This window comes from Thalassotalea euphylliae, assembly GCF_003390375.1.
Classification (GTDB): domain Bacteria; phylum Pseudomonadota; class Gammaproteobacteria; order Enterobacterales; family Alteromonadaceae; genus Thalassotalea_F; species Thalassotalea_F euphylliae_A.
Genome location: NZ_QUOT01000001.1, coordinates 1,903,157 through 1,960,827 on the forward strand (window position 1 = coordinate 1,903,157; position 57,671 = coordinate 1,960,827).

General features: G+C 44.1%; 43 protein-coding genes, 1 pseudogene and 1 riboswitch (2 of these 45 running past the window's edge). Of the genes and pseudogenes, 20 read left to right on the forward strand and 24 right to left on the reverse strand.

The window, feature by feature from the left end:
* Together DXX94_RS08465 and DXX94_RS08470 are read left to right on the forward strand one after the other, a co-directional pair.
* Window positions 1-935 carry the end of a chondroitinase family polysaccharide lyase gene (locus tag DXX94_RS08465; RefSeq protein WP_116015171.1) on the forward strand. It extends 2,233 nt beyond the left edge of the window, so 935 of the gene's 3,168 nt are visible here — the last part of the coding sequence; its start codon lies off the left edge, out of view; the stop codon is at window positions 933-935.
* Window positions 936-957: 22 nt separating this feature from the next.
* The gene (locus DXX94_RS08470; protein ID WP_258872233.1) at window positions 958-2,571 is read left to right on the forward strand and encodes a sulfatase; all 1,614 of its coding nucleotides are present in this window, start codon (window positions 958-960) and stop codon (window positions 2,569-2,571) included.
* A 208-nt stretch (window positions 2,572-2,779) separates the two neighbouring features.
* Here DXX94_RS08470 and DXX94_RS08475 read toward each other — a convergent pair whose 3' ends face one another.
* Complete coding sequence (locus DXX94_RS08475; protein ID WP_116015174.1) at window positions 2,780-5,452, reverse strand: TonB-dependent receptor; 2,673 nt, start codon at window positions 5,450-5,452, stop codon at window positions 2,780-2,782.
* A 416-nt stretch (window positions 5,453-5,868) separates the two neighbouring features.
* On the opposite strand from DXX94_RS08475, the gene DXX94_RS08480 reads away from it, so the two are divergent.
* Window positions 5,869-10,227: a chondroitinase family polysaccharide lyase gene (locus DXX94_RS08480; protein ID WP_116015176.1), complete on the forward strand. Its 4,359-nt coding sequence runs from the start codon at window positions 5,869-5,871 to the stop codon at window positions 10,225-10,227.
* Between the two features lie 686 nt (window positions 10,228-10,913).
* Here DXX94_RS08480 and DXX94_RS08485 read toward each other — a convergent pair.
* The 4 genes from DXX94_RS08485 to DXX94_RS08500 all read right to left on the reverse strand — a co-directional run bounded on the left by DXX94_RS08485 (window position 10,914) and on the right by DXX94_RS08500 (window position 15,731).
* On the reverse strand, window positions 10,914-11,507 hold the full coding sequence (locus DXX94_RS08485) for a hypothetical protein (RefSeq protein WP_147302260.1): 594 nt from the start codon (window positions 11,505-11,507) through the stop codon (window positions 10,914-10,916).
* A 147-nt stretch (window positions 11,508-11,654) separates the two neighbouring features.
* Complete coding sequence (locus DXX94_RS08490) at window positions 11,655-13,331, reverse strand: sulfatase (RefSeq protein ID WP_116015179.1); 1,677 nt, start codon at window positions 13,329-13,331, stop codon at window positions 11,655-11,657.
* A 256-nt stretch (window positions 13,332-13,587) separates the two neighbouring features.
* Window positions 13,588-14,370 carry a transcriptional repressor AgaR gene (gene agaR / locus DXX94_RS08495; protein WP_116015181.1) on the reverse strand — a complete coding sequence of 261 codons (783 nt, stop codon included), beginning with the start codon at window positions 14,368-14,370 and terminating at the stop codon, window positions 13,588-13,590.
* 32 nt (window positions 14,371-14,402) lie between these two features.
* On the reverse strand, window positions 14,403-15,731 hold the full coding sequence (locus DXX94_RS08500) for a sugar MFS transporter (RefSeq protein ID WP_116015182.1): 1,329 nt from the start codon (window positions 15,729-15,731) through the stop codon (window positions 14,403-14,405).
* Window positions 15,732-16,031: 300 nt separating this feature from the next.
* Here DXX94_RS08500 and DXX94_RS08505 point away from each other — a divergent pair, with 300 nt between their 5' ends.
* Genes DXX94_RS08505 through nagA form a run of 4 tightly spaced genes read left to right on the forward strand, consistent with a single transcriptional unit; the run spans window position 16,032 to window position 20,729 of the window.
* Window positions 16,032-17,321, forward strand: a complete 1,290-nt coding sequence (locus tag DXX94_RS08505; RefSeq protein WP_116015184.1) for a D-tagatose-bisphosphate aldolase, class II, non-catalytic subunit — start codon at window positions 16,032-16,034, stop codon at window positions 17,319-17,321.
* A gap of 43 nt (window positions 17,322-17,364) precedes the next feature.
* Window positions 17,365-18,486, forward strand: a complete 1,122-nt coding sequence (locus DXX94_RS08510; protein ID WP_116015186.1) for an SIS domain-containing protein — start codon at window positions 17,365-17,367, stop codon at window positions 18,484-18,486.
* 3 nt (window positions 18,487-18,489) lie between these two features.
* The gene (locus tag DXX94_RS08515; RefSeq protein ID WP_116015187.1) at window positions 18,490-19,515 is read left to right on the forward strand and encodes an ROK family protein; all 1,026 of its coding nucleotides are present in this window, start codon (window positions 18,490-18,492) and stop codon (window positions 19,513-19,515) included.
* Entirely contained in the window at window positions 19,512-20,729 is a 1,218-nt protein-coding gene (nagA, locus tag DXX94_RS08520) for an N-acetylglucosamine-6-phosphate deacetylase (protein ID WP_258872132.1), read from the forward strand. Before DXX94_RS08515 ends, nagA begins: the two co-directional genes overlap by 4 nt.
* A gap of 51 nt (window positions 20,730-20,780) precedes the next feature.
* Here the strand turns inward: nagA and DXX94_RS08525 are convergent, their stop codons facing one another.
* Window positions 20,781-23,024 (reverse strand): multiheme c-type cytochrome, encoded by a 2,244-nt coding sequence (locus DXX94_RS08525; protein ID WP_116015189.1) that lies wholly within the window; start codon window positions 23,022-23,024, stop codon window positions 20,781-20,783.
* Between the two features lie 216 nt (window positions 23,025-23,240).
* Here DXX94_RS08525 and DXX94_RS08530 point away from each other — a divergent pair, with 216 nt between their 5' ends.
* Entirely contained in the window at window positions 23,241-24,677 is a 1,437-nt protein-coding gene (locus DXX94_RS08530) for an ATP-binding cassette domain-containing protein (RefSeq protein ID WP_116015191.1), read from the forward strand.
* A 306-nt stretch (window positions 24,678-24,983) separates the two neighbouring features.
* Entirely contained in the window at window positions 24,984-26,639 is a 1,656-nt protein-coding gene (locus DXX94_RS08535; RefSeq protein ID WP_116015192.1) for a methyl-accepting chemotaxis protein, read from the forward strand.
* 93 nt (window positions 26,640-26,732) lie between these two features.
* On the opposite strand, the gene DXX94_RS08540 is transcribed toward DXX94_RS08535, so the two are convergent.
* The 3 genes from DXX94_RS08540 to bufA2 form a co-directional block, all read right to left on the reverse strand.
* A complete protein-coding gene (locus DXX94_RS08540) occupies window positions 26,733-27,524 on the reverse strand; it encodes an HvfC/BufC N-terminal domain-containing protein (RefSeq protein ID WP_116015194.1) in 792 nt (263 codons plus the stop codon).
* A 15-nt stretch (window positions 27,525-27,539) separates the two neighbouring features.
* Window positions 27,540-28,385: an MNIO family bufferin maturase gene (gene bufB, locus DXX94_RS08545; protein ID WP_220348191.1), complete on the reverse strand. Its 846-nt coding sequence runs from the start codon at window positions 28,383-28,385 to the stop codon at window positions 27,540-27,542.
* Between the two features lie 267 nt (window positions 28,386-28,652).
* Window positions 28,653-29,132, reverse strand: coding sequence for a BufA2 family periplasmic bufferin-type metallophore (bufA2, locus tag DXX94_RS08550; RefSeq protein ID WP_115999003.1), 480 nt, complete (start codon window positions 29,130-29,132; stop codon window positions 28,653-28,655).
* 451 nt (window positions 29,133-29,583) lie between these two features.
* Here bufA2 and DXX94_RS08555 point away from each other — a divergent pair, with 451 nt between their 5' ends.
* Window positions 29,584-31,155: a methyl-accepting chemotaxis protein gene (locus DXX94_RS08555; protein ID WP_116015197.1), complete on the forward strand. Its 1,572-nt coding sequence runs from the start codon at window positions 29,584-29,586 to the stop codon at window positions 31,153-31,155.
* 85 nt (window positions 31,156-31,240) lie between these two features.
* Here the strand turns inward: DXX94_RS08555 and DXX94_RS08560 are convergent, their stop codons facing one another.
* Window positions 31,241-33,157 carry a putative bifunctional diguanylate cyclase/phosphodiesterase gene (locus DXX94_RS08560; RefSeq protein WP_116015199.1) on the reverse strand — a complete coding sequence of 639 codons (1,917 nt, stop codon included), beginning with the start codon at window positions 33,155-33,157 and terminating at the stop codon, window positions 31,241-31,243.
* A complete protein-coding gene (locus tag DXX94_RS08565; protein ID WP_116015200.1) occupies window positions 33,150-34,289 on the reverse strand; it encodes an FIST signal transduction protein in 1,140 nt (379 codons plus the stop codon). The genes DXX94_RS08560 and DXX94_RS08565 overlap by 8 nt, the downstream gene beginning before the upstream one ends.
* A 318-nt stretch (window positions 34,290-34,607) precedes the next feature.
* Between DXX94_RS08565 and upp the strand changes: the two genes are divergently transcribed.
* On the forward strand, window positions 34,608-35,237 hold the full coding sequence (gene upp / locus DXX94_RS08570; RefSeq protein WP_115998999.1) for a uracil phosphoribosyltransferase: 630 nt from the start codon (window positions 34,608-34,610) through the stop codon (window positions 35,235-35,237).
* 1 nt (window position 35,238) lies between these two features.
* Window positions 35,239-36,450, forward strand: coding sequence for a uracil-xanthine permease family protein (locus tag DXX94_RS08575; RefSeq protein WP_116015202.1), 1,212 nt, complete (start codon window positions 35,239-35,241; stop codon window positions 36,448-36,450).
* A gap of 104 nt (window positions 36,451-36,554) precedes the next feature.
* Here the strand turns inward: DXX94_RS08575 and DXX94_RS19280 are convergent, their stop codons facing one another.
* Complete coding sequence (locus DXX94_RS19280; RefSeq protein WP_181901518.1) at window positions 36,555-36,719, reverse strand: hypothetical protein; 165 nt, start codon at window positions 36,717-36,719, stop codon at window positions 36,555-36,557.
* Window positions 36,720-36,891: 172 nt separating this feature from the next.
* Between DXX94_RS19280 and DXX94_RS08580 the strand changes: the two genes are divergently transcribed.
* Window positions 36,892-37,602, forward strand: coding sequence for an autoinducer binding domain-containing protein (locus DXX94_RS08580; protein ID WP_116015203.1), 711 nt, complete (start codon window positions 36,892-36,894; stop codon window positions 37,600-37,602).
* A 10-nt stretch (window positions 37,603-37,612) separates the two neighbouring features.
* On the opposite strand, the gene DXX94_RS08585 is transcribed toward DXX94_RS08580, so the two are convergent.
* Window positions 37,613-38,023, reverse strand: a complete 411-nt coding sequence (locus DXX94_RS08585) for a MaoC family dehydratase (RefSeq protein ID WP_116015205.1) — start codon at window positions 38,021-38,023, stop codon at window positions 37,613-37,615.
* Between the two features lie 72 nt (window positions 38,024-38,095).
* Entirely contained in the window at window positions 38,096-38,839 is a 744-nt protein-coding gene (locus tag DXX94_RS08590; protein WP_116015206.1) for a hypothetical protein, read from the reverse strand.
* A gap of 167 nt (window positions 38,840-39,006) precedes the next feature.
* On the opposite strand from DXX94_RS08590, the gene DXX94_RS08595 reads away from it, so the two are divergent.
* The 3 genes from DXX94_RS08595 (at window position 39,007) to DXX94_RS19655 (ending at window position 41,558) form a co-directional block, all read left to right on the forward strand.
* Window positions 39,007-40,170, forward strand: coding sequence for a sensor histidine kinase (locus DXX94_RS08595; protein WP_116015208.1), 1,164 nt, complete (start codon window positions 39,007-39,009; stop codon window positions 40,168-40,170).
* Window positions 40,171-40,210: 40 nt separating this feature from the next.
* Window positions 40,211-40,867, forward strand: a complete 657-nt coding sequence (locus DXX94_RS08600) for a response regulator (RefSeq protein WP_116015210.1) — start codon at window positions 40,211-40,213, stop codon at window positions 40,865-40,867.
* 109 nt (window positions 40,868-40,976) lie between these two features.
* Window positions 40,977-41,558, forward strand: a complete 582-nt coding sequence (locus DXX94_RS19655; RefSeq protein WP_309545213.1) for a prepilin-type N-terminal cleavage/methylation domain-containing protein — start codon at window positions 40,977-40,979, stop codon at window positions 41,556-41,558.
* Window positions 41,559-41,688: 130 nt separating this feature from the next.
* Here the strand turns inward: DXX94_RS19655 and DXX94_RS08610 are convergent, their stop codons facing one another.
* The 3 genes from DXX94_RS08610 to DXX94_RS08620 all read right to left on the reverse strand — a co-directional run bounded on the left by DXX94_RS08610 (window position 41,689) and on the right by DXX94_RS08620 (window position 46,475).
* On the reverse strand, window positions 41,689-42,267 hold the full coding sequence (locus DXX94_RS08610) for a peptidoglycan-binding domain-containing protein (protein WP_116015211.1): 579 nt from the start codon (window positions 42,265-42,267) through the stop codon (window positions 41,689-41,691).
* 117 nt (window positions 42,268-42,384) lie between these two features.
* Window positions 42,385-44,205: a hypothetical protein gene (locus tag DXX94_RS08615; RefSeq protein ID WP_116015213.1), complete on the reverse strand. Its 1,821-nt coding sequence runs from the start codon at window positions 44,203-44,205 to the stop codon at window positions 42,385-42,387.
* A 359-nt stretch (window positions 44,206-44,564) separates the two neighbouring features.
* The gene (locus DXX94_RS08620) at window positions 44,565-46,475 is read right to left on the reverse strand and encodes a methyl-accepting chemotaxis protein (protein ID WP_116015215.1); all 1,911 of its coding nucleotides are present in this window, start codon (window positions 46,473-46,475) and stop codon (window positions 44,565-44,567) included.
* A gap of 392 nt (window positions 46,476-46,867) precedes the next feature.
* On the opposite strand from DXX94_RS08620, the gene DXX94_RS19285 reads away from it, so the two are divergent.
* Complete coding sequence (locus DXX94_RS19285; protein WP_181901519.1) at window positions 46,868-47,032, forward strand: hypothetical protein; 165 nt, start codon at window positions 46,868-46,870, stop codon at window positions 47,030-47,032.
* Here the strand turns inward: DXX94_RS19285 and mdh are convergent.
* On the reverse strand, window positions 46,988-47,923 hold the full coding sequence (gene mdh, locus DXX94_RS08625) for a malate dehydrogenase (protein ID WP_116015216.1): 936 nt from the start codon (window positions 47,921-47,923) through the stop codon (window positions 46,988-46,990). The two genes, DXX94_RS19285 and mdh, sit on opposite strands and share 45 nt — an antisense overlap.
* Window positions 47,924-48,318: 395 nt before the next feature.
* Between mdh and argR the strand changes: the two genes are divergently transcribed.
* Window positions 48,319-48,792, forward strand: coding sequence for a transcriptional regulator ArgR (argR, locus tag DXX94_RS08630; RefSeq protein WP_116002270.1), 474 nt, complete (start codon window positions 48,319-48,321; stop codon window positions 48,790-48,792).
* A gap of 117 nt (window positions 48,793-48,909) precedes the next feature.
* Here the strand turns inward: argR and DXX94_RS08635 are convergent, their stop codons facing one another.
* Together DXX94_RS08635 and DXX94_RS08640 are read right to left on the reverse strand one after the other, a co-directional pair.
* Window positions 48,910-51,417, reverse strand: coding sequence for a TonB-dependent receptor (locus DXX94_RS08635; RefSeq protein ID WP_116015218.1), 2,508 nt, complete (start codon window positions 51,415-51,417; stop codon window positions 48,910-48,912).
* Window positions 51,418-51,476: 59 nt separating this feature from the next.
* Complete coding sequence (locus DXX94_RS08640; RefSeq protein WP_116015219.1) at window positions 51,477-51,797, reverse strand: hypothetical protein; 321 nt, start codon at window positions 51,795-51,797, stop codon at window positions 51,477-51,479.
* A gap of 195 nt (window positions 51,798-51,992) precedes the next feature.
* Here DXX94_RS08640 and DXX94_RS08645 point away from each other — a divergent pair, with 195 nt between their 5' ends.
* A complete protein-coding gene (locus tag DXX94_RS08645) occupies window positions 51,993-52,418 on the forward strand; it encodes an MAPEG family protein (RefSeq protein ID WP_116015221.1) in 426 nt (141 codons plus the stop codon).
* Between the two features lie 113 nt (window positions 52,419-52,531).
* Here the strand turns inward: DXX94_RS08645 and DXX94_RS08650 are convergent, their stop codons facing one another.
* The 4 genes and pseudogenes from DXX94_RS08650 to dapA all read right to left on the reverse strand — a co-directional run.
* Window positions 52,532-53,707: a succinylglutamate desuccinylase/aspartoacylase family protein gene (locus tag DXX94_RS08650; RefSeq protein WP_116015223.1), complete on the reverse strand. Its 1,176-nt coding sequence runs from the start codon at window positions 53,705-53,707 to the stop codon at window positions 52,532-52,534.
* A gap of 9 nt (window positions 53,708-53,716) precedes the next feature.
* The gene (locus DXX94_RS08655) at window positions 53,717-54,934 is read right to left on the reverse strand and encodes a PLP-dependent decarboxylase (protein WP_116015224.1); all 1,218 of its coding nucleotides are present in this window, start codon (window positions 54,932-54,934) and stop codon (window positions 53,717-53,719) included.
* Window positions 54,935-54,958: 24 nt separating this feature from the next.
* On the reverse strand, window positions 54,959-55,711 hold the full coding sequence (locus DXX94_RS08660; protein ID WP_116015226.1) for a 2,3,4,5-tetrahydropyridine-2,6-dicarboxylate N-succinyltransferase: 753 nt from the start codon (window positions 55,709-55,711) through the stop codon (window positions 54,959-54,961).
* A 184-nt stretch (window positions 55,712-55,895) separates the two neighbouring features.
* Window positions 55,896-56,795 (reverse strand): annotated as a pseudogene (gene dapA, locus DXX94_RS08665) (4-hydroxy-tetrahydrodipicolinate synthase); the annotation flags it as partial.
* Between the two features lie 79 nt (window positions 56,796-56,874).
* A riboswitch (Lysine riboswitch) is annotated at window positions 56,875-57,047 on the reverse strand.
* Window positions 57,048-57,338: 291 nt separating this feature from the next.
* Between dapA and DXX94_RS08670 the strand changes: the two are divergent.
* Window positions 57,339-57,671, forward strand: partial view of a methyltransferase gene (locus tag DXX94_RS08670; RefSeq protein ID WP_116015229.1) — the beginning only. It continues 786 nt past the right edge of the window; the window shows 333 of its 1,119 coding nt (coding positions 1-333); its start codon is at window positions 57,339-57,341; its stop codon lies beyond the right edge, outside the window.

Genomic DNA, 57,671 nt, shown 5'->3' on the forward strand with positions numbered 1-57,671 from the left:
AATACAACGATGATTTAACCGCGAATAAATCCGTCTTTTTCTTTGATAATCGCATGGTGGCGCTAGGCTCCAATATCAGTAACTCCAATCGCCATTATCCAACGGAAACCACCCTATTCCAACAAAGTATCAGTGAAGATCAACCAAGCTTTATTGGCACACAGGCTATCACTGGTAACAATACTAACAAGCGCACACAGCTCAATGCCGATAGCTTCTATCTAGACACTTTAAACAACGCTTACTTTATTCCGAAAGGCCAAGCCGTATTGTTTGCTCGCCAGCATCAGCAATCACTGGAAAATGAGCGCAAACAACCAACCGAAGGGGACTTTGCCAGCCTAGTGTTAAGCCACGGTAAAGCGCCACAAAATGCCAGTTATCAGTACGCCGTATTAATTGACAGTACGCCAACAGAGGCACAAAGCTTTCATCAGCAGCTAGGCAGTAAAACACCACCATATCAGGTGTTACAGCAAGATAAACATGCTCATATTGTTCATGATAAGGCTACCGATATTACTGGCTATGCGTTATTTAGCAGCAACCAACAATTGGCAGATAGCTTAATTGCCGCCAACGACACCCCGATTATGGTAATGGCACAAGTCAAGACATCAGCTGCTTCGCCAGCTAAACAGAGCGAGCAGGCCTCGGTGCTAAAACTCGCGGTTACCGATCCCGACTTAAACTTGTACCAAGGAATTGATGTCAATCAAGTGGGAGCTGATGGCAAGCAAAAAGAAGTCAGTATTTATTCCACCAAGTGGCGACATAACCAGCCACAAGCCAAAACCATCCAACTGACCCTAAATGGGCTATGGCAAGGCCAGGGTGAAGATTACCAAGTGCTTAGCCATCACAATAATCAAACGGTACTGGCGGTTACCTCGATTGCGGCTACGCCAGTGCAAATTCAGCTTACACAAATTTAGCAAAGACAGAGAAGGTAAGGTGATGGTTTCCAGACGGCAGTTTTTACAGTTAACCGGATTATCACCGCTACTTGCCACCGCAAGTTGCAGTAAGCCCGTACCAGAGCAAACTGTCGCTGAAGCAACAGCGGCTCGAGCCAGTCGTAAACCCAATGTATTGTTTATTTGTATTGATGATCTTAATGATTGGATTGGCAGCTTACGGGGTCATCCGCAAGCGAAAACACCGAATATCGATCGCTTAATGAGTTCCGGTGTTAACTTTACCAACGCCCACTGCTCTGCACCAATTTGCTCGGCCTCGCGCAATTCACTGCTCACCGGTTTAAAACCCAGTACCACTGGCTGGTATACCAATGCCAAATTTGAGCATTCAGTCGATGATATTTTAAAAGATATTCCCACCTTGCCTGAGCACTTTAAAAATAATGGCTATAAAACCATGGCAGGCGGTAAAATATTTCATACGGGGGTTTCAGATTACCGTCACCACCAATGGCATGAAACCTTACCTGAATATGTGATCACCAATGAGTATTTGTTAGGCCGCGGCTATGGATATGGCCGCTATGGCGACAAAGATCACAAATATTACCCCTTCCCTAAAGATGGTGGCCAAATTGTCCAAGCCTTAGGGCCAGATACCCGTGGCAAATCACTGTGCTGGGGCGCGTTAGATCGCAAAGACATTCCCCATAACGGCGTGATGCCCGATGAATATATTACCAATTGGGCAGTTAAGCAGTTGCAGCAAACGCACGATCAGCCGTTTTTCCTCGCAGCAGGTTTTATTCGGCCGCACTCGCCCTTTACCGCGCCAAAAGAATATTTTGACTTGTTCCCATTAGAACAAGTGCAAATGCCAGAAATTATTGACGATGAAATGGCAGATATTCCGCTTTATGGCAAAGCCATGGCACTGGGCATTATCGATGGCGGTGATCATGCTGCAGTTACGCAAGTCAGTGATAGCTTTTGGCGCGAACTGGTTAGAGCAAACTTAGCCTGTATTGCCTTTGTTGATTATCAAGTGGGTAAGTTGTTAGATGCACTAGAAGCTGGGCCAAACAGCACGAATACCTTAGTGGTGCTGTGGTCAGATCATGGCCAAAACTTTGGTGAACACAGAAACTGGCGAAAAATGACTTTATGGCAAGAATCCACTCATGTGCCGTTTGTTATCCGCTTGCCCGGTCAAACACAAGGCAAAGTTTGTCAGCAAGCGGTTAGCCTATTAGATATTTACCCAACCTTAACTGCCCTGTGTCAGCTACCTGCAGTCGATGCCAATGAAGGCTTATCATTAGCCGACTTATGCATCAATCCGAGTTTGGAGCGGAAGCCGCCAGCAGTCAGCACTTGGGGCTATAAAAACCATGCGGTGATCACAGAGACATGGCGCTATATTCAATATCGCGATGGCAGCGAAGAGCTTTACCACAATATCGATGATCCTAATCAGCATTACAATTTAGCCAAAATGCCTGAATACCAAGCGGTTAAAAATACCCTGCAAATTTGGTTACCGAAGCACAACCAATTACCACCGGGGATGAGCGAGTTTACAGGCGACTTTTTAGAGCAACGAATTAATCAATGGCAGCAGGCAAATGGTGTGCCCGATTGGTTAAGTTGAAAGTAGTTAAGCTAAGAGTGGTTAAGTTGAGAGCGCTTAAGCTGAGTTCAGTTATCCAGCGCCATAATTGCCTAAACTAATAAGCTCAGTAACTTAAGTTCAAGCATAAGAAAAGAACAGACATAAAAAAACGATAGCTATTGCTATCGTTTTTTTATGCTTTGCAGACAACAATATTGGCACCTGTTAACCAGATGCCATCTTGCCATTAGAACTCGTAACGAGCACCCAAGTAATAAGTACGGCCACCGTAACCAAGCTGCTGGAAGCGCTCAGGCACACCTGAGTAATCCACATCAGGCTCACCCGTCACATTTAGCGCACGTATCGATAGGGTTAGGTTGTCGTTAACGTTGTAGCTAGACGAGATATCTAACTGACCACGCGAATCACGCTGCTGCACACCTAAGAAGCCGCCTAAGCTCGCAAGGAACGAGCTGCGATAGTTGTAAGCGGCACGAATCGCGAAATCATCCGTTTCATAGTAACCAATAAAGTTGTAAGTATTCTTCGACAAGTTAATTGGCGGTAAGTCTTCACCTGTGATTGGATCTTGCTCACCAGAATCAGCTTCTAAATAAGTTGTATTGAATACCACACCAAAGCCATTTTCAAAGTTATGGGTGACACCAAACTCAATACCTTTGTAGGTATTACCTTCAGGTGAGTTGTAGGTTTGGCTGATATCAAACGTATTGCCAGCGCTATCCATACATACACCAGAAGCTTCACTTAACGCGCCTGTCGCTAAGTCAAAAGTACTTGGACAAACCGAGCGTGTACCCACGGCATCAGTCACATCTTTATAGAAAACTGAGGTATAAACCGCATTACCATCGCCATAGTAGTACTCTAGCGTTGCATCAAAAGCATCGGCTAATTGTGGCTCTAAGTTAGGGTTACCTTCAACAATCGTATAGTCTGTGGTGCCTGCTGAAGGATCTTCAACTTGGCGTACCGTGCGGTTAAAGTTACTAGCCGCCAACTTCGGACGAATCAATACTTGCGAGGCACTAAAGCGCGTTACCCAATCATCGTTAATATCTAACGAGAACGAGAAACTTGGCAAGGTATTGTTGTAGTCACTATCAAAGTTTACGTCTTGATCACCTTGCACCACAGGTGCATTACTGGTTTGCTCGGTCCGAATATGGCGAACTCCAAGATTCGCTCTAAATGGCATTTCACCAATTTCACCTTCAAAATTCGCCATTGCATAAGCGGCATAGATATCACGTTCAGCAGAGAAGATATCACCTCTAAATTCCGTTTCCTGACGAGTCGCGCGCACTTCAGGTGTTAACACCATATCTAACAAACGCGGTAAATCGACAGTTAACCAATGTGCTGGCCAACCATTAGGGCGGTTACCCCCTAAGAAGTTAGTGGCGGCATTTTGTGACACTTCGGTAAAGTCAGGCATCACCTGTGCGACAAGCGCAGCGTCATGAGTTACCCGAGTACGAGTACGCTCACTTTTCTCATTGCGGTATTTGACACCAAATTCAACCGAACTCAAGATGCCGTTGTCGAACATGCGATCAACATCAATTTGAAAGGCATTTTCTTCCAGCTCAGTACCTTTTGGCTGGTTTGCCCCCAATGAAATTGAGTTAACTGCGTCAGGGCGGGCATTGGCTGACCAAGTATTCGGGTCGTTCACCGCCTGCGAAGAAACAAAGCTTAAATCATTAGTATCGCCCGCACCCGATGAAGTCATATCAGCCGCTAAGTGATCAACATTGAAATTAAAGATAAAGAACTGGTTATTCTGGAAAGATTCACCTTTAGAAGTATGCAAGGCACTGCTCACCGTCCATGTACCGTCAGTCCATTCCATATCTGCGGTATAGGCGTAGGTTTTCATATCGTCGGTACGATAAACCGGTAGGTTCCAAAGTTGTACATTGTCAGCTTCAGTGGCAAAGATAGTATCTTTAGCGCCATCAACACTGGTTGGTTCAATCTTAGAATCAACAATGTTGTCGCCGGTATTAAAGTCTGGGCGTAAGTTGGCAATTGAATTCACACCAACGTTTTCTGCTTTAATGCCCTTAAGGCCAAGGGTAAGCTGATCATTCACTTTATAATCAAGCGCTAAGTTAAAGGTTAAACCATCCGCTTCGTAGCGCTCAATACGCGAACGTGTTTTACTCAAGCGCACTGCATTGTCTTCGCCATCACCGTTGGTATCAACCAAGCGTGGGCTTTGGATCCAAATCGCATCAAAGCGCGTGTTAACGTCTTCGGAAACGACATTGAACAAGACACCTAGCTTGTCATCGAGAAACTTGTCCGCGAATGTCGCGCTTAACCGCGGATCCACTTCTTTGTCTAAATCGCCATAAATACCATCAACAGAGATAATTGCGCGGCGCTCATCAAAATCTAATGCTGACGCGGTTTCAATATTCACCACACCAGCTAAACCACCTTCATCTAAATCAGCTGTTGGCGATTTATAAACATTGATACTTGATGCCACTTCCGATTCGACAAAGCCAAAATTAAAGCCGTCAAAGCCCGCCGCCGCGAAAGTTTGGCCATTAACAGTAGTACGCGCTAAACGCGGGTCTAAACCACGTACCGCGATTTGACCACCACGACCTTGCGAGCGGGTAATTTGCACACCGGGAATACGCTGAATCGCTTCGGCAATATTATCATTCGGTAATTTACCGATATCATCAGCCGAAATACCATCAACAATCTTAATGTCGGCACGCTTAACATTGAGTGCGTTAATGATTGAACTGCGAATCCCTCTAACCTCAATCACTTCCGTTTCCTCCGCGCTTTGGCCAGACTCTTGGGCAAACACAGGCACACTAGCAAAAGCGCTTAGTATTGATGCTGCCAATAAGTTCTTTTTATATTCCATACCCTACCTTTATTATTGTTATATGTGCTTGCCACATTACAACTAATCCATTGATAACAAATGAAGTTATAATAGCTAACGCAAATCAAGTTGTATGATAACAATATCACCAGAACAAAAAACAAGCAATTTTTAATTCACACTAAGGTGCGGCTAAAGTAGATGGCACAAAATAAGTAAATTTTTTTATATATTTATAAGAAATTCACAACAACCACTAAATAACTGGTTTTAAAATAATTTATAAGATATTCACATGTTCATTTCGAGCATCCAGTATCTGAATGAAGCGTCGCAAGTTTGATCATTCCTTAATCCTAGTATAACTTGTGATCTAATCAGTTATCTTATAACTGGTACTAAGGAGCAGTAAACAACAGGAACACCACACATATAACGACAACTAAGAGTTAGCCATGAAAAGAATTCAAAGAACAAAAGTGGCAACAGTGATCTCACTGCTACTGCTAACCCCATCCATCAGTTATGCCGACATTATTGCCAATGAAGTAGTGCAACTGCCGCTAGATGAAAATACGGGCTTACAAGCGACTGACACGAGTGGCAATAGTAATGATGCCACACTGCAAGGTAACGCAACTTGGTTTGCGGGAAAAAATGGTAGTGCACTATTATTCGATGGTGACGATAGTCATGCAGATCTAGCCAATGACCCTAATGGCCAACTATACAATTTACACAAACAAGATCATTCGATTGCCGCTTGGGTTAAGCCAACCGCTACCCTCGCTCATCGCAGTGGTATTATTACCCGTTGGGGCGTGCATCAAGGGTTATTTTACAACGCTGATCAAACCTTCACCTTTAAACATAGAATTGGTAGTAAGACGCTAAATTTAAATTCTAGCCAAGCTTATCCGGCAGGTGAGTTCTACCATATCCTAGTCACAATTGACGGTACCAATGGCGAGTTAACGCTATACATTAACGGCCAAGAAGACAGCAAGTTAACTTACGCACCAGCTCAATCAACACAGAACTTTTTCCGACCATGGCGTTTAGGCGTAAAAGATCCCAACGCCAGCAGTCCAGCCGCACGTGAAAACTTTGCTGGCTTAATAGATGAAGTTTATTTTTACGATGACGTACTAAGCTCGACAGAAGCCAATGAATTATGGCGACAATTGGGCGAGTTAAAGCCCCTAGTCTACTTAAAGCTCAATGACAATACAGGTTTAACCGCGACAGATAGTTCAGGCAATGACAACCACGCCGACTTATATGATGCCACATGGGTGTCAGGACGTAACGATGCTGGAATCAGTTTTGACGGTGTTAATAGCTATGTTGATATCAATAATGTTGATAACTCAGCGCTTGACCTACTCCATGAAGACAACTACACGATCTCAGCTTGGGTACAGCCAACTGCAGCTTTGGGACACCGCAGCGGTGTGATCACCCGCTGGGGAGTTCACCAAGGACTATTCTACAACGCAGATAAAACCTTCAACTTTAAGCATCGAACCGCGACGGGAACAAAACAAGTCACCACAATTGAAAGTTTTGAGCCTGGGCAGTTCTACCACATTACCGTTGCGGTTAATGGTAATGAAGGAAACTTAAGCATCTATGTCAACGGTCGTTTGGCAGGCACCCGCGACTATGAACCTGGCGATCATTCTACCCAAGGCTTTTTCCGACCATGGCGCTTAGGGGTTAAGAATATTGATGCCAGCACGCCAGCAGCGCGCGAGAACTTTGCTGGTGTACTTGACGAAGTACAGTTTTTCCAAGGCGCAGCATCAAGCACCGAAGCTCTTGGCCTCTGGCAAAAACAGCTAGAGTACTGCACCTTAGGCGATGAAGCCGGCACTGGCACGGGCAATTCAACAGCGCTGCTGAGCGATAATGACTTTGTTTCATTTGAGCAAAATGATGTGCCTTATGAATGGCAAATTAACAAAGGAAAATTGGCAATAAATTCTGAGCGCGCCAAGCATGGTAGCAATGCTCTGGAGTGGCATTGGGTTGCTGGTGACAGTATTGATGTTAGCGATATTCAAAACCAAGGTTTAGACCCTTACGCCATTGATCGCACTAACTTCTATCAATCCACTTTCCGCCTTTGGCTATACAATGAAACACCACTTGAAAACGATACGATGCGCATCGAATTTTATGATGCGAATGACGAGCTACAATACTTTTATCCAATCAATTTAAACTTCACTGGCTGGCGTCCAGCAAGCGTAAAATATCGTACTGATATGTCAGGCAACAAAAATAGCCAAGATCTGACCACCATGAAGATCAAGGCACCTGCATCAACTTGTCGCGGTAAATTACTTATCGATTTAGTCGATTTCACTGCCCCTAAAACCTTAATTCAAGGGGGCGACTATCAAGTACCAATGGCAACAACAGGGTACAGAAATCATTGGACCGATATGCTGGTGTATGAAACTTATCCGAAAGGGCCTAGCGTCACCGCCAGCGATGCTCAAATTGCAGAATCAGTGCAAATGAAAGCCACCTACCGCGAGAAAGCGCTAGAGTCTGAACGTAGTCGAACATCCGGTATTACCTCGTTAGCCGATGCAATTGCTAAGTATGACGAGCTTGGCATTGTTGTTGATGGCGACAAAGTCACTGCACAAGTACCTTTATTTGGGCCTCGCCATATCCACAAAGACTTTGGTATAAAAAGTGACGTGGTCGACAGCTACATCATGGTATTTGCTCGAGAATATCTAGATAACAACGACGAGCTCAGCAAAGAGTACTTCCTCAACCTTGTTCGCTATATGTTAGATCAAGGTTTCGCGGCAGGCTCTATGCTCGAAAACATGAGCCATATTGGTTACCACGCGCGCGGTATTAACAATGCTATTTTACTAATGGAAACACCGCTAAAAGAAGCTGGTTTGTGGCAGCAAGCTTTTGATGCGGTTGCTTGGTATAACACCTTAGAGCAAATATGGCAGCCAGTGTCCGATAACGACAGCAACGTTGACCATGCGCGTACGCGCGTCGGCTTTATTCTGGGAGTTATCTTACATATTGATGATCCAGATAAACGTATCCAGTACCTCAACGGCTATAAACAGCACCTAGAAACTTGGTTAACCTATTACAGTCGCGGTCAGAACGGCTTTAAACCAGATTATTCAGGCTTCCATCACAATACGCATTACCCCGGCTATGTCTATGGCGCTATTAATTCAATCACCAAGGCGGTCGATAATATTGCCAGTTCTAGCTTTGCAATCAGCCAAGATAAGCTCGATTTTCTGATAAAAGTGGTAAAAAGTTACAATGTTCAGCATGCCAATCGAGACATGCCGATTTCATTATCCGGACGTAACCCATTTTCTGTGCCATCACTAGCAGGTAGCTTACTTAACTTAGCCAATACCACCGGTGACACAAGCTTTTATCAAACTTACAATCGCTTATTCCTCGAAAATGAAACTACACAAGATGCAGGTAAAGAGCCTAACCCTTGGGGGTTCTGGCAGTTCAACTACCGACCTATGGGGGTTTATCGCGATGAAAACTGGGTAGCCAACTTTAAAGGCTTAAGCAAGTACTTTTGGGGTAGCGAAATTTATAAAGATGCCAACCGTTTTGGTCGTTATCAAAGTTACGGCAGCATCATTCTGAACTACCAACTACCTGACGATGAACACAGTGGCACAGTCACCGTAAAAGGTTCAACTGGCTATACTGAGGCTGGCTGGGATTGGAATAAAATACCAGGGACAACGACTAAGCACTTAGCGTGGGCAGATCTCGTCGCCGCCAAAGACCGACAAGATGAGTGGAACGATAAAGCATTTGCGGGTGCATTGCGTTTTGGCCAACAAAATAATGCGTTATTGTATGTTGACCATGATATCGAAGGCCAGTGTGGCATATACGGCTTAGATTTCCAGCAACGTGCTGATTGGTCGCCAACTCACGATGGTAGCTTCACTTTTAAAAAATCAATGTTTGCCTGTGAAGGTATGATTATCGCGTTAGGCTCTGACATTAACAGTGATGACAGCCAAAACATCATTGCTACTAACCTATTCCAGCAAAGTTTGCTTGAAGCACCACAAAACTTAGTGGAAAACGGTGCGGATATCAGTGGCAATAACTACAGTAAAACACTGACAGCAGAGCGGAACTGGTTAATCGATATGTATGGCACAGGTTACTATGTGAAATATGGTGGCGACCTCGAAGTTAGAATTCAAAACCAAGGTTCACCTAGCCAAAAGTACAATGATATTAATAACCTAAGTTTTGGTGATTTTGCTTCTGCGTGGATTAATCACGGTGAAGCACCGCTCAATGGCAAATACGAATACGCTATTTTGCCAAATAGCAGCAAAATGGACATGTTCCGCTTTGCCATGGAAATGCAAATGCAGCTTTCATATCGCGTATTACAGCAAGACAGCGATGCGCATATCGTCAGCTTTGGACGCAGCACCAAAGAAGGTTACGTCATATTCAACCCAAGCAATAGCATCGCAGGTCGATATGTTGCGGGAAGTGATACCCCTGTGCTAGTAATGGCTGAGCAACAAGGTACACAAATGGCGCTCAGCTTGAGTAACCCAGATCACAACTTTACTGGTAAAGCTCCGCGCTGGGGCGATAATCAGCCAATGTCGGTTACGGTTACAGTGAAGGGGAAATGGTCACTTAACCAGCCAGTGGCTGAGGTCACCAGCTTCGGCGTTGTCGGCGACAATACTGAGTTCACCATTACGACAACTGATGGCAAAGCCTATGATCTAAGCCTTAGCCAAGTCGAGTAGTGTTGGCACTATACCCCAGAGCTTATTAAGCTTTTAATCAGGCTCAAAGTTAACGCCCGGTAATTTCGTTAGTACCGGGCGTTTTTTATTTATTTCTATCACCTGCATTCGCTCTTCGCAAAAACTTAGCTTATGTGTATAAAGCTGCCACGGTATATATAACATGTATGATTGATAACAGTTTTTGGTTGAGAGTAGGTTTGATTAACATTGATAGAAGTGTTAGATGCTGGCGACAGCTAGTATGCAGTTATGAAGCATTATGAATAGACATTTAGGTATGTCATTCTGCATTAATTAGGCCAATAATTAGTCCAGTAAACTAGTCCAGTAAATAGTTCCAGTAAATAACCCCAGCAAATAACCCAATACACCTGACAGCCACGACTTAAGCCTTGTTATTAAAGTATGCTGACTGCCCAGTGATACGCCTAATGAACATTAGCTCACTGTTTAAGTGAAACTACTTCTGCATATACCGAAAGTGCTTATCTAAAAGCTCTTGTTTAGGCGAAAGGCGTTGTTTCAAATAACACCAAAAGAAAAAGACATATCACCATAAGCGATATGCCTTTTAAGGGAGAACTGTTTTTGGGCGCACGTACAGCTATTGTTCAATAACAGTAGCAAGCAGTGCTATTAAATTTGCGTCTATTAAATTATTTCCCGCGCTTGATCGTTCTGAGCTATATTTGCGAGCGGTATTTTCGAACTAAAGCGCAGCTCAGCAAGCCACTCACTAATAGCCAAATAGTATGTGGCAGCGGTACACTGGCAACTTGGCTATCAAAGCTAATTTGCTGCAACCCAAAGAAACGATTAACGCCGCCACCGCCGTTAAAGAACTCAATTCGACTAATACCTGAAAATGCCGAGAGATCAAAGCTCGCTAAACTAGCCGTAAGATCGTTGCCGGTAGCAAGCTCAGCGAGGTTTTCATCAAAAATACGCCACGTCATTAGGTTAGCTTCCGGGCCAAAGCCGTTAAAATCAAACATCAAGTTATCGACTAAGCCATTAAAGTCGACTCGTAAAATCGAGTTAGTGGGAAACAGAAAAGGTTGTGACGAATTAAATAAATAACCACCGCCAAACGCGCTAAGCTTGATCGGGTCACCGGCGATGCCATCCCCGACTAGCGAAAAGTTGGTATCCCCCACCGTGGCGTAGTTGCCATCTGGCAGCGCATCAAAGTCAATAAGTGTGGCCTGCACCGATAGCGGTAGTGCCAAGCATATCCCTAGCCACCAAGATTTACTCACTATGTTTTTTATCATCATCGTTTCCTGCTTATCATGTTGTTACTATAGGTAGTTCTACTAGCTACTCTTTATTTTTATGACATCAGTTATCAGACAATAAGTCACCGATAAACGCTGGGTAACTGCATGACTAAACTACATAAAAGCGATAAATTAAATTTTTTATTAGTGTTGTGCCAACAAAGCCTCGCTGCCTTGAGGCAGCTTCATTTCCTCATCTTTATCGGTGACGCGATTCACTGGCCACTGCACATCCATACTTTCCAACTCTTGTTTTAAGCGACTCGCAAGTTGGGCAAGTTTAACCGGATAGCGCTGCGCTAAATTGTGCTGCTCGGTCAGATCGGTTGCTAAGTCATACAATAACCAAGTGCGGCTGTTATACAGATAAATGACTTTCCAATCGCCTAGACGCATTGCACTGTGTGGCTCGTAGCCGGGACCATGCGGCCCCCACACATGCGGGTAGTGGAAAACAACCGGACGCATCACTTGTTTATCGGTGGCTTGCCAAAATTGACGGGTGTCCATGCCATCTAACGGGTAGCCTTGGGGTAAATGTTGTTTTGCATCGGCAACCGCAACTAAGGTTGGGAATAAATCTTCAATCATTACTTGCTGATACGACATTTTATTAACCGCGATTGGCAGCGCTTGTTGCATCGCAGCTTGTTGATCTGGCTTGGCCCACGCAACAATATAAGGTACGCGAGTTCCTCCTTCATAAGCAGAGCCTTTTCCTGAATGTAGTGGCCAGTTATGACTATTAAGCTCAGTGCCACGTGGCGTGGTTTGGCGGCTATGACCAGATAAACCACCATTATCTGAGGTAAACACCACTAAGGTATTCTCAGCGATACCTAACGCCTCTAAATGCTGAAGCACGCCACCTACACTGTCATCCATACCTTCTACTAATGACGCATAATTCTCTTCCACTTCAGGAATATCAATATCGGTATCTTGGTAGGTTTTATTTTGATAATGCTTGACCAGACGCGGATGCGCTTCAATCGGTGTATGGACCGCGTAGTAGGCCATATTTAAAAAGAAAGGTTTGCCTGTTTGCTGCGCTTTAGTAATTTCTTGCTTAGCTTTCTCAGTTAGTACGTCAGTTAGATGCACCTTTTTTTGATGGTACTCTGCTAGACTCGGCACCCCTTGAGGCAAACCTTCAGCCCCTTCCATGCCATTGCCAAAATTCTTCTCGCCCCAATAGGAGGCAGGCGCCCCTGCGGCATGGCCGGCAATATTGACATCAAAGCCTAAATTTTTCGGCTCGGCCCCTTGAGTACCGTAAGCGCCAAAATGTGCTTTGCCGACATGAATCGTGTGATAACCCGCCTGTTGTAGTGTTTTCGCTAGCGTCACATCATTTGGCTGTAAGCCTTCGGTGCGCCAATCGCGAGGCGCAGCGTTTGGCCCCCAACTGCCGGAATGATCAATATCCGGTAATTTCGTCCAGTTACTGACATGGTGACGGGTCGGATTTTGCCCGGTCATTAGTGACACCCGACTAGGCGAGCACACCGCATGCGAATAGGCTTGGGTAAACTTCACCCCTTTTGCCGCCAGCGCTTCCATATTGGGTGTTCGAAAATGCTGGTTCGCTGGCGTTGGCTGGGCAGTAAAAGCCAATGACGTATCTTGCCAGCCCATATCATCCACCAAAAACAGCACAATATTAGGTTGCTCGCTTGACTGCGACTGTTGGCTATCTGATGTTGTTGCCAATGCTTGCGCTTGGCCAGTTAGCAAGCCAATGGCGAGGCTGGCGAATACAGCACCTAATCTGCTGACAGTGAAATGCTTAGCGTGAGTAACTCTATGTGTTTTTATCATTATTATCCCATTCCTAACGCTAGTAATGCTTATCCGCTGCTCATTGACTCAGTATTGTCAGTTAGCAACCAACTAGCCAATAATCGGCGTCGTATATAAAACCAAAGGTATGAATTCAGCTTATCATACAAGATGAAAAATAACAGTGCTAAAAACCAAAAGGGTTTACACTGAGCCACTAAGTTTTCAAGACCAAGCTTTCACTACCAAGTTTTCGCCAAAGCTAGCGCGAACACTAAAGATATCAGTAAGTAACTTAATCGGCTTTCACTAATTCAAGTCGAATACCGGCATCAATCAATGCTTGCTGATACGCTTGTGGTAACTTGCTATCGGTAATTAACACATCAATATCAGCAACATCACAAATAATATGTAGCCCTTGCTTACTAAACTTAGACGAGTCAGCAACCGCAATAATTTCCACATTGGCTTGACACATCACCCGATTTAAGTGGGCTTCTGGTTCAAAATGCGTGGTAATGCCAGTCGCGACATCAAAGCCATCAACCCCCAGAAATAACTTATTAAAGCGATAACTGCTTAAGCTGGCTTCCGCTTGACGACCATAAAACGACAGAGATTTCTTTCTAAGTTGCCCGCCCGTTACCATAACTTCTGACGACGGGTGCTTAGCTAACTCAGAGGCGATATTGAGGCCATTGGTCATCACCACTAAGTTTTCCTTGGCAAACAGTGCTTTGGCGACTTCTAAGGTGGTGGTACCGGAATCAATTATCAGGTTATCACCATGTTCAACAAACTGCGCAGCACGCTCCCCAATGGCCTCTTTAATGGCATGGTTTTGCTGTTTTTTCTCACCAATTGATAATTCTTGTGAGAGTGCTTTAGTGATCCGCTCACTGGCCACAGCACCACCGTGCGACCGCACCAACAGCCCTTTTTTATCTAAATAGTTAAGATCAGTGCGGATGGTGACGGTCGACACCGCAAATTGGGCAGCTAAGGCCGGTACTTCGACTCGGCCATCTGCTTGCAACAGGCTTAAAATACTTTGTCTACGCTCTAGAGTTGACATTACAGCTCTCAGATATTGCTAACTGGCGACGATTATACATGTTTTGCAATCGCTTTTGATTTTGACCAGCGCGCAATTTTATGACCATAAACCGCATACCAGAGGATCACCAGATAACAAGGTAACATGATCCAATACGAACTTTGTGAGTTACCACTCGACTCCACCAAAGCGCCATACACCATCGGCATAATAGCGCCACCCGAGATACTCATGATCAATAGCGCTGAACCTATGCTTGTCAGTTTACCCAAACCATCAAGCGCCATCGGCCAAATCGCTGGCCAAACTAGAGCATTGGCTAAGCCAAGTGCCGCAACATAAAGTACCACATTAGGCAGTGCCGTTATTCCCGTCCACGCCAATAAGCTGTTCCATACGCTATAGCTAGTTGTGTCGGCACTTAATAGTAAAGTCGTTAACACCAAACCAAGTAACGCGGAAGCCACCAAGGCATTTTCCTGCGAAATCACGCGCGGGATACAAATCATCCCCAGTACATAACCTAGCATCATAAAGGCCATGGTATAGGCAGTCAGTTGGCCAAAATTCGCCACGCCCATTTCTTTACCAAACAAGCCAATGGTGTCACCGGCAACCACTTCAACGCCGACATAGAAAAATAGCGCGAAGACGCCAAAAATCAGTTTTGGATGACCCAGAATCGCCCAACTATCCTGCGCTTCATCATCACTATCGCTTTCTGCTTCCAGTTCAGGTAACGGTGAAAACTTGATCAAGGCCGCCAAGGCTGACAAGACAATCGCCATAATGATGTACGGCATGACTAGACGTGACGATAACTCAGATAATGCTTGCGCTTTCGCCTCTGGACTTAAGGTGGCTAAATACGCTTCACTAAATTGTGACATATCGCTAAGTACTAGTGCCGTGAATACTAGAGGTGCTAGAAACCCTGCGCCTTTATTGAGAAAACCCATAATACTGATGCGCATCGCCGCTTTGTCTTTATCACCCAATAAAACAATGTAAGGGTTAGCCGCAGTTTGCAAAATGGTTAAGCCAGAAGCGAGCACAAAAAGGGCAATTAAGAAGATACTGTAAGTGCGAAACTCCGCCGCAGGAATAAAAATAAGCGCGCCGACCGCCATTAATAATAATCCCAGCATCATGCCATTTTTATAGCCGGTTCGCTTTAGAATGGCCGCCATGGGTAAGGCAAACACGGTATAAGCTATATAGAAGGCCATGGTCACTAAATAGGCTTCCATATGGTTTAATTCACAGGCGATTTGCAAAAAGGGAATTAACGAGCCATTTAACCAAGTCACAAAACCAAATATAAAAAACAATCCGCCAATGATGGCGATCGGTAAGGCGTTAGACACTTTTGTTGGCATTATTTTCGTCTCCCTTCTTCGATTTATTAACAATCGTTCATTAACAGTCGTTTTTGGACAACAATGAACAGTTAACTTTCATTTACTTTCATAAACTGTATTCACATCTCGAAATAATTGCAAGCATCCATTAAAAATTCCTTTCATTTGCCATTTATACCGCTAAAGCGTCCATAGCCACTTACTAAAGAAATATTAAGAAAGTCACAAAAACACAAATGAAAGATATTGAAAGTTTCATTTTCACTGTTAAGATAAGATCAAAATGTAATCAACACTCACTGCCAATCGAGAAAAAAGATGCCTGATATCCGCGATATAGTTTCCGCTAACCGCAATGGCCAAGCCTGCGGTATTTATTCTGTATGCTCTGCCCACCCTATGGTCATTGAAGCTGCAATCGAACAAGCCAAGCAAGACAATACACCGCTGCTGATTGAAGCAACCGCTAATCAGGTAAATCAATTTGGTGGTTACACAGGCATGTTGCCTGCTGATTTTATGGCATTTGTTGGTGCCATTGCCGACAAGCTTGATTACCCACGTGAGCAGTTAATTTTAGGTGGCGATCATCTTGGCCCAGTCTGTTGGGTTAATGAGCCCGCCGAACAGGCGATGAACAAAGCAGACGCATTAATTGCCAGCTATGTCGCTGCTGGTTTTAAGAAAATTCACTTAGACACCAGTATGCCATGTGCTGATGATCCCAGCTGTTTGCCGGATGAAACAGTAGCGATTCGCGCCGCCCGCCTTTGTGCCATTGCTGAGCAAACCGCAATCAAAACATTTGGCCACGCAGATTTAGTCTATATCGTTGGCACTGAAGTCCCACCGCCGGGTGGCGCCACTGAAGAAATTGATGAATTAGCGCTAACCCCAGTAAGCCGGGTTAAACAAACCTATCAACTACATCAGCAAGCATTTGAGCAAGCGGGGCTTAGCCAAGCGTGGCAACGTGTTGTCGGCTTAGTAGTACAACCAGGGGTTGAGTTTGATCACACCAGCTTAATTGATTATCAATCCGATAAAGCACAGGCACTTAAAGCCTGCGTGCAAGAGCTACCGCAAGTCGTCTATGAAGCGCACTCTACTGACTATCAAAACGATCAGGCCTATATCGATCTAGTCAAAGATCATTTCGCTATTTTAAAAGTAGGCCCGCAATTAACTTTCGCGCTGCGCGAAGCCTTATTTGCACTTAGTTATATTGAAGAGCAGCTTATCGCCAATGAACAGCGCTCTTATCTGCGCGATATTTGTGAGCAGGAAATGCAAGAAATGCCCGCCAATTGGCAACGTTTTTACCCTGTGCCTGCGAGTAAAGGAGAGTTATATCGTCGCTATAGTTACAGTGATCGTATTCGCTACTATTGGCCTAACGAGCGGATTCAAGCGGCGACCGAAACCTTGCTGAGTAACTTGGCGAAAATCGATATCCCACCGCCGCTGATCAGCCAGTTTCTGCCAGAGCAATACCGCGCAATTCGCAATGGCCAATTAACCGCTGACCCTCATGCGTTAGTCAAAGCTAAGATCAAGCAAGTAACTAATAGCTACGCCAATGCCTGCTACGGCCAAGTTGCCAGCTAATCGCAGACGAATAAGTACCAACGAATTAAATTTAGGAAAGCCAATGAGCACTTACTTAACCTACAGTGAAGAGTTTCTTAAAGCCAACAATGGTTATTGGACAGCAAAAGAAATTGAACAACAGCCAGCAATTTGGCGTCAAGCAGCGGCCAATGTAAACGTTCAGCGCGAGAAATTAAACAACTGGCTTGAGCCGATATTAGCCCAGCCAAAACTGCGCATTATTTTAACCGGTGCTGGCACCTCAGCTTATGTTGGCGATAGCATAGCACCGCACTTAACGCAGCACACCGGTCAAGTATTTGAAGCGATCAGCACCACAGATTTGGTTGCCTGCCCTACTCAATATTTACTCAAGCAAGCCCCCACGTTAGTGGTTTCTTATGGTCGCTCTGGCAATAGCCCAGAAAGTGTTGCCGCGATAGAACTTGCCAACCAAGTGGTCGACCAATGTTATCACTTGGTACTCACCTGTAACCCAGAAGGCGCATTAGCGGTAAATGCCGAGCAAAATTCAAATGCGTTTTCGCTATTGATGCCAGCAGGTACCTTAGATCAAAGTTTTGCCATGACCAGTAGCTTTACTTCTATGTTGGTTAGTACCTTAGCGATTTTCACACCCGAACAATTACAGTTGGAAGCCGCAGCAAAATGGAGTGAAACCTTACTCGAGCACGGTATTAGTAGTTTAAAGCAAGTCGCAGAGCGTCCATGCCAACGCTTAGTATTCCTCGGCTCAGGTGGCTTACAAGGGATCGCCCGTGAAGCCGCATTAAAATGTTTAGAACTGACGGCGGGTCAAACCCTAAGTTATTGCGAGAGTCCAATGGGTTTTCGTCACGGACCCAAATCGTTAATGGACGCAACCACCGAAGTGATCTTACTCACGTCAAGTGATGCTTATACCCAGCAATACGATGAAGACTTATTGGCAGAGCTGATTCGCGACGACCAAGCCTTAGCCATTACCGCATTGGACAACACGAGCTTTGGCAGCAATGACAAATTGCAGGATGTTTGGGCTGGCTTACCTTATATTGTCTATTGCCAGATACTGGCTTTTTTCAAATCAATTAATGCTAAACTAACGCCAGATAATCCTTGCCCAACCGGTGAAGTAAACCGCGTGGTTCAAGGGGTAACCATTTATTCGTTAGAGCAGTAAGCCATGAAGCCTGCAGTTAATGCAGCTGTCACTACGGCAGCCAGATCACAATCTAGCTTAGCACAATCCAGCTCAGCACAATCCGGCCCAGCGCAATATTGCTACGGGCTGGATATTGGTGGCACAAAAATAGAAATTGCCGTATTCGATAACCAGCTGAGTTTAGTCGACAGCTGGCGCACACCAACCCCAACAGATAACTACCAAGCATTTATTGCCACAGTCGCTAGCCTAGTGCAGCAAGCTGAGCAAAAGTTTGGTGCCACTAACGCTATTGGCATCGGTATGCCGGGCATTATCGATTCACAAGGACGGGTAAAATCCGCCAATATTCCTTGTGCAACCGGCCAACAACTTGCACAAGACTTGCAGCAAGCGTTGGCGCAGCCACTACACATTGCTAATGATTGCCATTTATTTGCGCTATCTGAAGCCAATGGTGGTGCAGGCGATGGCAAAATGAATGTTTACGGCGCGATAATCGGCACGGGGGCCGCAGGTGGCTTTTGTATTAATGGTCAACTGGCTAAAAGTCGCCAAAATATTATTGGTGAATATGGCCATATTGCCGCTTCAGCTAGTGTGATTAATCAATATCAATTACCGATCAACGCCTGTGGTTGTGGCCTACAAGGCTGTTATGAAACTTATATTGCTGGCCCAGGTTTAGCTAAGCTTTATCAGCATTTTGGTGCAGATAAGGCAGATACCAAAGTCTTTGTTGAACAGCTGAAGGCTGGTGACACTATCGCCAAACAAACCTTTGACTGTTATATGGATTTACTAGGAGCTGCCTTTGCAAGCCTAGTGTTAAGTTATGATCCTGATGTTATCGTTGTTGGTGGAGGCTTATCGAAAATTACCGCGATTATTGACGCCCTTCCAACGGCTATTGCCAAACACCTGTTTGCCGGAGTTGAAGTGCCACCAGTACAAGCGGCAAAATTCGGTGATTCTAGCGGCGTACGCGGCGCCGCAATTCTGGGAACACAGTTAGCTAAAAATGACGTAAATGGAGAGCGTTTGTGAACATACCGCTAGATACACAAAAAAATCAGCCACTACCGGCTCGCTACTACCTTACTGCTAAGCAAATTTTTACTGAGCAGCAAGTACTTGAACATGCCTATGTGTTAATCGAGCAAGGGCAAATTGCCGCCATCGAACAAAGCCCAAGTACAGATTTACCGGTACTCGATTTAGGTGATAATAGTGTCTTGCCAGGCTTTCTTGATCTTCATATTCACGGCCGTGAAGGTTGTGACATTATGGATGCTAAACGCGAGTCAATTGAAACCATTTCACGCTCACTAGCCAAACATGGTGTAGTCGGCTTTTTAGGTACCACAGTCACTTCGACATGGCAGAATACGCTCGACGCATTTCGCTGTGTTGGCGAGGCTTATCACCAACAACCCAGCGGTGCACAAGTGTTAGGAGCCTACAACGAAGGTTTGTTCTTTACCAAAGATCACAAAGGCGCCCACGACGAGCAATACTTTTTGCCGCTGACAAAAGACAATATCGATGCAATTATCGATGCCGCGCAGGGCTCATTAAAAGTCGTAGCATTGGCACCAGAATTAGAAAACTCTGAACACATTATCCCTTACCTAAAAAGCAAAGGGATTCGCACTATGCTTGGCCATACTTCTGCTAACTATCAGCAAACCTGCGATGCCCTGCATGCCGGTGCCTGTGGTGGGGTGCATGTGTTTAATGGCATGAAAGGTATTCATCATAGAGACCCTGGTTGTGCTGGTGCGGTGCTACTTGAACAAGATGCCTATGTTGAAGTGATCGCCGATGGTATTCATCTGCACCCTGCGATTTTGCAATTGATTTATCGCTTAAAAGGCGCCGAGAAAATGGGCTTGATCAGTGATTGTATTGTTGCTGGTGGGCTTAACGATGGTCAATATCGCCTTGGCATGTTGGATGTATTCGTCAATGAAGGCATTGCTCGCACAGACACAGGTTCACTTGCCGGCAGTACCTTAACTTTAGAGCAAGCAGTCGCTAATTTGATCAAGCTTGCTGATATTCCAGCGCTTGATGCCGTGCATACCGCCAGTTTACGACCTGCCGAATTTCTTGGCATCGACGATCAGTTAGGCAGTATTAAAGTGGGCAAACGTGCCTGTTTTGCCATTGTTGACGACAATTATGATGTGCAAGCAACCTTGATTGATGGTCAAGTAGTTTACGGCGCAGCGACCCTATCAGTGTCAGAGCCAGCATAAGCACTAAGCTTTTAATTGCCGATACCAACCTTAGTTATTGACATCGGTAGTTTATAGAAAGTACTGCTCAAGATTTTTTAGCAGTGCCGATTGAGGCAAGCTCACCAATGCCTGCTGCACATAGCTTAGTGCCGCAGGCCTACCTGCTACTTTTTCTAGCGCTAACGCATAAGTGTAATGATACTGCGCTTCATTCGGTGCTAGCTGCGTTGCCTTTGCCAAACTGTTTAGCGCCTGACGATATTGCTGCTGGCGTACCCAAGACAAGGCCATGGCGTAATGTAAGGTCGCGGATTTTGGCAGCGTAGATAAACCTTGCTGATAGATGTTTACTTCCTCAGATACCTTAACGAGATTGCGATAAATATCCGCCAAATTAATATAGCTGGCTTCAAAGTAAGGGTCGATCGCGATAGCTTGTGTTAGCTGATTGATTGCTTGTTCGGTCTGTCCCACTGCTAACTGGCGCTGAGCAATATTAACGCGCCCTTCCCCACGCCATGCAACTTGAGCCTGTGCTGAGCTGAGCTCATTAAAGACTTGCGCATATTGCTTGGCATAAGCTGCTGGAATATCAGTGCCCATTAAACTGGATAGCGCAGCAATACGCACTGCCTTAAATTGATCGGCTAACACTGGCAGCATATAGCGCTGTTTATCTGGTGCGGATAATAAGGAACCAAGGTTTGCTGCTGCTATGCGAATTAATGGCGACTCGTGCTGTAAATATCTCGCCAGCCAATTGCCGGGTAACGACTGCGTTAAATACGGAATTTGCGCCAGTAAACTCGCTTTTTGAATAGCCGGTAATTGCGGATCATCTAGCAAACGCGCTAGCCGCTCTGGATGCGACGCTTTGCCAGCGATAAAACTGGCATAATCAAAGGCAAGCTGGTGTTTAGCGGCTTTTTGGAAGCCATTTATCGAGCCTGCTTTGCCGTCTATGCCATTTATACCATCTATACCATCCAGTGCACCGTTAGCTTGCCAGCTTGCTATTTTAATCTGTGCCCAATCGGCATTCTGTTTTGGATGACAGGTTAAACAAGCAAGTGGCGTATCAAACTGTTTAGCGAGCTCAGGGTTAGGCACTTTAAAACTATGATCGCGACGGGCATCAACCCCCATATACGTAGTCGTTGGCATATGGCAGTTAACACATTGCGCACCTTGTGAATTGTCGCTGTGGCCATGATGCGTTTTGCTATTAAACACTTGTGGCGAGTGACATTGCAGGCAAAGGCCGTTACCGTCAATTTTCACTTTGCCGGAATGTGGGTTATGACAATCGACACATTGCACCCCTTGGTGATACATTTTGCTCTGCAAAAATGATCCCATCACATAAACTTCTTCTTTAATCTGGCCATCGGCGTGATAAAGCGGCGCATTTAATAAACTAGGAGAAAACTGATTGAGAAAGTGCTCGTTAGCGCTAAAGCCATCGGTTAGTGGGGTACGCAGCGAATGACAGGCAAAGCAATTCCACATATCGCCTTCCGTCCTTGCCGCGCCTTGCCATTGCGCCGTTGGTAGCTGGTTTCGTTGCCAACTACCGACACCTTTACTACTTATGCTGTCATTCGATTGAACTTTTGCTTGAACTTGCCGGTTTACTTGCGGATGCGGTTGTTGATAGCCAGCATGACACGATTGGCAGCCAACATTATCTGCTTGCCACTTGCTGTCAAAACGATTTTTTGACGCATTATAGTTTCGCTGAAAACCATCAGAATGACAGTCGGCGCACATGCCATTCCAGTTTTGTAGAGGCTGTAACCAATGCAAGCGATCTTGCTCGGTAATTTGCTCACCAATAGCTTCTTGGTAGATATGAAACCAACGCTGTCCACCTTGTTCAGCGGCTCTACTATCCCACGCAAAAGGAAACACCTGCATTTTACCGTTAGCGGTTTTTACTAGATATTGCTGCAACGGATAATGGCCAAAGGTATAGGCAAATTGATAATGCTGCGCTTGCTCAGCCTGATTTATCTGGCTGTGTTCTTCCGCTAGGCCTTGTTTACTTAATGTTGCCCAGTATTCGTCGTCTTTTTGGGAAAAGTGTGCAGACAGCTGATAGTGCGTTGCATGCGCATTGTTAAAATCTCCTTTTACCGTTGTACGGTTGGCTGGCTGCATCGCTTGCCGATGATCAGAACTGAGCCAATCCTGATATTGCTGACGATGACAAGATTGGCAATCAGCAAACTCGGTTGCATTGGCAATGCTAAACAAGCTGAGGCTAACCAGTAACAAAGCAAGATAACAAGGAAGTAAAACGACGAGATTCAAACCAGTAACTACATAGCAAACCGTGCAAATACTATAACCACTTCCTTAGTTAATGCCTACGGCTAATTCCCTTTGGCTATTTACGTGTTAACTCTTGGGTTTATTGATGTGTTTATTTAATTGTTAATAGTCTAGCTGCTTGACTTATTTTGGAAAAAACTGATATTCAATGGCTATAGTCACCAGTGATAGCAAAACTAAGGTTCAAGCGCCAAGATGTTCACCATTGAGAAACTCAGCCACCCAGATCTCACCATAGATCATTGGCAATTATCACCAAACCAGCACTGGTGTGTGTTAACTCAGCTTGGCTGCGGAGAACAATATTTACTTGATCTATTTAATGGTGATTTAGTCGATTACCAAGCCAGTAACTTAACCTTGCCAGCACAAGATAAGATCGCGGTTCTTTCTTTTCAGGCGCTGCAAAATCTTTATGAAGTTGAGCTGAAAAGGGATCGCTCAGATGAGCTTAATACACTCGATATCGGTCGACGCGTCCGTGATTTTGTTCCACTTAGCGAGCCTAACCTCAAGTTATTAGAATTAATCGGTTTAAGCCATAAACTCGACACTGGCTTTCGCCAGCTCAGCACAGGCGAAAGTCGTAAACTGATGATCATTAAAGCAATCTCAGATGGCGCTAAATTGCTGATTTGCGAAAACCCGAATGACAGCTTAGATAAAGAATCTCGCCATAAATTAGCCTTGCTGTTTAACCAGCTGATGGCGCAAGGGATTCAAGTTATCTACCTGATCAATAATCGCGAAGATATCCCCACTGATTGCCAACACTTTGCCGCTATGTCACAGGGGCGGTTTGAGGTGTTAACCGATCAGCTAAGTCAGACAACTGAGACAATTGACCAGCAAATTGACCATTACTTTGCCAACCAACGAGCTGAAGTAAACTGGCCCAATCAACGCTTTCCGCTTGATAACTATTGCCACCCGAATTTAGCTAAGCTGGTCGATTGCACTGTTCGCTATGGCGATAAAGCCGTATTTGAACGCTTTAATTTAACCATTAAACCACTGCAACATACCTTAATTCAGGGTAAGAATGGCTCGGGCAAGTCGACTGCATTGCAGCTTATTTCCGGTGATTGCCCACAGTGTTTTGCCAATGATGTTACCGTGTTTGGCTATCGACGCGGCAGCGGTGAAACCATTTGGGACATTAAAAAACATATTGGCATGGTAAGCTCAGATTTACATCGCTCCTATCGCGTGCGCTGCAACGTCCTGACGGTGGTGATTTCTGGCTTCTTTGACTCCATCGGTGTCTATCAGGCAGTTAGCCAGCAACATATTGACGATGCTAAACAATGGCTTGCCATTATTGGCTTGGCAGCCCACAGCCAATCGCTATTTCACGATTTAAGTCATGGCCAGCAACGACTCGTGTTGATTGCCCGCGCTTTGGTTAAATCTCCCTTAATGCTACTACTCGATGAACCGACACAAGGGTTAGATGAAACCAGCCGGCATCTGTTGCTCGGCTTTCTTGAGCAACTTGCCGCAATGAAGCAAACCACTATTTTATATGTCAGTCATCGAGAGGATGAACATCTACCGCTATTTACTCAGCAACTAGAGATGTATTGGTCTAGCTCTAATTGGATTAGGGTAACTGAGGCTAACAGATATTAATTTTTAGCACCTTTTACTAACTAGCTAAAAAACAGGTAAGTATCTAAAATTAAAATGAAATTTAATGGCTACTATTCAGCTCTACACTGGCAATACTTAGAAGCCAATCTAAGGGGTCATCCGAGTAACAATGTAAAACAAGAGAAAATAAGTGCAAAACAATCATAACCCAGCAATAACGATTACATAAAAACAACACTAAACTAACATTAGGTTGTAACAAAAAATCACAGCAATCATCGCAGTAACTTTAGTAAGACAAAAGCACTGTAAAGTGAATACACTAAATAAAAAGACGAGCGTTCAATGTTAAATTACTTAACTCTACTTCCAGTTAAAACCCGCCTGACAATTGGCTTTGGCGTTATCTTGCTACTAATGTTGGTGTTAACCACACTTGGCATCCAGAAAGTGAATGTGATCGATCACACACTGACTGAGATTACCGATATCAACTCAGTCAAACAGCGATACGCAATTAACTATCGTGGCAGTGTGCATGACCGCGCGATTGCTATCAGAGATGTAGCCAACGCAAGAAACAACGCCGAGGTTCAATCATTTGAACGTGAAATCAACCAATTAGCAGGATTTTATCGAGAATCCGAACGCTCGATGCAGCAAATGCTTACCGAAGCCCCCAGCAATTTTAGTAGCCAAGAACGCAGTATTTTGGAAAAAATTAACCGTATTCAAGCCCGTACATTACCGATTGTTGAAAACATTATTCAATTGAAAAAGAGTAATCAACTGAGTGAAATTAACAACTTAGTGCTTGAACAAGCCAGACCTGCATTTATCGATTGGTTAGCAGCGATCAACGAATTTATCGATTATCAGGAAGCGGCTAACCAAAAAGCAACGCCAGCCGCACGCGATGTTGCCAGTGGCTTCCAAGAATTAATGCTCGCGCTTACTGCCGTCGCCTTAGTGATTAGCCTATTCGTTGGTTACCTGATTGAGAAAAGCATGCGCCGCTCACTTGGTGGTGAACCATACGAAGCGGCAGGTGCGCTAGCAAAAATAGCACAAGGCGATTTAACCAGTCAGGTAACAACAAATGATGCCAACAGTTTGCTTGCCTCACTCAACAGCATGCAAAGCACCCTAAGTGGCATTGTTGCTAATATTGTTAACGCCGCCGACCAACTAAGCCATCAGACCATGACGGTATCTTCAGGCTCAGAACAAGCTTATGAAGCCGCGCAAAACCAAGCGTCATTAACCACAGATACCGCAGCTCGCCTAGAAACTATGCGCGACAACATAGACCAAGTATCGCAAACAGCATCTCGCACTGAAGAGAACTCAAGTTCAACCGCTAGCTATGCCAAGCAAGGTCGTGAAGCAATCAATGCCAGTGCCAAGGAAATGGAGCGTATTTCTGATACCGTAAACGGCACGGTAGAGCAAATCAGACGCCTTGAAGAACGGACAAAAGAAATTGGCGGTATTGCCAATGTGATTAGCGGTATTTCAGAGCAAACCAACTTGTTGGCATTAAACGCCGCTATTGAGGCAGCGCGTGCAGGTGAATCAGGACGAGGCTTTGCCGTAGTCGCCGATGAGGTTCGTCAACTGGCTAAGCGTACCGGTGAAGCCACCGCCGAGATTGAAAATATGATCGGCCAAGTACAAGCTGAAACAGCGGCTTCCGTAGCAGCAATGGAAACAACTCAGCCACAAGTTGAAAATGGCCGTTCACTGACCTTGCAGGCAACCGATTTATTGGAAAATATTGAACAACAAGCGACAGATTCACTGGCGCGTATTCAAGAATTAGCCAGTGCTGCAAGCGATCAAGTAACCACCATAGGTGATATAGCTCATACTATGGAGCAAATTGCCCAAATGTCAGAAAACTCAATCACTTCGCTACAAGCGAACAATAGTGCAACAAACTCACTACATGAATTGTCTGAACAACTAAAATCTGATGTGGGTTACTTTAAACTTAAATAAAATAAGCAGTTAACAAAACAAAAGGCCAGCAAAACTGCTGGCCTTTTTTGTATATTTCGGCGTTTTATCTAATACTAGCCACAAACTAACAGCCTAACTCGCCGTTCTAAATTGATAGATCAGCCCTTGTTGTAACCAGGTTTGGATGCTTTGCACTGCAAACACAGGCACTTGCTCAGGCTCATGCCATGTTAGCAAGCCTTCACAAACGTCAGCAAAGTCTGCACCTTGTAAGTACTGCTCAATCATATAGCGCTCGTCAGCTTCTAATGATCTAAATTCGGTTAAACGGTCGTGATTACGCCATAGCAACCAATGTTGCTCTTCGGCATGCTCAGTAGCTGGTGATGGTGCTTGATTACCTTTAATTGCCTGCCAACTGCGCACCGCATTATAACGCTCACTAAAGAGTTGCATGCTTGGGTGGAAACGTATTTGAATCGTCGGCCATAACTCAGGTGCAATTGCTGCTAGGTCTTGCGGCTGAGCACGCGCAATATCTGCAGCATCAAAGGCTGCCAATAATAAGCGCTCGAAACGCGCTAATTCGGCTAATATCGGGTGCTCACTAAAAGGCGCATTATTGGCGAGATACTCTGGAATAAACTGGCAATAATGGCGCAATGAATCAAATTTTGATGGATAGGCATCAAGGTAGCCCGCAAACATTTGATCAAATAGCTCATCGCCTAAATACAAGCCAAGAATCTCGTGGTCGGTTTCAACCACTTCTTGTAATCGAATACGATACGCGTTGCCATAAATAGACACGCGTTGCTCAGCGCTGATATTGCCTTGATCATTTACAACATGCTCGGCGAATGGGCCATTGCCATGCAGTAAAAAGTGCAGGAAGTCTTGTTGAATTTGTTTAAGAGAACTCATTTAACCAACCTCAAACTAGGCTTCAATCTGGCTGCGAATATTGGGAATATGCTGCTCAGCAATATTTCGTGCGATGTTTAGCTCTGCCGTTAAGTCAGCAAAACTGGGAATATTCGCATCGCGCTCAATCATAGTGCTTACCGGGCCAAACAATTTTAATGCTTCTTTGTATAGTTGCCAGACAGGGTCTGGCACATCGTGATCATGGGTATCAACCACATAGTCTCCGAAGTCAGAATGCCCTGCCAAATGGAACTGCTGCACACGTTCTGGGTTTAACGAGCGTAAATATTCCATGGCATCAAAATCATGGTTGCGCGCACTTACGTAGATATTATTGATATCTAATAACATGCGGCAGTCAGCTTGCTCACAAACTTCACGATAAAACTGCCATTCATTCATCTCGTCAGTTTTATACGTTAAATAGCTGGATACATTTTCCATCAGCATTTGACGGCCCATAAAGTCTTGTACTTGCTTAATGCGCTCAACAACGTGGGTTAACGACTCTTCTGTGTATGGCAGTGGCAATAAATCATGACTGTTAACACCACCAACTGATGTGAAACAAAGGTGATCAGAGAACCACTCTGGCTGCACATCAGCAATTAAGGTTTTTAACTTGGTTAAATACTCTATATTCAATGGATCAGTTGAACCAATCGACATTGACACCCCATGCATCACAATAGGGTAGTTTTCTCTGATTTGGTCAAGGTAATATCTTGGCTTACCACCAGCAACCATATAGTTTTCTGAAATGATTTCAAACCAGTCAACGTCTGGTTTTTGTTCAATCACATCATTGTAATGATTCGTTCGCAGGCCAAGGCCAAATCCTAGAAATTTCTTCAAAATAGTCACTCGTGTCTAGTAATAGAGATAGTGTAAATGAGCTTGAGGGTAGATAAAAACTCAAAGGCTAATGATGACAGGAAAGTTGTCAGTTTGTTGATCTATTCTATGCGAATTGCTCGCAAAGTTTATACATGGTAAATCAAAGTAAAGCAGCAATTGAGTTTGTCGCTAGATTCAACTGACTACTTTACTTTATCGCAAGGCTGTTTAGCGTAAGTAACTAAACAACCTTGTCTAAACATACTAACTAATACTTTTTAGTTAATATTATTTGCCTACAGTACCGCCGATATCGCCACATGATTTCGCTGTGGTAGAAACAAAGCCTGTACCTTTACAAGTTGCATGGCCTGCACACGCGTTTTCAGCAGTTTTACAGTCGTTGTGACCTTTACAAACGTTAACACCGTAACAATGTACTAAGTTAGCCGTTGAAATTTGGCCAGTCCATTCATCAGAAACGGTACCGCCAACATCTTTACACGCTTTAGTTGGCATGCCTACAAAGCCAGTACCTTTACAAGATGCTTGACCTGCACACGCGTGCTCAGCTGTTTTACAGTCATTGTGGCCTTTACATACATTAACGTCGTAACAGTGAACCATTTCAACTGTGTTAGTGTTTGTTGCTGCTACTGTGCTGCCAGCAGAACCTGAGTTAGAAGCAGTTGCACCACAACCAACTAAAGTAGCTGCCGCTAATGCCATTGCTGCGCCTGATAAATGAGTCTTTGTTGCTTTTTTCATAATTTCTCCGGGGCTTAAACGCAGTATTGAAAATTGTTCAAATACCGCTTGTTTTTCATGAGTCAGGGCATAAGACCCGACACCGTCAAAAAAATTGACACAAATTGTAAAAAAATTTTAATCGAATAAAAGATAAGCATAGTCGATACAACTAAATTTTGATGCCAAGGCTACTTCAACCTCCTTAAAAACAAGCATTAATGACATGCTGATACAAAAAAGCGATGTGCAACAAGTGATGATTGCGAAGGATTTAAACTCGGAAAATTTAAGTGCAAATAGTCTAATTGCATCTATAGTTTAGTTAAGCCGAAGTTTAATAAGGTATTAGATTTACTCCATTTTTATATCAGTTTTATTTAACCTCGTTGTTTTGCAGGTAGCTAAATACAACGCAATCAGACGTCCAATGAATTAAGCCTTTGCTTAACTCGCATTAAAGGAAGACAGCGTGAATAAAGACCGTCATATCAGCCAAAAAGAATATCAATTCCCTACCAGTCAACGACTTATCTCATCAACCGACAAGCGCGGCGTAATTACCCACTGTAACGAGGCTTTTGTCGAAGTTAGTGGTTTTACCTGCGACGAGCTTATCGGCAGTAATCACAACATTGTTCGCCACCCTGATATGCCAAGTGTCGTGTTCAAAGAGATGTGGGAAACCTTACGCGCTGGCAAAATATGGATGGGAATTGTTAAAAATCGACGCAAAAACGGCGATCACTACTGGGTATCAGCATTCGTTACCCCGATCTTTGAAGGCGATGATATCGTTGGTTACGAATCAGTGAGGGTTAACGCTTCTGAGCCAGAAAAGCAGCGAGCTAGCCAAGCATATCAAAGGTTGCAACAAAATAAGTCCGCACTGCCAATTAGCGACACAATTCGCCACTTTACTCGGCAAATAAGACCTTTTATCGTCGGCGGCCTTGCCTGTGTTGGCGCTGGCTGGCTCACCAACTCTACAGAATTGATGCTCATTGGCCCAGCGGTGATGGTGCTGTGTGGATATTGGAGCATTAAGAGTCAGCAAAAGTCATGGTCATTGTTTTTAAATATTGCGCCCGATGCCTACAAAGATACTACCGTAGCGCAAACTTACTTTAATGCTAACCAAGCACAGGCACGTGCTAAGCTAGCGCTAATTTGCGAAATAGCCCGCGGCAGAACCGGCCTAACAAGAATTGACGACGCCTCTGTGGTGCTTGCCGAAGTTGCCGAAACAACCCACTTTCAAGCAGAAAAAACCAGCCAAGTTATTGAACAGCAAGAAACAGCAGTACAAGTCATTGCTTCCGCTATTAGTGAAATGTCGAGCGCCATTCAAGAAGTTACCGAGCGTGTTGAAGGTAACGCAAGTAGCGCTAAAGAAGCTGCGGCAAGTGTAAATAACGGTAACCAGCAGGCTAAGCAAGCCGCAAAATCCATTGAGGAACTGAAAAATTCAGTGACTTCCATCGCCAGCACAGTAAAAGACTTAGCCGAATCGACAGAAGAAATTAATCAAGCGGCAACCATGATTTCATCCATAGCGGAGCAAACTAATTTACTGGCCTTAAACGCCGCTATTGAGGCAGCCCGCGCGGGTGAGCAAGGTCGCGGCTTTGCGGTGGTAGCGGATGAAGTGCGCAGCTTGGCAATGCGTACACGCGAATCAACCGAAGAAATTCATAGCATTGTTAACAAGTTGATCACTCGCTCGCAAAAAGCTGCAGAAGTGTCTGAACAAGGCTTAGAAGAAGCGGAAAAAGGCATGCAAATTGTCGATGGCACCCGCATTGCTTTGGGTGAAATTAATAAAGCTGTCGATAATATTGCTGATATGACGATTCAGATGTCGTCTGCCGTTGAAGAACAAAGCGCAGTAGCTGAGCATATTAACCAACAAGTGGGTGACATCGCACAAGGTGCATCAGTCGCTAAAAAGGCAGCAGAAGAATCGTTTGGCGCCAGCCAGCAGCTAAAAGATACCATCGCGAATGTCAGCTCATTGATTCGTCGCTTTAATACCTCAGCTTAACTAACTTCAGGTTTACTCGCACTCGCAACTGGGTTTTAAGTGAGAAACGAGGTTTAAAGGCCGTTCGCCTAGAGGCAATTATCGCCTATTGGCTGCCGGCAGCTGATTGCTGACACTCTTGGTTTATAAGCGTGTTAAAGTCGTTTCTCGGCATGGGTTTGTATAAGAAATAGCCTTGTGCACTTTGGCAACGTTCACGCATCACATAGTCGAGCGTTGCCTGATCTTCCACCCCTTCAGCAATTACCGACAATTCCAAGTTGTGACCAATATCAATAATGGTGCGCGTGATCGCTGCACTTTGTTTATTGGTGGTAACTCCCTGTAAAAACGCCTTATCAATTTTCAAGTAATCAATGGGCAGAATTTGCAGATAACTAAATGACGAATACCCTTTGCCGAAATCATCAAGCGCAAACGCAATGCCGCGGGTTCGAAGTTGCTCCATCGTACGGCTGATGACTTCTTTATTTTCCATGAAAATAGATTCAGTTAGCTCAATAATCAATTGGCTGCCGCATTCATTGCTTTCATCACATTTACTCAATAGATAGCGAATAAGCTCGGCATCTTGAAATTCAATAATCGATAAATTAATCGCGAGTTTTAAATGACTAAGCCCTTGGCTTTGCCACTGACTGATGCATTCAAACGCGGAGTCGATAGCCTTCTTACCGACTTGGCTGATAAGCCCTGTAGTTTCTGCGACCGGAATAAAAATATCGGGAGGAACAGAACTTCCGTCTGGCTTAAACCAGCGCATCAATATTTCTGCGCCGATGATCTCACCAGTGCTTAAATCAATTTTTGGCTGGAAATAAGGCTCAAGTTCATCTGCCTGCAAAGCTTCGCGCAATTCACGTTCAACTTTTACTTGCAACATCGCTTGCTGCTCTAGGCTTTGATCATAAAACTGGTAGTTATTTTTGCCTTGTGCCTTTGCTTGGTACATCGCCATATCGGCTTTCAAAATTAAGTGCTCAGCGCTGTTGTCGTCTTGTGGAAAGCAGGCAACGCCGATACTACAACTGACAAAGTGCTGACGGCCTGAAAGACAAAATGGTTCGGTTAAAATCGCCAGCAATTCCTCACACAGTGCGCGAATGTCCTGCTTACTTGCGACCGACTCCAGCAACAAGACAAATTCATCGCCACCTAGGCGAGCAAGTGTATCTTGCTCGCGCAAACGAGATTTAACACGTTGTACTAGTTCAATCAGTAATTCATCACCGGCTTTATGCCCTTCGGTATCATTAACGCGCTTAAAGTTATCCAAATCAATAAACAAAACCGCTAACAGCTGCTCTGAGCGCTTTGCTAATGCAAGTGCGTGTTCAACGCGATCTAATAACAAGTTGCGATTAGGCAGACCCGTCAAAGCATCGTGGTAGGCTTGGTGTTGAATTAAATCTTCACTTTCTTTTTGCTGCGTAATGTCACGAAAACACCACACACGACCGATGAGTTTACCGTCAGCTATTTGTGGCAAAGAGCGATATTCAAAAAAGCGGTTACTGCTCAGTTCGATCACCCCGTTGATGTGGCGTGTTGGGTCTTCTTCTAGTTTTTGCTTAACTTGAACCGCTTGGTTTGGGTATTTAAATAATGATAGTAGCGCCGACCAACGTTGATATTCAGTAACACCATTTTGCAGGAAAAATGTTTGCCCCATGCAATTGATGCTCATGACATTACCATCAACATCGTAAACCACAATGTTTTCGCCCGTCGCATCAAAGGTAGCGTTGAGCACGCTTAACGATGATTGCAGTTGGTTTTTTGTTTCGCTGAGTTCGCCAAGTTGATTTTTTAGCAGCGCGTTGCGCTCATTGAGCTCTTCCGATATCAAAAATAAAGAGCGTTCAAGGGTGCTAACATCTTGCTCGTATCCAACATAAGCTTCAGACACCGCAGCAAAATAATCTTGGTGCTCTGTTTTTAATGAATCGTCAATGCCAAAGCGTTTAAGTTGGCGCTTGGCTAGCTTGTGTAACTCAGTCACCCGACAGCTCTGATAACAAGGTGATGGTCATGGTTTGGTTATGCAAACCACAACGGCCAGCAGGCACAATGGGGGAAATTTCGCCATAAGAGTAAAAACCTGTCATCGCACAATTTACTGGTAAGGTTTCTTCAACAATTTCGAGCTCTTCTTCTACGCGCTGAGCCAGCACTAGCCTGCGGCCAACGCAGCTCATTAATATTGCCAATTGAGGTTCTATTTGATCAAAAAAAGTGAGTGCTTGCTCAGCTGAATCTTGCGCACCATCGACAAGATGATCATAATTTGCGCGCATTAGTTGGCAACTTGCCCCCTCTGGCATATTGCCCGCAAAAATCATACTTTGGCGTTGTTCATCAATATTTAAAATCGTGCGCACCACAGGTTGCTCTTGCTGCTCAGTTTTCATCGCAAGCGGAAAACGTAGCGCAGAGGCTGGCAAGTTTTCGGCATGCTCACCTAAAAACTCTTTATACAATTCGAGCGCTGGCTTACCGTCAATTTCAAATAACTCATTATCTTCTGAACGAGTAATTTCGCGCATGGGGCCAAACTCTCGCCAACCGCCAAGGTGACCATGCCCAACCACTAACGCATCGCCGTATAAACCAACGATGACAACTAAGCCACTGACTTTTTGGTCATTATGCCAAACAATGGTTTCTTGAAATTTAGCTGCATCCCCCGCTAACCCACCGGTAACAACAACATTTTCTGGCAGCACGCCACTAATCCCAGCAATGAGCTCAGAGCCGTTAATTGCCTGACCGTCAGAAATAACAAAGGCGTGCTTAAGCCCTTGTGCTGGAATACCACGCGCTAACGCTTGGCCAAGTTGAAAGCTATTATTAAAATCACTCGCTAGCTGACTAAAAACTTCGACATTTACACGGTCAAATTCAATCGCTGTTAAACACAAGGTGTCATCGTGTAACTGCGCACCTTGTATCTCACCACTGGTGGTGCAGCCGACAATTTGTGCATTTGGGAAAGCTTGTTGAATATCAGTGTAAAGCGTTTGATCTAAGGCAAAGTCACGATTGCCATACGTCATCACCAACTGCGCAGACGAATGTTGGACAAGTAGTGTTGACCAAGCAGACGCTCGATAAATTGACTGAAATGTTTTCATTACTTCCTCATTTCTAAAGCAACTTACGGCACTATCTTCTACTAATAACTGCGGGTAACTGCTACTTCGACTAACAATAAATATGATTAATACGATCAGTGACTAATCTTACCAAGTCGTACTAAAGTTACAATATGTAACAAACTATCTATGCTCTTGATATTAGCAGATATACGTGAAGCCTTCGCAAGCAAGCTCGCGCACTTAGTCTTCAATTTGCTGTTTAGATCAACACTAGGTCATTCATTACGTTTTATTACTGCCATAGTTGACCTACAAATTGTTATAATTATTACAAATTTTTGATTAAGGAAAACCATGGCTGTTCACGAAATTACTCACCCGCTTGTTCAACACAAACTTGGCTTAATGCGCGCTAACGGCATTAGCACAAAAAGCTTTCGCGAGTTTTGCTCTGAAATTGGTACTTTGCTGACCTATGAAGCAACACGACAGTTACCAACAGAAACAAAAACCATTGACGGCTGGCAAGGTACGCCAATTGACGTTGAGCACATTAAGGGTAAAAAAATCACACTAGTGCCTATTTTACGTGCAGGTTTAGGCATGTTAGACGGCGTTATGTCGTTACTACCAAGTGCCAAAGTCAGTGTCGTTGGCTTATATCGTGATGAAGAAACGTTAGAAGCCGTACCATATTTTGACAAGGTCGTTGCTGATATTGACGAACGCACGGCACTGATTGTTGACCCTATGCTGGCGACTGGCGGTACCTTAATTGCCACCATCGATTTGCTTAAGAAAAAAGGCTGTAAAGACATTATGGGCCTATTCTTGGTAGCTTCTCCTGAAGGTATCGAAAAGCTCGAAGCAGCGCACCCTGATGTGGATATTTATGTCGCATCGGTTGACGATCACTTAAACGACAAAGGCTATATTATTCCTGGCCTAGGCGACGCAGGCGATAAGATTTTCGGTACTAAGTAACATGCAGCAATTGAAAACCCCATTACTTGGGTTACAAATGCTGTTTGTAGCCTTTGGGGCGCTTGTTTTAGTGCCTATCTTAACGGGATTAGATCCCAACGTTGCCCTGTTTACTGCGGGTATTGGTACTTTGGTGTTTCAGTTGGTGACGAAACGCCAAGTCCCTATTTTCTTAGCTTCCTCTTTTGCCTTTATCGCCCCCATTAGCTACGGCGTCGCCACTTGGGGCATCGCCGCCACCATGTCTGGCCTAGCCGCCGCTGGTGTCTTGTATATGGCACTGGGGTTACTTGTGGCATGGCAAGGCAACCAAATCATTCATCGCGTTTTACCTGCCGTTGTGGTGGCGCCTGTGATCATTGTGATTGGCCTAAACTTAGCCCCTGTTGGTGTGAACATGGCGCTTGGTAAAACAGGTGATGGCGCGGTTCAGTTGGTTGAAGCAAGTACAGCATTAACCATCTCGCTAACGGCGCTAGCGGTTACGGTATTGGTCTCACTTTTAGGTAAAGGGCTCTTTAAGTTAGTACCGATTTTAATTGGTTTAACCGTTGGCTACTTGCTTTCGTTATACTTCGGCATCGTTAATTTTGATTCCGTAAGTGAAGCTGCATGGTTTGCTTTACCTAACTTCACTGCACCAGAGTTTCACTGGGAAGCGATTCTGTTTATTTTACCAATAGCCATTGCGCCAGCAGTTGAGCATATTGGTGATATCACGGCAATTTCCAATGTGGCTGGTAAAGATTTTCTCGAAAAGCCGGGCTTAAAGCGCACGCTTATGGGGGATGGCTTAGCCACTTCAGCTGCAGCACTTTTCGGCGGTCCACCAAATACGACTTACTCAGAAGTCACTGGCGCGGTTGCTTTAACCAAGTCATTTAACCCAGTTATTATGACTTGGGCAGCTGTTTTTGCTATCGGTTTATCTTTCTTAGGAAAAACAGGTGCACTACTAGCAACTATTCCTGTACCTGTGATGGGTGGCATTATGGTATTGCTGTTTGGTGCCATTGCTGTTGTTGGTTTAAAAACACTAATCACCGCACAAGTCGACCTTGGCAAAGGTAAAAATATGGCGATTGTTGCTGTAGCTCTGGTATTTGGCCTTGGCGGTATGCAGTTTGATTTGGGCTTATTCCAACTGCAAGGTATAGCGTTGGCTGCAATCTCGGCAATTGCGCTTAACCTATTATTGCCAAATGAGAAGTAAGTTTTACGTTTAGTTTAACTGGCATCTGTCGGCATGAAAAATATCGACATAAAAAAATCCACCGAATAAGGTGGATTTTTTATTTCTGCGAGCATCTATAAAAATTAGTAAAAATCTGAGTACTTAATATTCAATAAGGCAATGGCAATTGCGCCAACAACGGGAAACAAAGCCAAAAACAGTTTCCAAGCGGCATGACTTTTACCTATCGATACAAGTTGTGAAGCAATCAGCATTCCTATTAATACCATTAATTTGACAAGTAACATAACGCCTCCTTACGCATATGTTTCAACGTCTTAACTCAATAGTTAAATTAATTTCACCTGTTAGAACGAATCGCCGACTATCCTTTAAAACATAGACCTTTTTAGTATTAATCAATAAACAACAAAATTGCACTGTCAGTTCTGACAGGTATTTACAGGATGTAGATGTGAGATGGAATGGGACGATATTTATCAGCTGATAAAATGTCAGCGAGAAGCCGAACTCGTCAATTTGTTTGAGCAACAGCTCATTAAAATTGGCATTAAAAGCTTTGGTTACTTTCAGTTTAACGCACAACACCCCAGTGAATTAAATGTGATTAGTACCTACCCTCAACAATGGGTCGATGAATATATCGCCAAGAACTACCTACAACTAGACACTACCATTCCACTATCTGTTGTGAGCAATTCGCCTGTGCCCTGGTCATACGCGAAACAATGCAGTAACGGCAAAGCGCAATTTGGCTTTTGGCAGCAGGTCAAAGCTCACAAACTCAATGCTGGCGCTTCAATACCACTAAGTAATAATAAACTTCAAATAGCTGGTTTAGGTTGCGCCATAGACAATGAGGCAGAAACTAAATGGCTTGAACAGTATGGCAAGCAACTTGAGATCACCTCTACCGTATTTCATCAAAAACTTTGTGCCTTAAAAAGTTGCCCAAATGTTGCCATTCAGCAGCTAAAATTAACCCATCGAGAAATAGAGTGCGGTAAATGGTTAAGTAATGGCTGCACATATAACGAGGTCGGTAAAAAGCTCAATATTTCTGAACGAACAGCGAGATTTCATTTAGAGAATATAAAGCTTAAGCTGGGGGCAAAAAATAAGGAGCAAGTAATATCTAAACTCGTCGCACATCAGATCATTACTCCTTAACTATCAACAGTCAGGTGTTAGGCCTTTTAGGTACCACTATTGTTGAGACATAACTACAGACTTCTTGCTGCTCTTGATTTGTCGCAGACACAGCAATAGTAATCAATCCTTGTTCGGGCTTTGAACTAGACGCTTTAGCTTCAATGACCGTGACCTTAGCTTGCAAGCTATCACCAGGGCGAACAGCTTGATTAAATCGAAGCTTATCTACACCTGCGCCAATTAAGCCACCAGCAGGTTTAGCATCACTTGCCACAATTAATTTCATGGTAATAGCTGCCGTATGCCAACCACTGGCCACTAACCCTTTAAAAAAACTACTTTTGGCTTGTTCTTCATTGGTATGAAATGGCTGCGGGTCAAATTGCTGAGCAAATTCGATAATTTGCTCAGCAGTGACTTGATGTTGTTTGTTGTGAATACTTGGCCAACGACAAAATCTTCAAGAAATATTTGCTTCATAAAAATCCCTTTAAAGCTTTACATTAGCAGTTTATTGCACCTTGTACTGCTGACGATATTTTTTGACTAATTTATGGGTGCATATACCACCAATGACCCCCGGCAGCACCCAAAACATAATCTGCCACTGATCACTTACAATATTGGCGAGTAGTTGGCGACCACCAAAAGCAAAAAACGCGGTGTAAGCCCCAATACCTGCTCCAATAATATGACGCAAATGCTGAATTAGCCATTCTCTTGGTTGAATAGACGGTTTAAAAATATAGTGCAGTAATTGGTAGCTATTCACCAAACACAAAGCGCTAAACACCTGCAATAAGACAAAAGAATATTTAGTACCTAAATAACCTACATAAGGCGAAATTACCGCCATAGTGAGAATTGGCAACAGGTGCGGCCATTGACGCAGTGCCTGTCGGTTTTCACGACATTTCAATACGAGTACCGAGTGGCGTGTACTGTTAAGCACCAGTAGCGACAACATCAGTAAGAACCAAGCAAACATTTCGCTCCACCACACCAGCTTATCGGCCTCGGCACCAGATAATGAAGATGAAGGATCTTTAATGGCTAACGGATCGAATAACACCATTAAAGTGATAGCAACCCCAGATAAACTGACAGCGAGCATCCCAAACTCAAACCACTTGCCTGACCGCTTGTGAAAATGCCCGCCTTTTTTGGCAATAACAGGCAACCAAAAAGTGATTAATGACACACTGCCAACCACAATGTGTAAAAACAGTAAAACGGAATAAATTGAATAGTACATATTTTCTCTCCCTAAGTTGTTGGAAGTAGTCTACGCACTGCTATTTGGCGACATCAGTGCCAAAGGTCACGATTTAAAAACATGACTTTTGGCCTATAGGTTTTTACGACTTAATCTGAAATAATCCTTAAAAGCTATAATCGTCAACAGGTTACCAATAAGAAGATATGTATAAAGCCATCGCTAAAATTAGCCAACACTGTGAGCGACTTGATGTTTTAGCTGTTGTGACTTGGGGGTTAGTACTTGCCATTTCACTGTACGCCTTACCTTCACAAACCGCCAACGTGCAAGCAAATACATTGGGGATTGCCATTTGTTTCGCCGCTTATATTGTCTGTTTTTTTGGTGCGACCAAACTTAATAAAGCGTCACTCTTTGGCCGTGCCCATCAAGTATTTTTGGGATTACAACTAGCGAGTGCATTTGCCATTATGTTAATGCTGCCACTCGACTTTATTCCTATCCTTACCATTATTTGGGCTGGCATGCTGATTAATTTCTGCCGATTTGAAACGGCGTTACTCATTATTATTGCGCTAGTCGTCGTGTGGTTTAGCCTCTATGGTTGGCGTTGGCAAAAAGACCATGTGCTACTGACGGGCTCTCTCTATGGCACGTTTCATATTTTTAGCTTGCTGATGAGCCAACAAACACAAAAAGCCAAACAAGCGAGCGAACAAGCGAATGAACTTAACCGCCAGTTACTCGCCACTCAGCAATTGTTAACACAATCGACAAAGCAACATGAACGCACACGCATTGCTCGTGAACTTCACGACTTACTTGGTCATCATCTCACTGCGTTAACCATAAACCTGCAAGTGTCATCTCATTTATGTGAGCGAGATGGCAACTCAGCCGCGAAAGAAAAAGTTGATGAAAGCTATGCGCTTGCCAAACTCTTGTTAAGCGATGTACGCGAGGCGGTCAGCACAATTAAGGCGAATCAAGCTATTGACGTGCAGTCAGCAATTGAGGCGCTTGTCGCTGGCGTACCTGCACTCAAGGTACACCACTCGATTCAAACAGATATCCAACTTGATTCGTTTGAACTGGCAAATACCTTAGTTCGCATCAGCCAAGAAGCGATCACCAATACGCTGCGTCATAGCGGTGCTAGTGAATTTTGGCTCTCCATTACCCAGCAACGAGACGAAATTCAGCTAAAAATTTATGACAATGGCACTGCTCCCGCGAAGCTAGTCGCGGGTAATGGACTGTCAGGTATTACAGAGCGTGCAGAACTTCTTGGCGGCACAGTAAACTTCAATCGTGAAAATGATGGGTTAACGATTGTGGTTAATTTGCCTAATCACATACGCCAATAAATTTAGCATGCAACACCAAGAAAAAAGCGAGACTTTATAAGTGACTATAAAACTACTACTCGTAGACGACCAAACCTTAGTTAGGCAAGGAATTAAAAGCTTACTTGCGCTATCAGAAAAAGTCACTGTGAGCGCTGAAGCTAGCGATGGCACACAAGTATTAACGCAAGTAGCAGCACATAAGCCTGATGTGATTTTGCTCGATATCTCTATGCCAAAAATGGACGGTATTGAAACTTTAGTGCAGTTAACGCAAGCGGGAATTGCTACGCCCGTTATTATTCTGACTACTTTCGACGATTCAGAGCTGGTTCTCAAAGGGATGCAAGCGGGTGCAAAGGGCTACTTACTTAAAGACGTATCACTGGAGTCACTTATTAGTGCCATTGAAGCGGTTCATAATGGGCAAACTATGGTGCAGCCCGCAGTTACAGAACGGCTGTTAAAAGGTATTACTAAAGTTAACGGTCTTAGTGATGATTTTACTGCACCTACTCCGTTAGAGCCGCTGACTCCAAAAGAGATAGAAGTACTGAGACTGATGGCGAGCGGCTATTCCAACAAAGAAATATCAGGTGCCTTATTTAAATCTGAAGGTACCATTAAAAATCATGTTTCCAGCATTTTAACCAAGCTCGGCGTCAGAGATCGCACTAGAGCAGTATTATTAGCGATAGAGCAAGGTATTTTATGTTAAAGTACTGTTAACACTCACTAAGCTTGTTGTATGCTCTTTCACTTGCTTACCAGCATAAGTAAGTGCGTTTATTCGATTTGTCAGGCACTGTCGTTCTAGGAGAAGTAACATGTATGCCAATTTACCAAATTTACAATCACCTAACACTCAACTAACCAGTACTCAACCACATAGTTCAAATATTACGAAGGCAGCAGGCTTTACCCTGATCGAACTTGTTGTCGTAATTGTCATCTTAGGTATTTTATCAGCTGTGGCTGTGCCACGTTTTATCGACCTATCATCTGATGCTAATGAAGCAGCACTTGAAGCACTAGCTGGTAGTTTGGAATCAACCGCCAACCTTTATAACAGCAAGGCTTTAGTTGAAAGCCGCACTGATAATGGTTTTGAATTTGAAGGTATTTTCTTCGATCAAGGATACCCAATTGGCATCTCTTTCAACGACAGCGACAATGTGCCAGAAATTCTTGAAGCCATGAACCTTAGTGATGACTTCGTTTTCAATACAATTTTTAACGACAGTAATGCTGATAACCAAGTTGCCCGCGGCCTGTATTTAACGAATAAAGCGCCAAATAACTCGCCAACTACTGCAGAAATTATCGCAACCAACTGTTATGTAAGTTACAAAAGTGCTGTTGTAAATGCAGTAACACCGGAAGTCATTATCGTAACTACTGGTTGCTAGTCTTCGCTAAGTCTACTGCTAAGCTAAGCGCGCTTGGCAGTGGAAAGTATCCCTAAATTCCCAATCTTGCTGCGTAAAGCAGCTTCAACGCAAATACTCCTAGCAACTAATAGTAAGTTTTTCAATATTGTTATTTTAATAAGCGCCATAGTGTTCCTTGGTCCGGCACGCCAGTCATTTCAAAACCTATATCAGACTGATATGCCATTAATGCAGATTTAGTCGCATCGGTATATTGGCCATCAATTTGACCTTGATATAACTCAAGCTCGCTCAGTTTTTGCTGAAGTTTGCGAATGGTCGCCCTGTACAAGACAACTTTTCTCTCGCCAATAGTGACAGCGATACGAGGAGACTCCTGTTTAATCCTTACAGGTTCCAACTTCTCAATAATACCGCTTACCACCTGGTAAAGTTGATTGCTTGGATTACTTTGACAGTGGCTGTCCATTACATTCAGCAGTAACTCCAGTGATTGATAGGCGGTTATGTCATAGGTATCTGTAACATATCGATTGTGAGCAGAGATATAACCTTCCAACCAACCGCCAATCATATAGTAAATATTAGAGCGTTTTTGTCTCTCTAAAAGAAATGCCTGACAGGTTAAAAAGCCTGCTCCTTTCATGGCAAATTTACCGTTAATATCGGCGGCCATTACAGGTAGATTGATCGATAAGAGCAAAACGCTGAACAACAGTGATTTCATGAGTGATTATATCTAAGAGTTATTTAAGTAATTATAGGTGGTTAGCGTGATTTGCCAGCTTACATCCAATAATTAACTATCAACTGGCAAGCCAAAACAAGAGTATTATTTAAAACCCTATGCAGTATTTCTTTTACGCAAATGATTACTGTTAGCTGACAAGGATAACACCAGTACGGATAAGGCGAGTAGCATTAGCAAAACACTGCTGGGTGTAGGTACTGACACCGCGAATGCTTCAATCGGGTTAATTGCACTTCTTACCGCTAAAGTCGTTGGCGGTGGTGGTGTATTATTATTAAAGTCAACCACGAAACTCTCTCCTACTTGCAAGTCAAATCCTCCTAACGGGAACATATTGACAAACAAGTTAGGCGATTGAAATAAATCTGCGCCAGCTGCTAATACATTGCCAATACCTATTTGACGATCAAAACCAAGGATGTCGAAGTTAATTTGTAATAAGTCGATCATCAGTTCTAAATCAAAGTCTAGTAATGTTTCATTGGTCAAATTAGCATCAAGGAAAAAGGTTGGTGTAACTGTGGTAACGTCATCAAGAAAAGTGATGTCAGGTAATAAATCCCAAGCAGAGATCAATTCGGTTACCATTTCTCCACCCACCATCACCGCTTTATCAAAGGCCATAGACACAAACAGTGTTGGCTCTAATTCAAAGTCTTGTTTTAAGTCGATGGTTGGCCCCATTTGCACATCAATAATATCGTAGCCGATGCTGCCAATGGTACCGATGGGCGCACTAGAGCCAAACAAGCCTGGTACACCTGCCGCGCTGGCAACAATATTGTCGATGTCAATAAACAAATCCACCAAGTCGTCTTGACCACTGGCTTTAAGGGTATTTGTGTTGGTATCTAGACCTCCACTGGCATTAGGCTGCGGAAGATGTAAAGTCGCTTCCACTATACCTAGAGCATCTACACTAAATGGAAAGCCATTGGCTTGATCGGGAAAGCCGAATACTGATGGTTGCTGGCCAAGCAGTGAGACACCACCTTCGCCATCTTGGTTAAAGGATAGTATTGATGCTCTTTCATTAATGTTAAATGGTGTTGAACCTGTGCTACAGCCCGCAGGTATAATGCAGGCTTCTCCCCCCACAGTTCCACTTAGTTCCATAATTGCATCAACATTAAGCGCTAGGTTGGCAAAAGACGTATCGAGCGTATTGGCGCCAGCCAATAGGCTGTTAGCATTAAAATTGATTGGGTTAGTTTTATCTAAATTTAACGTATCAGGAAGATCTAACGTGGCTTGATAAGACACTGTGGCATCTACTGAGCCACTGCCAATCTCAATACCAAGTTCAATACCAACTCTACCATCAGTAGAGCCTTGTACAGCGACGCCAGTGCGGGTATCCACTTCCAAAAATGAAGGTGGCGCAGTGCCTAGTGGTGCTACAGGCAAACGTGCCGATTGGCCATTACGACAAACACTCGACGAGAAGCTCTTTCGACATAGAGAGAAAGCCGCATCATAAGCCGCCCGTCTTGTTAAATCTGCCGCACGGGCAATTTTGCAAGCCACAGCAAACCGACTGCAACTGCGCACCGATGGCCGGCTTCCCAATTTAGGAACAAATATGCGCCCGCTTTGGCCATTGATACAAGTGCTTGAGGAATTCCCCAAGGCTCGACAACCAGCAAAAGCAATATCGTAAGCCGCCCGCAACGGGTTAATCACGTTAACATCTTCTCGACCAGCAATCAGATCAATATCTACTTGTTGATCTTGCCACTGAGCACCCAGAAAACTTCGCTGATCTAACATAAACGAGTCACCCGTATCCCAAATACTTTGGCCAGATGTGGTAAAGCTAAGGTCATATTGCAGCAGATTTGCCTGCACAGAATAGGAAATCCCTGTTGAAATAAGCACAGCCAATTGGCAACAAACGCGCAAAAACTGAGCCATACATAGCTCCTTGAGTTAGGCTATTTATGACCACCTAAACCTAGCGTTGCAAGGCTTAGCATAAGAGCAATTGTGTGGTGAGGGTTGAGCTATGCAATTTACGGGTCAAGATATTATTCTTACTCATAATCAACAAGCTAAAAATATACAATATAAAATAAGCCTGCATAGGACTAACGAATGTAAATAAAACTGACAGACTAGAGAAACAAATAAAGTCAGTTGTTTGCTCAACAAAAATGTAGATAAACAACTGACTTGATAATGCGTTAGTTCGGCTACTCGATATGGCAAATAGCCTAACTTGCAACCAGAGCGATAACTGAATGCTTTGATTAACGCCCTGAAGGGGTAAGCAACTAAAGCTTAAACTGACTAACCACTTTGGTTAGGTTACTATTAGCACTTGCTAATACTGTGGTTGCGCCGTTCACTTCATCGCTGCTGGCCGCAACCTGCTCAACCATGTCACTAATGGTCACCATGTTGCGATTAATCTCTTCAGAAACCGAAGACTGCTGCTTAGCTGCAGCGGCAATTTGAATGTTTAAGTCATTAATACCGCCAACTGAATTCACGATCTGATCAAGGTTTTCAACCACTAAATGGGTTTGTTCTGAGGCTTCAACACAGCTTGCTTTTGTCGACTCAATACCATTGATAACACTTTGCGAACTTGCATTTAAGCGGTTAATTGTATTGTGAATTTCAGTGGTACTGTCTTGTGTTCTTGACGCTAGTGCTCGCACTTCATCAGCAACTACCGCGAAACCTCGGCCTTGTTCGCCAGCACGTGCGGCTTCAATTGCCGCATTCAAGGCAAGTAAGTTGGTTTGCTCTGCAATATCACCAATCACTTTCAAGACAGCCGAAATATTATCAATTTCTTGTCCCATTTGATTAATTTGGCCTGAAGACTCTTCAACTTTCTCGACCAAATCGCTGACATTTTGGGTCGCACCTGAAACCACTTGCTTAGAATGTAACGCTTGCTCGTTAGTGCTCGTGGTCACATTCACTGCGTTTTCAGTGTTATTGGCAACGTCGGTTGAACTTGCACTCATTTCATTCAGTGCAGTTGCCACTTGGCTAGTCTCAAGACGGTGCGCTTCTAACACTTCGTTGTTACTTTGACGCAATGCCTGTAGGTCATCGACACTGGTGGCAATGTACTGACTAGATTCAGCGATATCACGCATCATTGTTTGTAAGTTTTGGATAAAGGTATTGATGTCTCTTGAGATTTCACCCAAGTCATCTTCACGCTCTACTTTCAAACGCTTGGTTAAATCACCGTTACCATTTGAAAGCTCATTTACCGTTTTCTTCAACGCTTCAACTGGGCGGTAGGCGTAAGAAAGCAATACGTATATCGCGATAGTCGATAATACAATTAACACAAAGGTGGTCAGGCTTGATGAAACTAAAGAGTCACCCAGAGCGCTATACATGACTGACTTATCAATTGCGACCAACATAAACCAAGTAGTGTCTTGGGTAATGGTTACCGTCTCAAAGTAAGCGATTTTATCAATACCTAGTAACTCGAACTCATGCATGTTTTGCTGCTTTGACAACATGATTTGTTCAAGCTCAACTAGCGGCTCAAAGTCTGACAATCGCGATTCACCCGGCACATCAACCTCGCCAGTAGACGAAATCGTCAAGCCGGTATCATCATATAGCGCCGCGATTGAGCCAGGGAAGGTAGCACGCTCAATAAATGGGTCTAATGCTCTAATTGCGATATCGGCAGCTAGCACCCCTTTAAATTGGCCACTTTGATATAACGGCGTAGCTAAGGTCACCATTAACTGGTTAGAAGCGTTATCTTTGTAAATCTTAGTCACTGTTGTCGACGCTTGTCGCTTAGCTTGCTGATACCAAGTGCGCGAGCGTGGGTCTGCGTTACCAGCATTGAACTCACCGTGCTTGTGGCTTAGTCCCATGCCATCTTCATAGCCAACAATGATATCGGCAGCAGAAATAGAACGACCAAGGCTGTTTAAGTAACCTTGGATTTTCACTTTGTCGGTAGCGCCTGCAAATAGTTCAGCTGATTGCTCAATGCCTTGTTTGATGCTCGACATGTAATTTTGAACTTTCGCGCCATTACTCGACATTTGTAGCGTGGCATATTCATCAACGTTTGCCTTCACTAATCCAGACAGTTGATAGTAAGCGGAAGTAGCTAAGATGATCATGGAAATTGCTAATAAGCTAATCGCAACCATGACAATGCGGGTTTTGAAATTAAACTGCTTTTTCAAAATTTTTTCTCTGTTTTTCTTCTTTGCCTAGGCAAAAATTATTTCCTATAAATAAACATATCCATGTCTTTAATTATTAATCCGTTACTTCGGCCTTAACTCGACCGTCATTATTATGTAATTGAGTAGACTGCTTAATAACAGCAGTGTTGAGTAACTTCCTCTATTGTGCTCCTTCTATCTTTTTCATGCTTTTGGGCAATAGACCACAGTTGACTAAGTAAACAATTAAGCCATTTTAGTTAGATAGCTTTATGTCTAGACATTAACCAAAAACGGGACGATACAATATGGCCAAACTGACCAATTAGTCAATTTATTAGAGGGTGTTAGCGACTGTTTGGAGATTAATTAACCGACCATTTATCAAAGTTCAAAATGGTACGTAAAAAATGGAATATGCACTCGATTATACCGATTGGCATCAGCTAAAACCTAAGCATAAAAAAACGGCAAGCCTTGGGCTTGCCGTTTTTACTGAAAGTATGAAAGCTATTTTATCAGCAAGCTTATTAGCCGTTGATAAAATCAATACCTTCTTTGATGTCTTTGTTTAAGGTTTCAAGCATATCTTCTTTTGCTTTTTGCTCGAATGCGCTTAATTCACCGTATGAAAGAATTTCTTCAACACCGTTTTTACCTAAACGTACTGGGTGTGCGAAGTATTCTGCGTCACCATCTTCAACTGCAACATAAGCGTAATCAACAACTTCTTCACCTTGTAAGCCTTTGATTAATGACATAGTGAAACGTGCCGCCGCAGCGCCCATAGAAAGAGTTGCAGAGCCACCGCCAGCTTTAGCGTTAACAACTTCAGTACCTGCGTTTTGAATACGAGGAGTTAGGCTTGCTACTTCTTCTTCAGTAAATTCAACACCTTCTACTTGAGAAAGTAGTGGCAGAATGGTTGTCCCTGAGTGACCACCAATAACTGGTACTTTAACCGTTGCAACATCAACGCCTTTAAGCTCAGCAATGAAAGCTTCAGAGCGGATAACGTCAAGCGTTGTTACACCGAATACACGGCCAGCTTCGTAAGTACCTGCTTTTTTGAATACTTCAGCAACAATTGGCACAGTGCCGTTAACAGGGTTAGTGATAACACCTACTAATGCTTTAGGACAGTTAGCTACGATGCCTTCAGCAAGCGTTTTAACGATACCAGCATTAACATTGAACAAGTCAGCACGATCCATACCTGGCTTACGAGGCATACCCGCTGGGATGATTACAATGTCTGCACCGGCTAATGCAGGTGCTAAGTCGTCAGCACCGTAACCTTTAACATTTACCGCAGTAGGGATGTGGCTTAAATCAACAGCAACACCAGGAACAACAGGTGCAACATCGTATAATGCTAAGTCAGAACCTGCAGGTAATTGAGTTTTTAATAGTAAAGATAACGCTTGGCCGATACCACCAGCTGCGCCTAATACAGCAACTTTCATTGGAATTCTCTCCCGATTTGAGTATTTACTTAATTTTTGTCGCCCAAAAGATATAGCATTAATCCATAAAAAACAATTAGAGAATCCTCAGGAAGCTTGCCCTTTTCACGCCAATAAGCAATTTTCCTTTACAGTTACATTGATAACTTCCCTGAATGTTAATTATGTTTGGACACAAAAAGACACTTATTCACCAAATAACGTTATTTATAATGAGGCAAGAAGCACGGTGCTACCCTATTCCCACGATTACTTGGTATAGTAGAGCATAGTAGAAAAACAAATGAATGAAATTGGTCTAGAATCAGGCTATTTCAACGAATGGATGCACTTAATTGCGCTATGCTTAACCCCAAAAGCGCAAGCGATAACGCAACAGGTAGTATGGCAGTATGATGACAGCACAACAAAAACAAGAAGCCCTAGTTCAAGCATTTAAAGACTTACTCAAGCAAGAGCAATTTGGCTCTCAAGGTGAAATAGTTGATGCCTTAAAAGCACAAGGCTTCGACAATATCAGCCAATCAAAAGTCTCGCGCATGCTCAGTAAGTTTGGCGCGGTACGCACTCGTAACGCCCGTCAAGAAATGGTGTATTGTTTACCCGCCGAATTGGGTGTGCCAACCGCAAAAAGCCCGCTTAAGCAATTAGTGTTAGATATTGAGCATAATAATGTGATGATCATTATTCGCACTAGCCCAGGCGCTGCGCAATTGATTGCTCGTTTGCTTGATAGCGTCAGTAAAAGTGACGGTGTATTGGGTACCATTGCCGGTGACGATACTATTTTTATTGCACCAACCGATGTGAAATTGATTCCAGAAACAATTGTAAAATTAGAAGATTTATTTCAGAAAAATTTAGGTTAATTCAACTTTTCTCTTTAAACCTACTTAGTTAATTCAAGCTAAATAGAAACTCAGCATTCAAATACAAAAAAGCCCTGAAATGTCAGGGCTTTTTACTTTTAAAAATCGGCAATACGATTAGAAGCTACCGCGAATACCCACAGTAATATTGCGACCTGGTAGTGGCGCATCATCTTTTAAGAATGACGAGTGCACGCGTGCTTCTTCATCCGTTAAATTACTGCCTTTGATAAATAACGCGGTGTCGGCACCAAAGCCATCAAGGTAATAGTTGATATGAGCATCCACCATGGTATAGCTGTCGGTTTCTGTTTCAAACTCAGCAATATCATCTTGCTTAAAGTAGTGGGTTACCGCCAGCTCCGCAGCTAAGCTATCACCTTGATAGTTTAACTGGCCGCCAATACGCATTGGCGGAATGCGCGGTAGGTTGCCACCATCAGAAAGTTCAGCGCGAATATAGTCGGTAAACACACTTGCTTTAAGCGGCGCACTTAGTTGGTAGACAAATTCCGCTTCGATACCATATAAGTCAACATCATCTTGACGGTATACAAAGACAGGCAAACCTTCTTCTTCGTCATGATGTTCATCAGCTTCGTCGTGGTGTTCTTCTTCAAGAGCTTCGTCTTCGTGCTCTTCTTCACCATGCTCATGACCGTCTTCCATAAAGAAGCCAGTATCCTGCTGGTAATAATAATCATCAACATGGTTGTAGAAAGCACTGACAATAAAGCCAAAGTCACCTTCAAACTTGCGCCAGGTAATATCTAAGTTGTATGAGGTTTCAATGTCGGCGTCTTGTTCACCCACTTCGATATCTAGATGATCATCATGTTCAACAACATTGTACAGCGCACCTACTTCAAAGGTATTGGTACCAATATGTGGGCCATTTGAGAATAGCTCTTGTGCTGACGGCGCACGTTGTGAGAATGATGCCGAGAAACCTAGGTTGTAGCCCGGCTGATAATCCCACACTAGGCCAACCGAGGCACTTACCGGATTAAATGATTGCTCAGCCAACATGATATGTTCTTCATCATGCTCTTCTTCGCCCTCGTGCGCTTCATCTTCATGGTGCTCTTCGGCTTCGCCGTTTGGTGTTAATTTGACATGTTCAACACGGGCGCCGAGTTGCAATAGCCAGTCGCCAAAATGTTTTTCTTCAAGCCATGCCAACGCAATAGTGGTTGATTCCGCTGGTGGGGTAAAAGCTTCTTCACCCAGCGCTTCGAAGTCACTGTCTTTAAAGTGTAATGTCCAAGCACCGCTCCAACCGTTCCACTCTTGGTGATAAAGATCAAAGCGCGTTTCAATGCTGTCATTTTTAAAGGTGGTACCCACTTCACCATTTTCAATTTCTTGGTGTTGGTAGTCGGTATAGGCAAATTTCGTTGCAATGCGGCTTAAGAACTGATCTTCAAAATTTAGATCACTGATAATTTGGATACGATCTTGCTCTAAATCAGCAAATACGTTCTCTTCCTCTTCTTCCTCGTGCTCTTCGCCTTCATGCTCCTCTTCTTCACCATGACCGTGACCATGACCCGGAATGCCATATTCACGATCTAGGCGGCCGTAGGAGAAACCAATAAAGCCGTTATCTAATAAATAGCTGGCACCAATAGTAAAGCCAGACGATTCTGAAGCACTATTGGCTAATGTGCCTTCTACTGCTTCTTCACCGTGCTCTTCACCTTCATGCTCACCTTCATGCTCATCTTCTTGCTCTTCTTCATGCTCATCGCCATGACTGGCTTCGTTTTCAGCAAAGCCGGGAATGTCGTAATCGTTTGAGTCACGCCAGAAACCATCTAAGTGCAGGGCAAAATTTTTGCTGCCAGTATTTAGGCTAACCGATGCTTCGTCTTCATCGGCAACACTGCCATGTTGCAGTAAGTAATCAATTTTAGTGTCGCTACTGGTCGGTACGCGTTCATCAATCACGTTAACCACACCACCAATAGCACCACTGCCATAGAATAGCGTCGCTGGGCCACGCAGCACTTCAATTTGTGTGGCGGTAGCAGCTTCAGTTGCCACCACATGATCGCCGCCAACACGTGATGCATCACCGACATCTAAACCGTTTTGACTGATCAGCACACGTGGGCCATCTAAACCACGAATAATAGGCGTGCTGGATACAGGGCCGTAATAACTTGAGTGAACACCTACTTCATTTTTCAGCGTTTCACCCAGTGTTGATGCTTGCTTCATACGCAGCTCGTCTGCAGCTAACACATTTACTGGCTGTGCGGATTCAATTGTCGAGGTATGCAGCGGTGTAGCATGAACATCAATGATTTCCATCACAGTTGGCGATAAAGTGATCGCCAAGCCATTTAAATCTTGCTCGGTCACTTCAATTTTTTGATTATAGTGATTGAAGTTGCGTGCGCTGACATGCAATTCAGCTTTGCCTTTATTGACGTTCTCAATAATAAAACGACCGTTTTCATCAGTAAAAACGTGTGTTTTTTCCTTATCAATATGCACTTCGGCATTGGCAATAGGATTGCCAGCCGCATCGGAAATTTGACCACGAATATTTTGCGCTAATGCGCCATTAGAAAAAGTAGCAGCGATCGCCAACGCGACCAAAGCTTTGCGTGTTTGCATGAGTAAACCCTTAATAAATAAAACTTGTGTGCCTTAGCAACTTAGCTAAAGGCGAATAGCTAACTTAATAAGGGAGCAGGTGGCGCCCTAAGCGGCGGTGAAAAGTGAGCCTGTGTAGGTGGAAAAAATAATGATTTAGCGAGCACTTTAGCATGATAAACACGCTGTACCGCCTGCCTGACAATCGTATTCTCGACCGGCTTATCGAGTGCGTTATGACATAAATGACATTCCGCTAAGCTTTCTGCCTGAGATATTATTTCGTCGTAGCTTTGTACCATATGGCCACTGTGAAAACACAGCATAAAAAGCCATGCGGCAATCAAAACGATGCTGCATTGCTTAGTTTGGCGTGGTAATGGTTGGTACTGAGTGTTCATAGCGATGTGATGTTATAACATCATCCATTGCAATTCAATAACATAGCAGACTTGTTTCAGACAAAGTTAGTAAAGTGATTGGTTATCGCGCAATTAATCAACAAGTTGCCAGTTGAATAAGTTCAGATAAATAGTACAGTTTGGTACAGAATAAATCGAAGATAACAAAAACAGCTAACCGCAAGGAAAATAAAAATGACCAATCACCTGCTCTATTTACCGCTGGCCGTGATGATCGGACTCACCATTTTAGTATGGATTTATATGTATGCTCGCCGATTAACTTTTTTAATCGGTAACCAAATTGATGCCGACCGCTTAAAAGCGCCGGAAAATGTCAGCCAAATTATTCCTGCTGAGATCAATGCCGCATCGAATAATTTGAAAAACCTGTTTGAAATGCCAGTGCTCTTCTATGCAGTTGCGCTAGTTGCGATTCAATCACAAGATCAAAGCACATTAACTTATATTAGTGCTTGGATTTTTGTGCTGTTGCGCGTACCCCACTCCATGATTCATTGTTTAAATGGTCCAGTAATGGCGCGCTTTGTTTGCTATGCCTTATCCAGCATCGCGTTATTTGTTATGGCAATCAATGTGTTTTGGCAGGTGTTACGTTAGTCAGCTCAAGTAAAATCAGAGCACATCAAAAAAGGGCTGATACTTATCGTATCAGCCCTTTCTTTATTTCTAGCTGGATTTATATCCGACTAAAGTAACCGTTAGCTTAGTCCTTACAGCGTAAAAAACTCCGTAAATACTTTATAGAGCTCAGTCCCCTGATTTACGCTGGCAGAGGCAAAATGCAAAATCGGGATCACTTCCTTATCTAAGCTAATATAATGCAACGCATCACCATCCCCGTAATTATCCATACGTAAAATACGCGCTAGAGGCTCGCCCGCTGGCAGTGGTACACCAAATTCTGCAAGGTAGTCGACCATGCCGCCCATCGGTGAGTAGAAGGCTTTGTAGTCTTTTAAATAACAGGCATAACGTGTTATTTGGGCTGGTACAAACTGCTCGCTGGTATTTTCTTCGCCTTTATTTGCGCCATTATTTGCACCTTTACTTACACCTTTAATAACGCCTTTATAGCTTAAATAGGTCAGTACACTATTCGCATCATCGAGCGCTACATCTAAATCAATTTGCTCTTGTGAGCCCAGTTCGACAGTAAAACTTTCTTTATTTAGCACCAATGGGCGACCTTTTGCGGCATAGGCTTGGGCCAGTGACCACCATGGGCAAAAAGTTGCTTCATCTAATGCGCCGTCAAACTCGTTGGGGATTAATAAGGTGTGTTCAATATTGAAATAGCTAGCACTTGCTCTGGCATATTCAGGGCAGTACAAATGCTTACTTGAAATAGGGCCGGTGTGTAAGTCCAACACTAAGTCAGCTTGATGTGCCATTTTCTGCAATTGATAAGCAATACGCTGCCCCGTAGTCAAACCATACATATTGTGATCTAGCTGTTGGTCGATATCATCAAGTAGTACTTGTTTGAACTTGGCTTTGATCTCTTGCTCACTAGCGTCAACGTTATCTTGCACAAAAGGCACCACTAAGTCTGGATTATGATGATACATACGGTTCCAATTCACGCCTGTGATCGGGTCAAAACGGCCAAGCGTGTACTCACCATTTTTGTGATTACAACCAACTGGATTGGCATATGGTACTAAGGTGATATCACCTAAAATATGCAGGTTACGAAGCTGTTCAAGCAATTGGTAAATTACCGCATTGCCTTGCACTTCTGCGCCATGCATATTGGCCTGAATATAAACACTCGGTGCGTCACTTTGGCCAGCAAAGCGATAAACCGGCACCGTCAACTTGGCACCACTGGCCATCTCGCCGACATTCAGTATTGACTTGGTGACGTGGTTAACTGTTTTTGTCATAACCGCTCCCTATCTCATATACCAAGTGGCAGGTTGTGCTGCGCGAACTTCAGTTAACTGATGATTATCATAAACATATTCCGCAGCCACTTCATGACATAAAAACAGTGGCATACTTTCGGTAAAGCCGTAAGCCCCCGAAAGACTAAACACCAGCTGATCGCCAACTTTGGTATCGCTCGGCAAAGGCAATTTACCCAGACTATCCATACTCGTGCACAGCGGGCCGTGCAAATGAAAATCTTGTACTTGCTCGCTTGATGGCCGCAGTAGGCTAGCAGGAAACGGTTGGTCGGTGATTGCTGGGCGTAACAAGTGATTAATACCTGCTGCCAACACCAATTGTTCTTCACCAAAATTAGTTTTGCGGTCAACGACATCAGTAACATAATAACCAAACGGCGCAACCGCATAACGGCCAAGCTCTAGCCATAATTCTTCCACGCCTGCTTGTGCTTTAATTTGCGCTAAATCAGCCATGGCTTGTTGCCAGTCTATCCCTTGACCCGTTTCAAGGTAATCGACCCCTAAACCACCACCTAAATCCAACACTTTAAGCTCAAAACCAATGCGCTCAGCTAAGCTAACGAGCGGCTCAACCATTTGTGACCAAAGGGAAAACATTTGGCTGTTGCTGAGCATATTGCCCCACTGGAAGATATGTAAGCCACAAATATTCACCGTTGGGAAATCACTAGCACGAATTCCTGCCCATTCTTCAGTGCCTAAACCAAATGGCGTTAAGCTATTACCACCTAGCGGGTTTTTCTCGCCTTCTGGCCAGCGCAGCTGAACGCGCAGTAAAGCGTCTGGCTTTTTATCCTGCTCTTTCGCGGCCAGCGCTAGCCATTGCAACTGATTGTAACTTTCGACAACAAAGGTATTGACCCCTTGCTGAAGAAAATAAGAAATTTGCTGGTAAGATTTGGCTGGCCCAGTATTTAGAATTTTCTCAGCATCAACCCCTTGCAATAATACTTGCGTTAGCTCGCCTTTACTGGCGACATCAAACTGAATACCGCTTTCCGCTACCGCTTGAATAACGCTTGATAATGGATTGGCTTTGACCGCGTACCAAAGCTTGACCACATCTTGCTGCTGTAGCGCAGTTAAGTGCTGTTTAAGCGCGCCAATATCATAAACAAAGTAGCCATTTTCATGACTACTGCCTTGATGAGCGCGCAGTGCTTGCGATAAATCGTCAGAGAGTAGGCTTGATGTCGTCATCGTAACTTCCTTTAATAACGCTGATTAGCGCAATGCTTCTTCAAGCTCAAGTGAAGCATCACTTTGCTCATCGCGATATTTAACAATCAAGGCACACGCCATGTTTAGGCCTTGAGATTGTGCCCATTCACCGCCGACCGGACGCGTACCCGGAATAACCACAGCGCGTTCTGGAATTGGCTCACCTTTTTCCAAACGGCGATTATTGACTAAATCAAACACCGGAATAGAAGCAGACAGAGCAACACCCGGCGCTAACACCGCGCCTTTTTTAATCACCACACCTTCTACGACAACCACACCAGCACCTAAAAAGGCACCATCTTCAACAATCACAGGGCTCGCACCCACTGGTTCAAGCACACCACCAATTTGCACAGCTGCCGATAAATGTACGTTTTCACCAATTTGCGCACACGAGCCCACTAGTGCATGGCTATCCACCATAGTGCCTTTGCCAACATAAGCACCAACATTAATATAAGCTGGTGGCATAACAATCACGCCAGGAGCAACATAAGCACCAGCGCGTACCGATGAGCCACCCGGCACTAGGCGTACCGCATCATCGCGGGTGAACTGGCGTGCTGGTAAATTGTGTTTATCGACAAAGCCCTCATAAATACCGTCAAATTCGGTGTTTTCACCGGCTTTAAACGCCGCCAATATTGCTTGTTTGGCTTCAACATTAGCGTGCCAGTTACCTTGCTCATCTTGGGTTGCCGCGCGCACTTCACCGCGCTCCATTTGTTGTAAAACTTCTTGCCAATTAGTCATTTTTCTACCTTTAATTCTGAATTCTTTTTTGGGTTAATTGTTAGTTTTCTGATCGCGCCGTTAGCAGCGTTTCTTAGTGCTAAAACTAAGCCCTTTGCTTAGCTAGCGGTTCGTTTTTCTCTAATGGAATTTCACGCGCCTGTTGAGTAACTTGTATCGGCTGAGTTACTTGCGTCTGCTCGCGATACCAAGCGTCAATAGCATCGTTAGCCTCAATCAAGGGCTGTTTATCTAACAATTCGAAATGGGTGAGTGGGGGTTGCAAGGCGGCGGAGTCTAACTCGCCATTCTCATGCATTAACACTTTCACTGGGATTGGATTTGCCACGCTAAATAGCGCATCAACAGCTTGCTGCCAAAGCGCGTTATCAAGCTCGGTATGCGCCAAACATTGTTGAACATAGAGCTTTGTCGCTGATGGCCAAGCATTACTTGCAACCGACACTAAGCCCGCAGCACCAAGTTTTGCCAGCGCTGGCATCATGGCATCTTCACCACTAAACAGCGCAAGCTTAGGACACGCTTGACGGTAGCGATTAAATTGGGCGATATCGCCGCTGGCTTCTTTAAGTGCCCAACAATTTGGATGATTTTGCAGCTTCGCTAGCGTATCCACCGATAAAGTAACCGCACTTCGCGACGGAACGTTGTAAAGCATACAAGGCTTGTTGCTAGCATTAAGCAAAGCGGTAAACCATTGCTCTTGGCCAACAGGGCCAGGCTTAGCGTATAAAGGCGCACCAAGTAAGTAGGCGTCAATATTTAGCTGATTGCAGCGCTCAATCCACTCTAGCTGTTGCATTAATTGAAAGCCGCCAACACCGACCATGATCGGCACATCAAGGCCAAGTTCAGCCACGTATTTGACGATACCAAACTGTTGTTCAGCATTGAGCGCCAATGCTTCGCCAGTGCTACCAAGCAGTAACAAACCATTGCCGACGGCTGCTTGTTCGCGAGCAATTCGCGATAAACAGGCAAAGTCGATAGCGCCACTTTCGGCAAAAGGGGTAACTAACGCGGTCCACAACGGGAATTTGGGTAAGGTTGCGTTAGCTAATGAATTAGAAGTTTCAGGATTCATGTCTCTCGAACTCACTTCGTTCGGAGAACTTATCGGCATTTGTTCTCTGCCCACAGCAAAAAGCGCAGACAGTTCAACAAAGGCCAGAAGCTCTCCACCTAATGGGTGACAGTTGTCAGGATTCAGCCTGAGCAACCGACCAATACATCAATCAAAAATGTATTGGTCTCGGCGTTAATCCCCCTCATTAATGGTCACTGGAGTTTGATCTCCTGACATTAACTACCTGGTTAACGCTCCTCTTCTGGCCCTTTTCATCACGATGGTATGAGCTTGACGAGCCACACCATCGCGCAGGAATAAGGACGGGCTCATTACATCGAATATTTGCTCTAATGTCAACACACCGCTATACCTTGCTTTATCAATCACGTAAAATGCGGCCTCGCGCGATTTTAGTGAAGTTTGTAGTCCGCGAATTTTGGCAATTTGTGTCGGCAAAAAGCAGTTTCACACTAGACTTAAGCTGGCTATCATCAACCTAGGTAAGCAACGTATTAACGCTGACGATTAGCGTCTAACGCGAGGCAAGTTGGACATCACATGGCATTATCGAATTTATCTCAAGTACTGGTTCGCAATATCGACGAGTTAGCATGCACGCGGGCAGTGTTAGTTAACTTCCCCGTCGACGGGCTATATCAAGAGTGGCTTGATGAATATCCTGAGTGCCAATTACATTATTTCACCAATAACAAGCTAGCTGCGGATCAACTGGCGCAATTATCGGCTGCTCAACCAAATTCAAACTTGAGCTACAGCTTTGGTACGCACTTAACCGCCCAGCAAAGTGAAGAAACGAAGCAAAACAAAGAAGCTAAACAAAATAAAGAAAACAGCGCATATGACTTAGCCGTGATTGCCTTTCCAAAAAGC

What these genes read in the sequence shown, in the direction of transcription:
- DXX94_RS08470 (WP_258872233.1), top strand. Translation starts at nt 958, where the DNA reads ATGGTTTCCAGACGGCAGTTTTTACAGTTAACCGGATTATCACCGCTA.
- DXX94_RS08475 (WP_116015174.1), bottom strand. Translation starts at nt 5,452, where the DNA reads ATGGAATATAAAAAGAACTTATTGGCAGCATCAATACTAAGCGCTTTT.
- DXX94_RS08480 (WP_116015176.1), top strand. Translation starts at nt 5,869, where the DNA reads ATGAAAAGAATTCAAAGAACAAAAGTGGCAACAGTGATCTCACTGCTA.
- DXX94_RS08485 (WP_147302260.1), bottom strand. Translation starts at nt 11,507, where the DNA reads ATGATGATAAAAAACATAGTGAGTAAATCTTGGTGGCTAGGGATATGC.
- DXX94_RS08490 (WP_116015179.1), bottom strand. Translation starts at nt 13,331, where the DNA reads ATGATAAAAACACATAGAGTTACTCACGCTAAGCATTTCACTGTCAGC.
- agaR (WP_116015181.1), bottom strand. Translation starts at nt 14,370, where the DNA reads ATGTCAACTCTAGAGCGTAGACAAAGTATTTTAAGCCTGTTGCAAGCA.
- DXX94_RS08500 (WP_116015182.1), bottom strand. Translation starts at nt 15,731, where the DNA reads ATGCCAACAAAAGTGTCTAACGCCTTACCGATCGCCATCATTGGCGGA.
- DXX94_RS08505 (WP_116015184.1), top strand. Translation starts at nt 16,032, where the DNA reads ATGCCTGATATCCGCGATATAGTTTCCGCTAACCGCAATGGCCAAGCC.
- DXX94_RS08510 (WP_116015186.1), top strand. Translation starts at nt 17,365, where the DNA reads ATGAGCACTTACTTAACCTACAGTGAAGAGTTTCTTAAAGCCAACAAT.
- DXX94_RS08515 (WP_116015187.1), top strand. Translation starts at nt 18,490, where the DNA reads ATGAAGCCTGCAGTTAATGCAGCTGTCACTACGGCAGCCAGATCACAA.
- DXX94_RS08530 (WP_116015191.1), top strand. Translation starts at nt 23,241, where the DNA reads ATGTTCACCATTGAGAAACTCAGCCACCCAGATCTCACCATAGATCAT.
- DXX94_RS08535 (WP_116015192.1), top strand. Translation starts at nt 24,984, where the DNA reads ATGTTAAATTACTTAACTCTACTTCCAGTTAAAACCCGCCTGACAATT.
- DXX94_RS08540 (WP_116015194.1), bottom strand. Translation starts at nt 27,524, where the DNA reads ATGAGTTCTCTTAAACAAATTCAACAAGACTTCCTGCACTTTTTACTG.
- bufA2 (WP_115999003.1), bottom strand. Translation starts at nt 29,132, where the DNA reads ATGAAAAAAGCAACAAAGACTCATTTATCAGGCGCAGCAATGGCATTA.
- DXX94_RS08565 (WP_116015200.1), bottom strand. Translation starts at nt 34,289, where the DNA reads ATGAAAACATTTCAGTCAATTTATCGAGCGTCTGCTTGGTCAACACTA.
- upp (WP_115998999.1), top strand. Translation starts at nt 34,608, where the DNA reads ATGGCTGTTCACGAAATTACTCACCCGCTTGTTCAACACAAACTTGGC.
- DXX94_RS08575 (WP_116015202.1), top strand. Translation starts at nt 35,239, where the DNA reads ATGCAGCAATTGAAAACCCCATTACTTGGGTTACAAATGCTGTTTGTA.
- DXX94_RS19280 (WP_181901518.1), bottom strand. Translation starts at nt 36,719, where the DNA reads ATGTTACTTGTCAAATTAATGGTATTAATAGGAATGCTGATTGCTTCA.
- DXX94_RS08580 (WP_116015203.1), top strand. Translation starts at nt 36,892, where the DNA reads ATGGAATGGGACGATATTTATCAGCTGATAAAATGTCAGCGAGAAGCC.
- DXX94_RS08590 (WP_116015206.1), bottom strand. Translation starts at nt 38,839, where the DNA reads ATGTACTATTCAATTTATTCCGTTTTACTGTTTTTACACATTGTGGTT.
- DXX94_RS08595 (WP_116015208.1), top strand. Translation starts at nt 39,007, where the DNA reads ATGTATAAAGCCATCGCTAAAATTAGCCAACACTGTGAGCGACTTGAT.
- DXX94_RS19655 (WP_309545213.1), top strand. Translation starts at nt 40,977, where the DNA reads ATGTATGCCAATTTACCAAATTTACAATCACCTAACACTCAACTAACC.
- DXX94_RS08610 (WP_116015211.1), bottom strand. Translation starts at nt 42,267, where the DNA reads ATGAAATCACTGTTGTTCAGCGTTTTGCTCTTATCGATCAATCTACCT.
- DXX94_RS08615 (WP_116015213.1), bottom strand. Translation starts at nt 44,205, where the DNA reads ATGGCTCAGTTTTTGCGCGTTTGTTGCCAATTGGCTGTGCTTATTTCA.
- DXX94_RS19285 (WP_181901519.1), top strand. Translation starts at nt 46,868, where the DNA reads ATGGAATATGCACTCGATTATACCGATTGGCATCAGCTAAAACCTAAG.
- mdh (WP_116015216.1), bottom strand. Translation starts at nt 47,923, where the DNA reads ATGAAAGTTGCTGTATTAGGCGCAGCTGGTGGTATCGGCCAAGCGTTA.
- argR (WP_116002270.1), top strand. Translation starts at nt 48,319, where the DNA reads ATGACAGCACAACAAAAACAAGAAGCCCTAGTTCAAGCATTTAAAGAC.
- DXX94_RS08635 (WP_116015218.1), bottom strand. Translation starts at nt 51,417, where the DNA reads ATGCAAACACGCAAAGCTTTGGTCGCGTTGGCGATCGCTGCTACTTTT.
- DXX94_RS08640 (WP_116015219.1), bottom strand. Translation starts at nt 51,797, where the DNA reads ATGAACACTCAGTACCAACCATTACCACGCCAAACTAAGCAATGCAGC.
- DXX94_RS08645 (WP_116015221.1), top strand. Translation starts at nt 51,993, where the DNA reads ATGACCAATCACCTGCTCTATTTACCGCTGGCCGTGATGATCGGACTC.
- DXX94_RS08650 (WP_116015223.1), bottom strand. Translation starts at nt 53,707, where the DNA reads ATGACAAAAACAGTTAACCACGTCACCAAGTCAATACTGAATGTCGGC.
- DXX94_RS08655 (WP_116015224.1), bottom strand. Translation starts at nt 54,934, where the DNA reads ATGACGACATCAAGCCTACTCTCTGACGATTTATCGCAAGCACTGCGC.
- DXX94_RS08660 (WP_116015226.1), bottom strand. Translation starts at nt 55,711, where the DNA reads ATGACTAATTGGCAAGAAGTTTTACAACAAATGGAGCGCGGTGAAGTG.